At 60.6% G+C, this 44,649-nt stretch carries 48 protein-coding genes and 1 tRNA gene; 24 read left to right on the forward strand and 25 right to left on the reverse strand.

The genetic code is table 11. The features are described 5' to 3' along the window. On the reverse strand, positions 1-246 hold a 246-nt coding region (locus tag VLJ37_01330), incomplete at its 3' end, for a hypothetical protein (protein HSA58310.1). Positions 247-407: 161 nt separating this feature from the next. On the opposite strand from VLJ37_01330, the gene VLJ37_01335 reads away from it, so the two are divergent. Both VLJ37_01335 and VLJ37_01340 read left to right on the forward strand, forming a co-directional pair. Further along, positions 408-2,429, forward strand: coding sequence for an ATP-binding protein (locus VLJ37_01335; GenBank protein ID HSA58311.1), 2,022 nt, complete (start codon positions 408-410; stop codon positions 2,427-2,429). A 79-nt stretch (positions 2,430-2,508) separates the two neighbouring features. Beyond that, positions 2,509-3,081, forward strand: coding sequence for a DNA-3-methyladenine glycosylase I (locus VLJ37_01340; protein HSA58312.1), 573 nt, complete (start codon positions 2,509-2,511; stop codon positions 3,079-3,081). A gap of 130 nt (positions 3,082-3,211) precedes the next feature. Here VLJ37_01340 and VLJ37_01345 read toward each other — a convergent pair whose 3' ends face one another. Further along, positions 3,212-3,829: a hypothetical protein gene (locus tag VLJ37_01345; GenBank protein ID HSA58313.1), complete on the reverse strand. Its 618-nt coding sequence runs from the start codon at positions 3,827-3,829 to the stop codon at positions 3,212-3,214. A gap of 127 nt (positions 3,830-3,956) precedes the next feature. Then, positions 3,957-4,499: a carboxymuconolactone decarboxylase family protein gene (locus tag VLJ37_01350; GenBank protein ID HSA58314.1), complete on the reverse strand. Its 543-nt coding sequence runs from the start codon at positions 4,497-4,499 to the stop codon at positions 3,957-3,959. A gap of 117 nt (positions 4,500-4,616) precedes the next feature. Between VLJ37_01350 and VLJ37_01355 the strand changes: the two genes are divergently transcribed. Beyond that, positions 4,617-5,192 (forward strand): TetR/AcrR family transcriptional regulator, encoded by a 576-nt coding sequence (locus VLJ37_01355; GenBank protein ID HSA58315.1) that lies wholly within the window; start codon positions 4,617-4,619, stop codon positions 5,190-5,192. Between the two features lie 171 nt (positions 5,193-5,363). Next, the gene (locus VLJ37_01360; protein HSA58316.1) at positions 5,364-5,855 is read left to right on the forward strand and encodes a hypothetical protein; all 492 of its coding nucleotides are present in this window, start codon (positions 5,364-5,366) and stop codon (positions 5,853-5,855) included. 105 nt (positions 5,856-5,960) lie between these two features. On the opposite strand, the gene VLJ37_01365 is transcribed toward VLJ37_01360, so the two are convergent. The 4 genes from VLJ37_01365 to VLJ37_01380 all read right to left on the reverse strand — a co-directional run bounded on the left by VLJ37_01365 (position 5,961) and on the right by VLJ37_01380 (position 10,350). Further along, a complete protein-coding gene (locus VLJ37_01365) occupies positions 5,961-7,223 on the reverse strand; it encodes a hypothetical protein (protein ID HSA58317.1) in 1,263 nt (420 codons plus the stop codon). Between the two features lie 105 nt (positions 7,224-7,328). Further along, entirely contained in the window at positions 7,329-8,465 is a 1,137-nt protein-coding gene (locus tag VLJ37_01370) for a GTP-binding protein (GenBank protein ID HSA58318.1), read from the reverse strand. 21 nt (positions 8,466-8,486) lie between these two features. Next, positions 8,487-9,446, reverse strand: coding sequence for a lysylphosphatidylglycerol synthase domain-containing protein (locus tag VLJ37_01375; protein HSA58319.1), 960 nt, complete (start codon positions 9,444-9,446; stop codon positions 8,487-8,489). Between the two features lie 34 nt (positions 9,447-9,480). Then, positions 9,481-10,350, reverse strand: coding sequence for an aldo/keto reductase (locus VLJ37_01380; GenBank protein HSA58320.1), 870 nt, complete (start codon positions 10,348-10,350; stop codon positions 9,481-9,483). A 30-nt stretch (positions 10,351-10,380) separates the two neighbouring features. Here VLJ37_01380 and VLJ37_01385 point away from each other — a divergent pair, with 30 nt between their 5' ends. Genes VLJ37_01385 through VLJ37_01395 form a run of 3 tightly spaced genes read left to right on the forward strand, consistent with a single transcriptional unit; the run spans position 10,381 to position 12,785 of the window. Continuing rightward, a complete protein-coding gene (locus VLJ37_01385; protein HSA58321.1) occupies positions 10,381-11,178 on the forward strand; it encodes a thioredoxin domain-containing protein in 798 nt (265 codons plus the stop codon). A 50-nt stretch (positions 11,179-11,228) separates the two neighbouring features. Further along, on the forward strand, positions 11,229-11,573 hold the full coding sequence (locus VLJ37_01390; GenBank protein HSA58322.1) for a hypothetical protein: 345 nt from the start codon (positions 11,229-11,231) through the stop codon (positions 11,571-11,573). After that, positions 11,574-12,785 (forward strand): D-alanyl-D-alanine carboxypeptidase, encoded by a 1,212-nt coding sequence (locus VLJ37_01395; GenBank protein HSA58323.1) that lies wholly within the window; start codon positions 11,574-11,576, stop codon positions 12,783-12,785. A 46-nt stretch (positions 12,786-12,831) separates the two neighbouring features. Here the strand turns inward: VLJ37_01395 and VLJ37_01400 are convergent, their stop codons facing one another. After that, on the reverse strand, positions 12,832-13,245 hold the full coding sequence (locus VLJ37_01400; GenBank protein ID HSA58324.1) for an FKBP-type peptidyl-prolyl cis-trans isomerase: 414 nt from the start codon (positions 13,243-13,245) through the stop codon (positions 12,832-12,834). A 54-nt stretch (positions 13,246-13,299) separates the two neighbouring features. Between VLJ37_01400 and VLJ37_01405 the strand changes: the two genes are divergently transcribed. Both VLJ37_01405 and VLJ37_01410 read left to right on the forward strand, forming a co-directional pair. Then, on the forward strand, positions 13,300-13,653 hold the full coding sequence (locus VLJ37_01405; protein HSA58325.1) for a (2Fe-2S) ferredoxin domain-containing protein: 354 nt from the start codon (positions 13,300-13,302) through the stop codon (positions 13,651-13,653). A 105-nt stretch (positions 13,654-13,758) separates the two neighbouring features. After that, positions 13,759-16,104: a GGDEF domain-containing protein gene (locus tag VLJ37_01410; protein ID HSA58326.1), complete on the forward strand. Its 2,346-nt coding sequence runs from the start codon at positions 13,759-13,761 to the stop codon at positions 16,102-16,104. A 6-nt stretch (positions 16,105-16,110) separates the two neighbouring features. Here VLJ37_01410 and VLJ37_01415 read toward each other — a convergent pair whose 3' ends face one another. From VLJ37_01415 to VLJ37_01425, 3 genes are read right to left on the reverse strand one after another with little or no spacing between them, the layout of a single operon-like run. Then, positions 16,111-16,557, reverse strand: coding sequence for an SRPBCC family protein (locus tag VLJ37_01415; GenBank protein ID HSA58327.1), 447 nt, complete (start codon positions 16,555-16,557; stop codon positions 16,111-16,113). 56 nt (positions 16,558-16,613) lie between these two features. Then, positions 16,614-17,354 carry a rhomboid family intramembrane serine protease gene (locus tag VLJ37_01420; protein HSA58328.1) on the reverse strand — a complete coding sequence of 247 codons (741 nt, stop codon included), beginning with the start codon at positions 17,352-17,354 and terminating at the stop codon, positions 16,614-16,616. Beyond that, entirely contained in the window at positions 17,351-18,253 is a 903-nt protein-coding gene (locus VLJ37_01425; protein HSA58329.1) for a 1-acyl-sn-glycerol-3-phosphate acyltransferase, read from the reverse strand. The genes VLJ37_01420 and VLJ37_01425 overlap by 4 nt, the downstream gene beginning before the upstream one ends. 140 nt (positions 18,254-18,393) lie before the next feature. Here VLJ37_01425 and VLJ37_01430 point away from each other — a divergent pair, with 140 nt between their 5' ends. Together VLJ37_01430 and hpt are read left to right on the forward strand one after the other, a co-directional pair. Further along, positions 18,394-18,534 (forward strand): hypothetical protein, encoded by a 141-nt coding sequence (locus VLJ37_01430; GenBank protein HSA58330.1) that lies wholly within the window; start codon positions 18,394-18,396, stop codon positions 18,532-18,534. A 12-nt stretch (positions 18,535-18,546) separates the two neighbouring features. Next, positions 18,547-19,062 carry a hypoxanthine phosphoribosyltransferase gene (gene hpt / locus VLJ37_01435; GenBank protein ID HSA58331.1) on the forward strand — a complete coding sequence of 172 codons (516 nt, stop codon included), beginning with the start codon at positions 18,547-18,549 and terminating at the stop codon, positions 19,060-19,062. 13 nt (positions 19,063-19,075) lie between these two features. On the opposite strand, the gene VLJ37_01440 is transcribed toward hpt, so the two are convergent. The 3 genes from VLJ37_01440 to polX are packed head-to-tail and all read right to left on the reverse strand — an operon-like array spanning position 19,076 to position 21,830. After that, positions 19,076-19,687 (reverse strand): DUF924 family protein, encoded by a 612-nt coding sequence (locus VLJ37_01440; protein HSA58332.1) that lies wholly within the window; start codon positions 19,685-19,687, stop codon positions 19,076-19,078. 8 nt (positions 19,688-19,695) lie between these two features. Then, positions 19,696-20,103: a PaaI family thioesterase gene (locus tag VLJ37_01445; GenBank protein ID HSA58333.1), complete on the reverse strand. Its 408-nt coding sequence runs from the start codon at positions 20,101-20,103 to the stop codon at positions 19,696-19,698. Beyond that, complete coding sequence (gene polX, locus VLJ37_01450) at positions 20,100-21,830, reverse strand: DNA polymerase/3'-5' exonuclease PolX (protein ID HSA58334.1); 1,731 nt, start codon at positions 21,828-21,830, stop codon at positions 20,100-20,102. Before polX ends, VLJ37_01445 begins: the two co-directional genes overlap by 4 nt. A 164-nt stretch (positions 21,831-21,994) precedes the next feature. Here polX and VLJ37_01455 point away from each other — a divergent pair, with 164 nt between their 5' ends. Further along, positions 21,995-22,948 carry a HEAT repeat domain-containing protein gene (locus VLJ37_01455; protein ID HSA58335.1) on the forward strand — a complete coding sequence of 318 codons (954 nt, stop codon included), beginning with the start codon at positions 21,995-21,997 and terminating at the stop codon, positions 22,946-22,948. Here VLJ37_01455 and VLJ37_01460 read toward each other — a convergent pair. Together VLJ37_01460 and VLJ37_01465 are read right to left on the reverse strand one after the other, a co-directional pair. Continuing rightward, positions 22,914-24,113, reverse strand: a complete 1,200-nt coding sequence (locus VLJ37_01460) for a VWA domain-containing protein (protein HSA58336.1) — start codon at positions 24,111-24,113, stop codon at positions 22,914-22,916. The two genes, VLJ37_01455 and VLJ37_01460, sit on opposite strands and share 35 nt — an antisense overlap. Further along, positions 24,077-24,907, reverse strand: a complete 831-nt coding sequence (locus VLJ37_01465; protein ID HSA58337.1) for a MoxR family ATPase — start codon at positions 24,905-24,907, stop codon at positions 24,077-24,079. Before VLJ37_01465 ends, VLJ37_01460 begins: the two co-directional genes overlap by 37 nt. Before the next feature lie 76 nt (positions 24,908-24,983). Between VLJ37_01465 and mtaB the strand changes: the two genes are divergently transcribed. The 4 genes from mtaB (at position 24,984) to VLJ37_01485 (ending at position 28,458) form a co-directional block, all read left to right on the forward strand. Continuing rightward, positions 24,984-26,324, forward strand: coding sequence for a tRNA (N(6)-L-threonylcarbamoyladenosine(37)-C(2))-methylthiotransferase MtaB (mtaB, locus tag VLJ37_01470; GenBank protein HSA58338.1), 1,341 nt, complete (start codon positions 24,984-24,986; stop codon positions 26,322-26,324). A gap of 275 nt (positions 26,325-26,599) precedes the next feature. Continuing rightward, positions 26,600-27,256 (forward strand): hypothetical protein, encoded by a 657-nt coding sequence (locus tag VLJ37_01475; protein HSA58339.1) that lies wholly within the window; start codon positions 26,600-26,602, stop codon positions 27,254-27,256. Continuing rightward, the gene (locus VLJ37_01480) at positions 27,253-27,942 is read left to right on the forward strand and encodes a hypothetical protein (protein HSA58340.1); all 690 of its coding nucleotides are present in this window, start codon (positions 27,253-27,255) and stop codon (positions 27,940-27,942) included. The genes VLJ37_01475 and VLJ37_01480 overlap by 4 nt, the downstream gene beginning before the upstream one ends. Positions 27,943-27,945: 3 nt before the next feature. Beyond that, complete coding sequence (locus tag VLJ37_01485; protein ID HSA58341.1) at positions 27,946-28,458, forward strand: gamma carbonic anhydrase family protein; 513 nt, start codon at positions 27,946-27,948, stop codon at positions 28,456-28,458. 75 nt (positions 28,459-28,533) lie between these two features. On the opposite strand, the gene VLJ37_01490 is transcribed toward VLJ37_01485, so the two are convergent. The 3 genes from VLJ37_01490 to VLJ37_01500 form a co-directional block, all read right to left on the reverse strand. Further along, positions 28,534-29,598, reverse strand: a complete 1,065-nt coding sequence (locus VLJ37_01490; protein ID HSA58342.1) for a DUF3829 domain-containing protein — start codon at positions 29,596-29,598, stop codon at positions 28,534-28,536. Between the two features lie 72 nt (positions 29,599-29,670). After that, positions 29,671-31,350: a dihydroxy-acid dehydratase gene (gene ilvD / locus VLJ37_01495; GenBank protein ID HSA58343.1), complete on the reverse strand. Its 1,680-nt coding sequence runs from the start codon at positions 31,348-31,350 to the stop codon at positions 29,671-29,673. A gap of 46 nt (positions 31,351-31,396) precedes the next feature. Next, entirely contained in the window at positions 31,397-32,407 is a 1,011-nt protein-coding gene (locus VLJ37_01500; protein ID HSA58344.1) for a hypothetical protein, read from the reverse strand. 227 nt (positions 32,408-32,634) lie between these two features. Between VLJ37_01500 and VLJ37_01505 the strand changes: the two genes are divergently transcribed. Then, positions 32,635-33,318 carry an SCP2 sterol-binding domain-containing protein gene (locus VLJ37_01505; GenBank protein ID HSA58345.1) on the forward strand — a complete coding sequence of 228 codons (684 nt, stop codon included), beginning with the start codon at positions 32,635-32,637 and terminating at the stop codon, positions 33,316-33,318. On the opposite strand, the gene glpK is transcribed toward VLJ37_01505, so the two are convergent. Continuing rightward, the gene (glpK, locus tag VLJ37_01510) at positions 33,315-34,778 is read right to left on the reverse strand and encodes a glycerol kinase GlpK (protein HSA58346.1); all 1,464 of its coding nucleotides are present in this window, start codon (positions 34,776-34,778) and stop codon (positions 33,315-33,317) included. The genes VLJ37_01505 and glpK overlap by 4 nt on opposite strands. Before the next feature lie 11 nt (positions 34,779-34,789). Next, positions 34,790-35,512: an alpha/beta fold hydrolase gene (locus VLJ37_01515; GenBank protein ID HSA58347.1), complete on the reverse strand. Its 723-nt coding sequence runs from the start codon at positions 35,510-35,512 to the stop codon at positions 34,790-34,792. Between the two features lie 187 nt (positions 35,513-35,699). On the opposite strand from VLJ37_01515, the gene VLJ37_01520 reads away from it, so the two are divergent. The 3 genes from VLJ37_01520 (at position 35,700) to VLJ37_01530 (ending at position 37,350) form a co-directional block, all read left to right on the forward strand. Further along, positions 35,700-36,671 (forward strand): polyprenyl synthetase family protein, encoded by a 972-nt coding sequence (locus VLJ37_01520; GenBank protein HSA58348.1) that lies wholly within the window; start codon positions 35,700-35,702, stop codon positions 36,669-36,671. Positions 36,672-36,793: 122 nt separating this feature from the next. Next, positions 36,794-37,012, forward strand: coding sequence for a hypothetical protein (locus tag VLJ37_01525; protein ID HSA58349.1), 219 nt, complete (start codon positions 36,794-36,796; stop codon positions 37,010-37,012). Positions 37,013-37,020: 8 nt separating this feature from the next. Next, positions 37,021-37,350: a helix-hairpin-helix domain-containing protein gene (locus VLJ37_01530; GenBank protein HSA58350.1), complete on the forward strand. Its 330-nt coding sequence runs from the start codon at positions 37,021-37,023 to the stop codon at positions 37,348-37,350. Between the two features lie 61 nt (positions 37,351-37,411). Here VLJ37_01530 and VLJ37_01535 read toward each other — a convergent pair whose 3' ends face one another. Next, positions 37,412-38,842: a S8 family peptidase gene (locus VLJ37_01535; protein HSA58351.1), complete on the reverse strand. Its 1,431-nt coding sequence runs from the start codon at positions 38,840-38,842 to the stop codon at positions 37,412-37,414. A gap of 136 nt (positions 38,843-38,978) precedes the next feature. Then, positions 38,979-39,051: transfer RNA gene (locus VLJ37_01540), tRNA-Phe, on the reverse strand. A 149-nt stretch (positions 39,052-39,200) separates the two neighbouring features. Between VLJ37_01540 and VLJ37_01545 the strand changes: the two genes are divergently transcribed. The 4 genes from VLJ37_01545 (at position 39,201) to cysS (ending at position 42,315) form a co-directional block, all read left to right on the forward strand. Beyond that, on the forward strand, positions 39,201-39,686 hold the full coding sequence (locus VLJ37_01545) for a CarD family transcriptional regulator (protein HSA58352.1): 486 nt from the start codon (positions 39,201-39,203) through the stop codon (positions 39,684-39,686). A 64-nt stretch (positions 39,687-39,750) separates the two neighbouring features. Continuing rightward, positions 39,751-40,425, forward strand: a complete 675-nt coding sequence (ispD, locus tag VLJ37_01550) for a 2-C-methyl-D-erythritol 4-phosphate cytidylyltransferase (GenBank protein ID HSA58353.1) — start codon at positions 39,751-39,753, stop codon at positions 40,423-40,425. Between the two features lies 1 nt (position 40,426). Then, entirely contained in the window at positions 40,427-40,897 is a 471-nt protein-coding gene (gene ispF, locus VLJ37_01555) for a 2-C-methyl-D-erythritol 2,4-cyclodiphosphate synthase (GenBank protein ID HSA58354.1), read from the forward strand. Further along, complete coding sequence (cysS, locus tag VLJ37_01560) at positions 40,888-42,315, forward strand: cysteine--tRNA ligase (GenBank protein HSA58355.1); 1,428 nt, start codon at positions 40,888-40,890, stop codon at positions 42,313-42,315. The genes ispF and cysS overlap by 10 nt, the downstream gene beginning before the upstream one ends. Here the strand turns inward: cysS and VLJ37_01565 are convergent. Both VLJ37_01565 and VLJ37_01570 read right to left on the reverse strand, forming a co-directional pair. Continuing rightward, positions 42,312-44,177: a beta-propeller domain-containing protein gene (locus VLJ37_01565; GenBank protein HSA58356.1), complete on the reverse strand. Its 1,866-nt coding sequence runs from the start codon at positions 44,175-44,177 to the stop codon at positions 42,312-42,314. The genes cysS and VLJ37_01565 overlap by 4 nt on opposite strands. Before the next feature lie 90 nt (positions 44,178-44,267). Then, the coding region (locus VLJ37_01570) for a hypothetical protein (GenBank protein ID HSA58357.1) at positions 44,268-44,649 on the reverse strand (382 nt) is incomplete at its 5' end.

Here is a 44,649-nt window from a genome sequence, read left to right on the forward strand (position 1 = left end):
GAGGCCCGTCTTGTTGGCTTTTTTGAGGATCTGTTTGGGGGTCACGGGGTCTTCATAGAGACAGACGGCCTCACCGCTTTGGATGTCGAGCGTCAAGTCCTTGCAGAGGGAGGACAGCTCTTCCTTGAACTTGTCGGCGCAACGCAGGCACGCCAAGTGATCGACCTTCATTTTGAGCACTTGGCCTTCCGAGGCGCCGGCGGGAATGGAGGTCACGAGAAAAAGAATGGTCAAGATCCGCTTCATGGTTCCTGGAGTACCCCAGGGAACCAGCCGACGCAAGGCGATCCGTTGCGGCCGGCCGGTCCGATCATCGTACGCAACCTTTTGACAAGGGGGTCGAAGTCCCCCATAAGCCTTTTGTCGGATCGGGCCTTGATTGACGTAAAAGTCGGGACGCCGCGGCTATGATCAGCATTCCAACCGCCCACCTGCGTCTGCTCGTGAACCAGCTGGTGTTCTCCGCATCGCAATTGGGGGCGGGCAGTCCGGTTTCGTCGGTCCTCCGCAATCTCGAGCAGCCAGTTCAATATGCATTGACCAACGAGGGTTTCGCGCCGCCGCTCGACCCCCTGAATCGGCTGATCGAGCGAAATGCTTTGACCGCCTTGCTCGAAGACTCCCATGAGGAAGTCGTCTCGGCTCTCGGTCAAGCGGTCGAAGGCCTTCGACCCATCGCGGCCGCAAGCGACCGAGAGTCGGCTCGGCTCCTCGAATACATGCATGGACGCTGGGAGCAGCTGGTTCGAACCGAATCGAGCGCCCTTCGCAGGCATCCTCTCGTGGCCGGCGCCCCCCCGGTTTCCTCTCCCGACCGCCCCGTTCGCCGGCAACATCACACGCTCCAGACGAGCATCTACCGGCTGATCCTTGAGAATTCCAATCAACCGCTGAGCATTTTCGAATTCGACGAAAACGATCGCCCCACCCTTATTCTGCACAGCCAGGCCCTGGAGAGGGAATTGGGATACGACCCCGAGGAACTCAAACAGGCGCCGACCGATCAGCTTTTCTCGCCGGCGGTGGCCGATCAGTTTCTCGTCAAGTTGGGGCGCGCCCGGCGGACGGGGGAGCTGGATTGGCCCAGCGTGCACATGGCGCGCAAGAATGGCGCCGTGCACCTCATGGATATCCGGGCCACAATCAGCCGAACACGGGACAGGACCTACGCGCTCGTGTTTTATGCGGATACGGAAAGACGTCTTCAGACGGAGCAATATGCCATCCAGGCACAGCGCTGGGATGCCATCCGATGTCTCATTTCGGGGCTCTCTCACAACATGAACAACGCGCTCATGATCCCCATGGGTCACTTGAGCTACTTGGAACTGGAGCTTCGACGGGGGAATCTCAGCCCGGAACGCGTTCAGGATTTCGTCAATGACATGACGCGGGACATTCGGCTCATCGTCGAGCACATTCGTTATCTCCGGGGCGGACTCGGGGACACGCGGGGTGACGTCCAACCCTTTGATCTTCACGAGCTGCTGGCCGAAAGGACGCTCCAGGCGATCACGAAGGGCCAGATCCCGTTGGAGATCAACCTGCCGATGATCCCGAGACGGATCATGGGTCCTCCCGCCGACATTCAGCAGGTTGTCCTGAATCTGATCACGAATGCCGTCGATGCCATGGAAGGGCGGGCAGCGCGGTTTCTGCGGATCTCGACCGATCGCAAGACGGTCAGCGAGCAGGAACTCGTCCGTCTCAATGTGCGACCGAACTTTCCGAATGCCGTTCCCGGGATCTACGTGCTCCTGAGCGTGAGCGATACCGGAACGGGAATCTCGCCGGACGTGCTGCCGAAGATTTTTGACCCCTATATGAGCACCAAGGCGCCCTTCTCGATCGTCAATCAAACCGGGAACAGCGGCCTGGGATTGAGCACGGCGCGTCATATCGTCATGAATCAGGGCGGGTTCATTGCCGTGGAAACCGAGGAGAACGTCGGCACGACGTTTCATGTCTATCTCCCCGAGGCCGCCCGCCGCACCAGTTCAACGCAGATGATGGCGGCCAATACCTCGCTCGAAAGTCGGGGCAACGAGGTCCTCCTTCTGGTCGACGACGACGATTTGGTCAGGCGCTCCCTCATCCGTATGCTGGCGATCTACAAATATGGTCAGATTCTCGAGGCCAACAGCGGCGATCAGGCGTTGAAGATCCTCGAGAGGCACCCCGAAATCACGGTCATGATCACCGATTTGAAAATGCCTCAAATGGGCGGGGACGAATTGATCGCGCGAGTACGGCGAAGCCATTCGAAGCTGCCGATCATCGCGATATCCGGTGACTATGACGCGACGAAGGATCTCGGAACCGATGTGGCCGTTCTCCACAAGCCGCTGGTCGACCATGTCGTTCTGGCGCGGCTTCTGCGCGGTTTGATAGATGGCGAGCCTCCGAGGCCGGCCCGAAAGCCACGATAACCGCGTCGGGAGCCTCCGGGAAGAAGAAGGCCGTGGAAATCCAGATTCCTGATACCGTTCCGCGAATGGCGACCACGACATGAAGACACCGACCCGCTGCCCCTGGCCGAACGACGACCCCCTCATGATGGCCTATCACGACGAGGAATGGGGCGTCCCCGTCCACGACGACCGGAAACTCTTCGAATTTCTAATTTTGGAAGGCGCCCAGGCGGGCCTGAGCTGGAGCACGATCCTGAAGAAGCGCGAAAACTACCGACGCGCCTTCGCCGGCTTCGACGCGGTCAAGGTTGCGCGCTTCGGCCCCAAGGACGTCGCGAGGCTCTTGAAGGACGCAGGCATCGTCCGCAACCGCCTCAAGATCGAGGCGGCGATCGGCAACGCGCGGGCCTTTCTCAAGGTGCGGGCCACGTTTGGAAGCTTCGATGCCTACAGCTGGTGCTTCGTCGGCGGGCGGCCCGTGGTCAACCGCTGGAAACACCTCAAGCAACTCCCCGTCACCACCCCCGCCTCCGACGCCTTCAGCAAGGACTTGAAACAGCGCGGCTTCCGGTTCGTGGGCTCCACCATCATCTACGCCCACATGCAGGCCGTGGGCATGGTGAACGACCACCTCGTGACCTGTTGCCGGCACAAGGCCGTCCAACGGTGATTGTCGTCCGTGGATGCCAAGATCGACCAAGTTGACGACTCTCTCTCCCAAGACATCCAGATCTTTACGGAAGACCTGCGTCAAGTGAAACGCCGGGTGACCCTCCTCGAAAAGAAATCGCTCCCCTAAGCTATTTCATTTGGACAGATTTCGCGGTGATTTTTCCGTCCAGTTTGTCGTAGATGCACCGATAGTCGAATTGCCTTTCCTCCTCACGATTGTCCTTGAACGAGCCGTCTCCTTCCAAGAGTTTTCCCTCTTTCCCCGCCTGAAATTCTTTGGGCGAATGGAAGGCAAGATTCGATATTTGGGGGTTTTTCTTCCTGATCTCCGACGTGACGGCGTCTTGGCATTCACTCGCCGCGGCTTTATCGGCCACGGCATCGTCTTTCGTGGCCCGCGTACCCGCGGCGGGCGCGTCGGCCTTCGAAACCGAGTAGTAGAGGTTGGCCGGTTTCCCCGAGGCGCCGTTGATATCGCAGAACCATTCGAATTCCGTCCGATCTCCGCCGGGCATCACGTAAGAACCTTTGCCGGCGTAATGCGTCAGGGGGCCGTGGGGGATGGCCCTTCTCGCATCTCTTGCGAAAACGACCTTTTTCGCCTTGTTCGCCCCCTTCACTTCCTGAGCGATGGCCTCCTCGCATTGAGCCCCGCCCGTCTGGGCCGCCTTGGCCATGAGACGGCCCGAAACGGCGGCGCAGGTCAGCGAGACCATCAACGTGACAAGAACTTTTCTGTGGCTCATAGAGATCTCCTTATCCACGGAGTCGGTTGTTAGCGCCGATGCACTTCTTTTGAAACTGAATGCGCGCCACCCCAACTTGAAATCACAAGATGATGCCGAAGATCTGCCCGTGGAAATCGGCCCTCGGCTACGCCGCTGACCTTGCCGTCTCGATCCTCGGGAAGTCGATCTCCGTCCCCGCCACGTGGTTGACGTAGTTCGTGAAGATGTTGAACACCGTCACAGTGACCAGATCCAGGATCTCCCCGTCGCTGTATCCCGCCTTCCGCACTTCCTCCAGGTCGGCGTCCGAGACGCGGCCCCGCAGGTCCACGAGCTTCCGCGCGAACGTGAGCGCCGCCTGGGTCTTGCGGTCGCCGGAGAGGGCACCCAGGTTCCGCGAAAGCTCACTTTCGGCCACCTTGTGCATCTTCCCCAGGGCCGTGTGGGCCGAGGCGCAGTAAGCGCAGGCGTTGGCGCCGGCCACCGTCAGAGCGACCTGCTCGCGCAGGGCTGGCGACAGTTTGCTTTCGCCGAAGCCGGTAAACCCGGCCACCGCGAAGCCCAGGGAAGAGGACGAATGCGCCAAGGTCGTGAACAGGTTTGGCGTAAACCCGAGCATCTTTTTCACGCCGACGAGAAGCACCTTGGATTTGGCGTCGGGGGTGGGGTTGGGTGGGATGCGTTCCATAAATCCTCCTTTGTTGAAAGTGACTGATGTAAACCGTTCTGTTTACATTAAGTAAACCTATCGGTTTACTTCGTCAAGTCTTTTTGTTATAAGAAGGCTGTCCCGGGAGGAATGAGCTTGGAACCCCTGAATAAGCGTGAGGAAATCATCCAACGGGCCTTCAAGATTTTTTACGACGGAGGCTTTCATGCGACGGGCGTGGACACCCTCCTCGCCGATTCCGGCATTTCGAAACGCACCCTCTACAAGTACTTTCGCTCCAAGGAGGAGCTGATCGCCGCGATCGTGGAGCACTATCAAAACCTGCTTTTTCAGGACGTCTCCAAGGAGATGGTCAAACGGAGCAGCGACCCCAAGGAGCAGATTCTGTACCTCTTCGATCAGAAGCGGGAAGAGTTCGAGGCGAAGAACTACAACGGATGTTTCGCCGTCAACGCCAAGCTCGAGTTCGAGGGCAAGGACAAACAGATTGAGGCCGCCTGCAAGACGCTCTATGAGAAGCTCGAGGAGTTCGTGGCGGCTCTCTGCACCCAGGCGAAATGCAAGCAGCCCAAGAAAGTCGCGCGCCAGATCATGATCTTATTCGAGGGCGCCGTCGTCCTGGGGCAGATGCATCGCGATCCTTCCATCCCCGAGACCGCCAAGAAGCTGGCTCGCGAGCTCTTGAGGGAGACGGTCGAGGCAAGCCGCTAGGCCGGCTTCTTTAGGAAAAAGTGGCGCGTCGAACACCATATTTCCAAAATCCTTACCCTACCTTGTAATCGATCCTGAACCACCGCTCGAGCATTTTCTCGGTTTAAGAGCATCTCCATCGGAACGAAACCATTTCCGGCTTCCGCCGATAAACTCTTTGAGGAGCTGAACATGGCCAGCGAGATCGATTTTCGGGTCATCCCGATCGGCAACATTTTCGAAAAGTCGGCTTGGACCAAGCTGGACAAGTCGTTCAAAATCTCGAAGGTCGTCGACCGTGACGCGGAGTCCCTCGGCGGAACGGCGGCGGGGGTCGCGCTGGAGAAGGAGGTCCCCTTCCGGAAACTTCCGGGACGGCGGGCCGCCGTTGCGGCGGCGGTCGAGGGAACCCGGGAGTCCTACCACTTGGTCTTCACGATTTCGTACAACGCCGATTACCTCGACCGGGCTTGCGGTCAACGGAAATACTTCTATTCGCCGGACATCTGGGAGGGAGCGGTCGAGGGCGTGGCCGGGCCGGCCTCGGTGGCGGTGATCCTGTCCGGAAATTACAATCGCGACCGCAAGACCGACCTTCTGGTGATCCTCTCAACCGGGGCGGCCTACGTCTTCCAGCAGATCCCGGGACCCTTGCCCCCCACCACCTGCGAAGCGGGGGATTAGGGGGATTCCCTTCGACGGTATGCGCATGTTCTGGGAGGGTCGGTAAGATCGTCAACCTCTAGAGGAGGAGCCCATGAAATTCGTGTTTCATGATTTTCCCTCCCGTCAGTAATAAAACCCGACGCCCAGGTTGAACTGGTCGACGCCGGCGTTCGCGCGGTTCCAATTGAACATGTAGTCCGCCTTGATGGCCACCTGCGGGATCGGCAGGTACGAAATGCCGGCCGTCACCGTGTTGCGATCGTTGGCCGGATCCTTGGCGAATCCGGTGGGCATGCGGAATTGCGTGTCGAAATCCTCAAACCGTCCGAAGACAACCACGTCGTGCTTGGTCTCCGGCAAGAGGTGGTGAAGGAGGTGATAGGCCCCTTCCACGTAGAAACCGAGCATTTGCCTTCCGACAAAGTCGCTGAAGGTCGGATCGGCGGCGATCAGGACGTTGTTGATGTTACCGGAGTCGCTCAAATTCGTGAAGGCGAAGGCCCCGTCCAAGTCGATCCCTTGAAAGCTGTACTTCGCATCGGCCTCCAGCATGGTCAGCAGACCGCCTCCGATGGCGCCGTTGCCCTGGCCGGTATTGCCGACAAAAAAGGACGTGCCGAGCCTCAGGCCGGGGACGCCCTTGTATTGCAGCCGGCCGGCGGCGCCGAAGTCGCGGCCCGGGGCCTCGCCGATGCTGTGATCGTCATGAAATCCTTCGCTCCCGCTGAAGCTTTGATCGATCGCCCCCGTGTCATCCAGATTGACCGCCGTCAGGCTCGAGAGTCCGTAGAGTTCGTAGTCGAACCCGGCCCCGAATTTTCCATGCACCCCCGCCCCGGCGCCCTGCCAGGAGGTCGGGATGATGACGCGATAGAGCTCGGGCCGCTCGACGCTGTAGAAGAGCGGCGGCTCGTGATGCTCATTGAGCACGCCCATCGGCACCAGAATGGCCCCCAGGCGGACGCTCGCCCAGGGTTTGATGAGAAAATCCAAATAGGCGAACTCAAGCTCTGGCTCCTTGAAGGCGTGCTCGAAATCCAATTCGGAACGGAAAATCAGCCAATCGGCAAAATCATAGCCGACGCCCAGCACCAGCCGGTGAAAGTCGATCTCATTGCCCGTGGGACCGATCTTTCCGTTGTAGTGGAGCTCTCCATACCCGAAGAGATGAAAACGCCCGAAATTGCCGAGGCGCTTGAGCCCTTCCTCCCCGCCCTGCGCCTCCTTCTCCAGCTCCTCGTCGGTGGCCTCGATTCTGGGGCCACCCTCCGGTTGGACCGCCCCGGAGTCCGTTTTCTTCGACGGGGCCCGGGCCTCGGCTGCAAGAGACACGGCCGCGAGAACGGCCGCCAGGGCGACGCTGAGGAACGAGGCTTTGCGATTCATGGGGGTCTCCTTCGTGCTTAATTAATTTTGAAATTCATTTTCAATATCAGCCCGGCTTCACTGATATCCAGGAACGGAAGACCCCGTCAATGTTTTTTTGCGGCCTCAGGAAGCGGGCGTGGGATCGTGATGGGGAGAATCCTCCGGATCCTCGTCGGGCGGGTCGATCCATTCGGAAAGCGGGTCGTCAAACCGCGACCAGTCCTGGCGCATTTCGATGTCCGAGAGAAGGCAGCGGTCCAGCTCCGCCTCCAGGTCCTTGACGGGCAGGTCATCCCCGACGAAGGCGATTTCGTTCCGCCGGTCTCCCCACTTGGAGTCCCACACCTCCTTGAGGCGCGGGTCCTGTTGAAAGGCGAAGGCGACGTCGAATGGGTCCGCGCCGGCCAGCCATGGCTCGTCGGGCGACATCATGAGAAAAGCGGGCGCGATGTAGTTCAAGCGAAAGGCTTCCTCGGGACGGGTCGCGATCCACACCAGGCCCGTCGCGCGAATCACCGCCTCCGGCAGATGGGCCAGAAACTCGTCCAGGCGGGCGGGGTGAAACGGGCGCTTGCGCGCGTAGGTCCACGTGGGCGATCGGTCCACGACCGCCGAGCGGAAGGTCTCGTCATAATCGAAGCGCTTCTGTCCCATGAGAAGAAGCAGGAGATCGTCGTCGCGGCCTCGACGCAAAATCTCCACACGCCTCTGGAGCTTGCGGATGTAGGACTCGATCTCCTGAAGCTCGCCCTCCTCCACCTCGCCCGCGTTGGTCAGAACGATCAGATCCGTGAATTCGATGCCCTCGACGAGCGTCTCCGCGGCCGAAACGGAATCGTAAAACGTCTCCGGCGCCTCCAAGTCCTCCCAAAAATAACGGGCGTCCACGACCGAGACAACCGCCTGCTGTTCGGGCAGGACCCGCGGATCGCCCCCCGTCTCCTCCAACTCCTCCAGCATTTCGGCCGCCTCCACCGCGCTCCAAGCGCAGGGAACCTCCATGAACACCACCCGGGCCTCGCGATTCGCGGCTTCCGTCAGGAGTTTTTTCATCTGGTTGCGGAGCGCGCAGGAATAGCAGGCGTGCCGGTCGTCCTTGGGGGGAAGCGTCAGCGTATGGACCATCGCTCCGCCATCCGTCCAGCGGGAGACCAGGTCGCGCAGGAATTCCGATTTGCCCGAGCCCGGTGCGCCGTGAACGGACACGATCCGAAGCCTTCGGGACCGTTCCGGGTAACGCAGGATGGAGACTTTGGACATAGTCATATTATACCCGTCTGGCTACCGCGCGAACAGGAGTCGCATGGGATTGCCGGTGACCGCGATCCCCACCAGCCACCAGGCAAGCGTCCGGAGCCTCAGAACGAAAACGACCGCCACGCCCACCGGGGCCAGGGGAAGGCCGAAGGTCAGGGCCAAGACGAGGGCGACCGCCCCCTCCAAGACGCCCAAGGCGGCGGGCACGAAAGACACGCCGAGGCGCATGACCGGTATCAAGGCGGCCAAACCCAGGGCCAAGGCCCCGGGGAAATACCCATCAATCGCGCGCCCGATCGCAAAGATCTCCAAGGCGGACAATCCAAAGACGGCCAAATGGATCAAGAGGGCCGTAAAAAAGGCCGCAGGCCGCGCCGCTCGGAAGCGGCTCAAGAATCGGTCCCTCTCCTGGAATCGTCCCCGCACGGCCGGTGAAAGGATCCGCGTCGGAACCCCTTCGAGAAGGGCCGTAAAGAATCCCCGCCGGCCTCGCGCCGCGGCGATCGCGTAGCCCAATCCTCCCAAGGCGGCGATCACCATGAGGCCCCGGACGAGGCCGTTGCCGGGGACCAACAGAAACCCGAAAAAAAGGCCCAGACCGGCGAAGACCAAGCCCGCCACCGATCTCACCGACTGATCGGTCACGACCGAGCCCGCCCCGTCGGCGACGCCGGCCCTCTTCTTGAGGAGGGCCAGGCGAACGGGCGTGCCCCCGATCCCCAAGAAGGACACGAGCACCGCGGTGAGAGGCACCCGAGCCTTCCCCTCCTGGGCGAGGGCGATCTTCCAAGCCGCCGACCGAAAGGCCAGGGCCGCCGCGGAAAGGGCCAAAACCGTGCCGATCGCCCAGAGTCCCCCGCCGATGGAGGCGAAGACGGCGGACGGCCCCGCGAGGAGACAAACGGCGAGCCAAAGAAGAACGCCCATCCCCAAAAAGGCCAACGCCCTTCGCGGCAAGAGTTTTTTGAGGTCGATGCCCTTCATGAAGCCTTTGGATTGCGCCTCAGTGCCGCGCGAGTCAAGGCAGTTGACGGTCGATTTTCTCCACGTCCTCCGGCGAAAGCGCGAGATCGGCCGCCGCGACGGAGTCCTCGAGGTTGTGCTTTTTCGAGGCGCCGGGGATCGGCAGGATCGCGGGCGAGCGGGCCAGCATCCAGGCAAGCACGATCCTCTGCGGAGAAACGCCCCTCTCCTGGGACAGGGTCCTCAGGACCGGAATATCGTTCAACCGCCGCACCCGGTCGCTGCCTCCCAGCGGGCTCCACGGCAGAAAGGTCAATTTCTCCCTCTCGCAATACGCCAAGATACCGTCCTTCTCCGCGGTTCGCCGCCAGGGATTGTACTGGTTTTGGACCGAGACGATCTCGACGATCTCCCGCGCCTGCTCGACTTGTTGAACGTCCACGTTCGACAGGCCCACGAAACGGACGAGTCCCGAGCCAACCGCCTCGCGCACGGGCTTGAGCGTCTCGCTCAAGTCAAAGCGGGGATCCGGCGCATGAAGCTGCCAAAGGGGGATCGGCCTCTGCCCTCCCAAGGCCTGGTAGCTTTCGTGGATCGTCTTGTGGATATGCCTGGGGTCGCCATTGGAGACCCAATCGCCGTTCGGGCGCATGAGACCGCCCTTGGTGGCCACGATGACCCCTCCCGTGTTCCCCTTGTACAAGGACAAGGCCTTGGCGATCAGACGCTCGTTATGGTGTTTGTCGCGCTCGTCGATGCAGTAGGCGTCGGCGGTGTCGATGAGAGTGACGCCCAGGTCGAGCGCGCGGTGAATGACGGCGAGAGCCTGCTCCTCCGGAGGGCGCCCGTCCAGAGAGAGCGGCATGGCACCCAGGCCGATCGCCCCCACCTCCACGCTGGTCCTCCCCAACTTTTTTTGTTTCATTTACGTCCCTCATCCAGTAGAAAGGCGGGCATGAAAACAAATAAACTTATTCTCCCCGCTTTGGCAATCCTTCTCGCCGTTCCGGCGTTCACGGCGTGCGAGCCGTCTCCGAGCCAGATGGAGAAGTCGATCCAGACCTTCTTCGACAAGAATCCTCAGTTCCTGGAGAAACAATTCCAGGACATGATGCGCAAGCGGAATCCCGAGGCCGAACCGCTCGAGGACCGCATCAAGAAGGCGATCACCGTCGACCTCAACAACGCCCCGACGATGGGACCGGACGACGCGCCCGTCACGATGGTAATCTTCTCCGACTTCCAATGCCCCTTCTGCAAGCGGGCCGCGGAAACGCCCAAACAGCTCGTGGAGCAGTACAAAGGCAAGGTCCGCATCGCCTTCCGCCAGCATCCGCTCCCCATGCACAAGAACGCCCTGCCCGCGGCCAAGGCCGCGCTCGCCGCCCATGAACAGGGCAAGTTCTGGCAGTATCACGACCTGCTCTTCGCGAATCAGCAGGACTTAAGCGAACCAAACCTCATTAAGCTCGCCCAGCAGGCCGGACTCAACGTGCCCAAATTCACGAAGGCGATGAAATCGACCCAGTTCGACAAGCAGATTCAGGACGATACCAATTTCGCCATGAAGAACGGCGCGTCGGGCACGCCGGCCTTCTTCATCAACGGCGTCTCACTCAAGGGCGCCAAGCCGATCGCCGCCTTCCAAGAGGTCATCGATAAGATCCTCGAGATGAAAGGCCTCAAAACCCCGGCGGCGGCCCCGGCTCCCGGAACGCAGCCGCCCGAGCCCGCCCCGGCGCCCAAGGGCTGATCGTCCGCCCACTTCTAGCCCATCTCTGACCGTCCTCAAGGGAGGTGCCCATGGATCGTGATGAAATCCGCGACGTCGTACGCGCCGTCCTGGCTGAGCTCGAAAGCAACGTCGCCATGGCCGACAAGTGGGAAGGGGGAACGGTGATCCTCAAACCGGGCCTTTCCTCCCTGCAAACGAAAGAGATTCCGATCGAGACGTTCTTTCACAAGGTCGTCATGGTGAGGGACAAACTCCGCGTGCTGGAGCAGAAGATCAACGGCCACCCCAAGCTCTCCGACGTCGACAAGGCCGAGATGCAACAGTACGTCACCCGATGCTACGGCAGTCTCACGACGCTGAACGTCTTCTTCAAGCACGAAGAGGACAAGTTTAAGGGAATGGGGGGAGACTAAGTGAAACGGCTTTTTCTCCCTCTCCTTCTGTTGCTGGCCTGTTCCCCCCTTTCAGCGGGAGACAGCTGGCAGGTTCATCTGACGGTGGCCCTCAAAAACGGCGGGGCTTACGCGGAGACGGAGGACGGCAAGGTCCTCTTCGACCACAGGAGCCGGGATTACTTCATTCCCGCCTCTACGATGAAGATCGCCACGGCCGCGTGCGCCATCGACCGGCTGGGCAGGGATTTCCGGTTTGCCACGGATTTCTTCATCACGCAGGACAAGCGGCTGATCGTGAAAGGCTACGGCGACCCTTTCCTCGTTTCGGAGGAACTGGCCGTCGCCGCGGCCGCGCTCGCCTCGAAGGGCGTGAAGGAGGTCAAGGGCATCCTCCTCGACACCACCTATTTCGAACCGGACATCAAGATCGACGGGACCTCGAACTCGACCAATCCCTACGACGCCCTGAACGGGGCGCTCATCGCCAACTTCAACACGGTGAACGTGCATAAGATGGGCTCCGGCCCGCGCGCGGCGGTTTATTCCGCCGAGACCCAGACGCCGATCACGCCCATCGCCGTGGAAAGCGCGGAGGGGCTGCCCCCGGGTCAACAGCGGATCAACATCGGCCAGGATCCCCTCAAGGGCGCGCGTTACGTGGGGGAACTCCTGAGCGAGTTCCTCAAGAAGGAAGGGGTCCGCGTCGAAGGCCCGATCGTGCCGGGCGCGGCGCCGAAGAACGCTCAACCGGTCTACCGCCATCTCTCTTCGCGGCGCGCCGAAGACGTGGTCCGGGAGCTTTTGAAATTCTCGACCAACTTCATGGCCAATCAGGTTTTCCTGGTCCTGGGCGCCGAACGGTTCGGTCCTCCCGCGAACGTCGAGAAGGCCCAGACCGTCTTGAGGGATTGTCTCAAGAACGACGCGGGCTGGACGAATTTTCACGTCCATGAAGGCGCGGGGCTGTCCCGGAAGAACGCGGTGACTCCGCGTCAGATGGTGGATCTTCTCCGCCACTTCGAGCCTCACCTCGACCTGTTGCCCCGCGAAGAAGGAGTTTTCCGCGCCAAGACGGGGACGCTGACGGGCGTCAACACCTTGGCCGGATTTTTTCCGATGAGCGACGGAAAGATGGCCCGCTTCGCCATCCTGGTGAACTCACCCGTCCCGTTCGACTACAAATTCAAATTGGCGAAGATGTTATACGACGGGGTCAATGCGTCCCCATAGGGCGAACACGAGGTCAGCGCAGCAGCACCGTCGTTAGGTGTCGCCCCTACTTCACACCAACAAGTTCCACGTCAAAGATGAGGTCCGCGTTCGGCGGGATCGCGTCGCCGGCGCCGCGCGCTCCATAGCCGAGTTTGGCGGGAATCAAGAGTGTCCGCGTCCCGCCCACCTTCATGCCGGAAATGCCTTCCTCCCAGCCGGGGATCACCTTGCCCATTCCCAAGGGAAATTCGATCGGCACCCCGCGGTCACGCGAGCTGTCGAACTTCTTGCCTTTGGCGCCCTTTTCGTCCAACCAACCCGTGTATTGGACGGAGACAATCTTTCCTTTCACCGCCTCCGCGCCCGTCCCCGCCTTGTGGTCTTCGTATTTGAGACCCGTGGGCGAAGTCACCACCGCCGCCCCGGCCGCCGTCGTCATGGTCATTAGAACCCCCAATGTCAGAAGAACGCGTTTCATCTGAGCCCCTCCGTTTGTTTGACAGCTTCTTATCAGAGATCTAGAAAAAACTCCATGGTCTCCGATCCGACCGAACTCAAGAAAATCGCCGAGACGATGGGGGTCCCCAAGATCCGTCGTCACATCTTCCTGTGCTGCGACCAGACCAAGCCCAAGTGTTGCTCCAAGGAGGCCGGACTTGAATCCTGGGAGTACCTCAAGAAGCGGCTCCGGGAACTGAATCTCCTGGGCGCGGGCGGCATCTACCGCACCAAGGCCAACTGCCTCCAAATCTGCCAAAACGGCCCCATCGCCGTCGTCTACCCGGAGGGGACCTGGTATCACTCCTGCACCCCGGCGGTGCTGGAGAGGATCATTCAAGAACACCTTCTGGGGGGACGGCCGGTCCTGGATTATTTGATCCTCTAAAGAGGCCCGAAACTACTCAAAAAACAACATAATAGAACACTTTAGGACAAACTATTGTCCTTTAGACCCGCAACTTTTGACGCACTTCGTCGATAGGGTGTCGAAGTGACACTCACGACCCCACTACCCTACACCGTCCTCATGAATCAGGCCTTGCCGGGGTTCACCCCCCACTTGAGGGCCTTTGATTTCATGGCCGTCGGCTGGGACGGACACCCCCTCGAGGCGAGGATCCAGGCCCTGGACGACACCGTCGGAATCCTCAAGGCGGAGCCGGACGGCAATGAGACCCTCATCCACCGCGTGGAAAGGGAGGTTGTCCGTCTGGTCACGCGCCCGTCTCAGGCAAAAAAAGACACGCGGCTCCTCTCGGACATTTCTCAGGCCCTTCGTGCCCTCCGCGCGGCGAGGATCGACCTGACGCCCCGCCGTGCATCCCTGGAACTCTCGCGCCTCATCACACGTCCTTTGAACTCCGAGACACAGCCGGGCCTCATGATCCGCGGTCCCGCGCGTCTCTTCAAAGTCCACCGGCCTCACGTCGACCCGATGGAGGATTTCGGTCGGATGGTCCACGCCATTTGGAGTTCGGATCCGGACAGGGCCAGAGAAATCTTTCAGGCCGCGGCATTTCGCGACCGGCCGGGGGAGGCCATGCACGTCCAGACCTTCGCCATCACGCCGGAGGAACTGGAACGCAAGACCCGGGCGCTCGCGGAAGCCCGTTTCGAAGTTCACGCCGCTCCGATCCCCTTTGACATGATGCCCGCGCGCCCTGCGGGGGAGACCCTCTCCGAATCCCCGGAAACCGCTCATTGGATCGTCGGTAGGCGGACCGACACGCCTCTCGAGCTGTGGTTTCGGGAATTCGTCGACAAGGCCGACAAGAAAAACGACCCGCCGATCGGCCAACTGGACGTCTTGGATCGGACCGGAATCCCCCCGGACGACTCCTCCCTGCAAGGCGATTTGCGGGGGCTGTTCGGCAGGCCGCTGTCATGGGAAGACATCCGCAAGGGCTTCGCCATTGACGTTCCCAAGTACGTTACGCGCCGCATCTCCCTCCGGAGACACGATGAGTCGGGAGGCGTGTCGATCCTCACCGAAATCGCGACCCGCCGCGGAGGCGAGATCGCCGCGCGCCTCTATGGATGGCTCCCCCCACCCCCCGCGGATGGCCAGCCCTGGATCGCCTGGGGCGAAGACCTGAATGAGCAGCTCTACGGCTTGTATCCCTCCCGACGGATCCTTCAGCACATCCAACAAGGCATCGGCCGGCGCGCCCTGACGCGCACCCTCGTTTTCCTGCACCGCCTCGGTGTCAATGCCCTGGACATGAACGCCCGCGGCCATGGCCTGACCTTCATGCCCGGCATCGGATTCGACTTCCGGGACGATTCGGTCCGCCGCAAGGTCCTCGACGACTTCCACGACTACGTGAAGGAACACGACTCAAGCCCGACGAAAAAGACGCTCAGCGACCTCCTGAAGGTCCGCCAGGCCTCGGACATCCTCGATTATCAAAACGATCGTGGCGAACCTTTGGGAAGGGCCTTCCTCGAGCACTACGCTCAAACGCGGAAGGAAACCGTCTCTCTCCGATTCTGGCTGAACGGCACCTTCGGCGGTTGGAGACGGCTGTTCAGCCGTCAGCTCGCCCTGCGCGCGGAGCTCGATTTCGAGGAAGTCTCCCAATCGGACAGGGTGCTCGCGCACCGCAACCTCATGGAGGAGGCGGAGTCCCTGACCAAGGCGCAACCATCCATTGACTTGGACGTTCCGGAGGACCTCCGGCGCCTGGCCGCTCGACGAAACGACTTGATCCTGCACCTCCTGGGCGAGCTGGAACAGGCGCGGACCAACGCGGACCTGGACAGCCTGACCCAGCTCCTCAACCGGCGCGCCTTGATGCGGCACAATGCCGAACTGGAGCGGAGTCTTTCCGCCAACCGGAAAGGGGACGCGCCGAACGGCCACTACGTGCTCATGGTGGACATCGACTTTTTCAAGAAGGTCAACGACACGTTCAGTTACAAGGCCGGCGATCAAGCGATCGCCCGCGTCGCGCAAGTCCTCAAGGAGTCGATCCGGGACGGAGACCTTGTCTGCCGCTGGGGCGGCGAGGAATTCGTGCTGATCCTGAAGCATTCGGGGCGCGACGGCGCTGCCAACGTGGCCGAGAGGATCCGCCAGGAAGTCGAGAGAAAACCCCTGAAGGTCAATGGAGGGACGGAACACCCGCTGACCGTCAGCATCGGCTTCGCCCCTTTCCAACTGGTCGCGCCGCGCCGGCGGAGTTCCGGGGAATTCAATCCGCACGAGGAAGAGCCCGTCGACGTCGAGAACTCCCTCACGACATCGATCGCGGCGGCGGAAACAGGACTCAAGACGGCCAAGAGAACAGGCCGGAACCGCGTGGTCCATCAGGACGAAACGGCCGTCGTCCTCTAGTTTTCTTCACGAGCGGACCAAGATGGCTTTGAGCTTGTCCTGCCGGTAGTCGAAGAGCTTCTTCAGGTCGGGCGCGATGAGAAAACGGTTCACAAACTCGCCCCCCAAGACGGCGTATTTCACGATATCCTCGCAGACGGTCCCGTCCCGTTCCTCGCGAAAACGATGTTCGTGCCGCCACAGGCGGTACGGCCCTTTCTTCTGCTCGTCCACGAATCCGTAGGGCGGATCCCATTCCGTGATCTCGCTCACCCAGGTAACGGGAATGCCCCGGATCTTGAGCTTGTGCTTGATGCATGCGCCTTCCACCATCGGTTCGGGCCGTTTCATGCTCCCGATCTTCAGCCACTTGGGCGTGATGCGCTCGAGGTTACGGGCGTCGGAAAAAAACGAAAAGACCTCGTCCAGGGGTTTGGGCACCCAGAGGGAGCGGCGAAGGGTGAAGGTCTTCATCGCGATCTTCCTTTTGCCCGACAATCCCGCGAATGTAAAGATTCTAGGAACCGGACCTAATGCAGGGTCCCGCCGGGTCTGGGCAGGATTCTCGGCCGTGGCGGCGACGGCGGAGCCGCCCGATCCTTTTTGAGAGCGATGGCCCCGTAAATGGCGCCCGCCGCGAGCCCGACGGCCAGACCGATGTAATGCGTCCGGTAGCTCACGTTGGATTGAAACTGGGACGGGATGAACATCACGAGTCCAAACCCGACCACGCGCATGAGCTTGTTCGTCCAACGCAGATGCGTCTCGGCCTTGAAGTACAAACTGAGCCAGAGCCCGAAGAGGACGTAGAGCAGACCCGACGCCCCCAACAGGTTCGCCTCGTCCGGATACGTCTTGAGCGAGAGTGCCTGGGTCGCCGTCCCCAGCACGAGCCCCAGCCAGGGGAAGACCCGCCAACCAAAATAGCTGGTGAGAAGCCCCCCGAACGGGATCAAGAAGAGAAGATTGGAGAGCAGGTGTTCGATATCGGAGTGGAGCAGCATGCTCGTGAAGAGCCTCCACCATTCGCCCCCGGAAAAGATCTTTTCGGGATTCCCGATCCAGTCCGCCTTGAAGCCGGAATCATTCCATGCCGCGACGCTCGCCGCCGCCGCCATCAGCGCGAACACAACGCCCGGCCAAAATGCCCTCCGCGACGGACGCTCCGACAGAAAGCTGTGCGACGGCCTCGCGATCGGCTCTTGAACTTCTTCAAGAAGCCCCTCGGGGTCCAAATCCTCCGGATCAAAGTCGTCGCCTCGATCGTTCACGGTTTTTGAAAACTCCCTCGTTCATAGTAACCCGTCAAGAGTTCGTCTTTTTCCTCAAAGACGCGAATGAGCCATCGGGAGAGACCGTCGTCCTCCGGGGGAAGATCGGCGATCGGGAATCGCCTCACATGCACGTGCACGCGACGGACGTCCCCGCGAATCCACTGCCAAATCGTGGGAACGCCCTCCACGTAACCGATCGTGAGGTCATAAACGGCGGCCACGTGGCCGCGAAGCGATCGAACGGAGGCCACGAGACCCTTCGTCCGCGGGATCAACACGTGTTCCGGAGGTCTGAGACCGCTTTCCTGGGCGTACTTCCGGCTCTGGGCGAGCTTGGGGGGCCGGACGCGCGTCCCTTCCACGAAAGAGACGAGCCAGATCGGAATGGAATGGCTCAGGATTTTTTGGAAGACGCGCAAAACGTAGTTTCTATCCTCGGTCCAGTCCCTCTTGATGAAAAGACAGTCCAAGAAGAGCATGCCCCAGCCGATGCCCGGCACGTACTTGACGACGTCCTTCACGAACCACTTGAGATCGCCGAGCCGACCCTTGTCCTTTGCGAAGGCCAGGACCACGGGGATGTCCGTCATGGATTGATGATTGAGAATGATCACGGCGTTTTCATCGCGCGGGACGTCGTCTCCGGTGAGCACGAGCCTCGTCCCGTAAAAATACTCGGAGAGAAGGACGCAAAATCCCCACCACGTGTCGGCCGCCCATGAATTGAACCGCCGAAAGGCTTGATGGGAAAACGGCCTCAGGACGAGGCTCAGTATCTGAAGGCCGTTGAAGACGATGATCGTGACGCCGAGAAAGACGGAGCCCAGGGCCCCCTGAAGGGTTCCCATGACAAGGGAGATCCCGCGCCGGCGGTTGACCAGGGGGCCAAGGGGCATCGAGGGCCTATGACATGAAGGTTCCCGGGACGCCACGACTTTGAGGCCGCATTCTCTTGAATACGGAAAGTCCGCCAAGAACGGTCCCTTGCGTTGACTCTCCGCGCGGGAGGTTTAGACTGCCGGCTAGAGAGTTATTTATGCAATCCATTCCCTGGGGAGTCGTTTCGATGATCGTCCTCTTCGCGATCCTGGCCGTACCCTTTCTTTCATCGAAAGACTCTTCCTCGTTTCCGCCCAAGGAGCTCAAGACCCGGACCCGCGGCGTCGGGCCTCGCTGATATCCTGCCTCGATGAAGGTCTTGATTGCACAGGAAGTGATCCGCGAACGAGTCCGCGAGATCGGCAGTCTCATCTCGAAGGAATACGATGGCAAAGACCTCGTCGTCGTCGGCGTCCTCAAGGGCGCCTTCGTCTTCATGGCGGACCTGATCCGGGCCATTTCCGTCCCGCTCCACTGCGAATTTCTGCACGTCTCGAGCTACGAAAAGAATAGGTCGACCGGCAACGTCCGCATCGACTTCGATCTCACCCAATCGGTCGCCGGAAAGCATGTTCTCCTGGTGGAGGACATCGTCGATACCGGCCGGACGCTCAGATTCCTTCTCGATCACCTCAAATCCAAGAAGCCGGCCTCGGTGACGGTGTGCTCTTTGCTCTATAAGGAAATCGACCCGGCGATCCGCCCTCTCATCGATTATCTGGGGTTCACGATCCCGAAAGAGTACGTCGTCGGCTACGGAATGGATGACGGTGGGATGCTGCGGTCCCTGCCTGATATCCGAATTGTTCAGAAGGGGCCAGCGTAGCGCGGTCCCTTCGCTAGAAGGGATAATCCCTAAGAACTTCAATCTCCTCCGCCGTAGAGACCCGGCCGAGCATCTCGTTCCGGTCGGGGAATCTCCCGAAGCGCGCGATCATGTCGCGGTGAAGCTCCGCGTACCGCCGGAAATTCTCGAACGTGGGCTTCCAGTCGGGGGAGACCTCATTCACCAGACGCGTGAAGAGCTCGACTCCGCGGTTCTGTACCGCCAGTTCCTCCGAATGCTCGTAGGGCAGATACAGAAAGGCCCGCTCCAAGGGCGGCACATCCCGGTCTTGCCCGGCCGACACCGTCGCGAACGCGATCTCGCGCGCCAAAGGGTCGAACCAAATGCCGCGCGGCTGGTCGCGGTAGATGTTGCGCGGGAACTGGTCGAAGAGGACCACGAGCGCCAGCTTTCCGCGCGCGGTCTTCATCCATTCTTCATGATCCCCAAGGGCCGCCTTCAGGAGGTCCTTTTCGAATCGCTTTCGGATCTCCGCGTCGATCTCCGGGGTGCCGGCGAACCAGAGACGCATCCGGTGGTCGACATAGGGACGGATGTCCTCGGCCCTGACGGGGATGTTGCCGAACCAAAAGTGCAGGACGTCTTCCAGGGAGTGCTTGCTCATCGCGCGGTTCACTCTTCCTTGTCCATCGGCGTGATCGCCACCGTGCAACGGCCGATGGCGATCATCTTCCTGTCCTCGTCGTAGACCTTCACGTCCCACACATGCGTGCGCCGTCCCCGATGGACGGGCACGCCGACGGCCTCGACGTACCCTTCCTTCTTGCCGCGAAGGTGATTGCAATTGACCTCGATGCCGACGGGCATCGTCCCTTTCGGGCATTGAATGGCGCTCCCGAGCGAGGCCACGGTCTCGACCAAAGCCGCCGTCGCGCCGCCGTGCAGGAGACCCGCCGGCTGGCGGGAGGCGTCCGTCACCCTCATGCGGATCACCATCCGCTCGGGCGTAATCTCGATCGGTTCCATACTCAGCGCCTCGCCCATGGTTTTTTCAAACCGGTAAGGAAGCTCCTTGGTCATGTCGTGCGCTCCAGGTATTTTTCGATTTGTCCCAGCGTCATCGCCGTGATGACGTCCGACTTGGTCATCCATGCCTTTCGGGCGATTCCCACGCCGTACTTGTAATACCTGATCTCGTTCAGCGCGTGCGCGTCGGGATTGATGGACACCTTGACGCCCTTGTCCTTGGCGTACGGACCGAGTCTCCAGTCGAGATCGAACCGATATGGATGGGCGTTGATTTCAATCGCCTTGCCCTGACCGCCGGCGACGTCGATCACCTTCTTCATGTCGACCCGGTATGCCTCGCGGGACAGCAGCAGCCGCCCCGTCGCGTGCCCCAGCATGGTCGTGAATTTGTTCTTCAGCGCCTTGACGATCCGCGCCGTCATCTCCTTCTCCGGCATCGTGAAGGACGAATGGACCGAAGCGATCACAAAATCGAAGCGCTCCAGAAGGTCGTCCCGGTAATCAAGCGATCCGTCGGCGAGGATGTCCGACTCGATGCCCCAAAAAATCCGGATCTTGAACTTCTTGCGGAGCTTGTCGATCTCCTTTTCCTGTTTCAACACCCGTTCCGGATCCATTCCGTGGGCATACTTGGCCGTCTGGCTGTGGTCCGAGATGCCGACGTATTCGAGGCCTTCGTTTTCCGCCTCCGCGATCATTTCCTCCAAGGTCGCGGTCCCGTCGCTCCAGTTGGAGTGGACATGAAAGACGCCGCGAATGTCCTTTTCCTCCACCAATCGCGGAATCTTGTGCCTCTCGGCCGCCTCGATCTCCCCCTGGGCCTCGCGAAGTTCCGGAGGGATGTAGTCAAGATCGAGCGTCCGGAAGATCCCCTCTTCCGACTCGCAGGGGATCCGCGTCTCTTTTCCGCCCTTTTCCTCCTTGAAGAGCCCGTACTCATTGAGCTTCATCGCCATCGATTGGGCGCGCTGGCGCATGAGGATGTTGTGCTCCTTGGAGCCGGTGAAGTAATGAAGGGCGAACGGGAATTCGTTCGCGGCGATGACGCGAAGATCGACCTGAAGCCCGTTCTCCTTGAGACTCACCGAACTCTTGGTCTCGCCCTTCGACAAGACCGTCTCCACCTCCGGCATCCGGGTAAAGTAGTCCATCACTCCCCCCGGGGCCTTGGAACTGACCAGGATATCGACGTCGCCGATCGTCTCGCGGCATCGGCGAAGGCTCCCCGCGATCTCACACTTTTGAACGTCCTTTCTCTTCCTCAACTTTGAAACGATCCCCTGCGCGGCGGTCCATGCCTCATCGTAGAGGTGCCGCTCCGAATACTTTTTGGCGTGTTCGATGCCTTCCAGGATCTTCTGGGCGCTCTTCTCGCCAAAGCCTTCCACCTGGGCGACCTTGCCATCCCGGCAAGCCTTCTCGAGTTTTTCCACCGTATCGACCTTGAGATGTTCGTAGAGCGACCTGGCCTTTTTGGGGCCCAGGCCCGGGATGCGGATCATTTCCAGGAGGCCGTGCGGGATCTTTTTTTTGAGATCTTCGTAGTACTTGAGACGTCCTTCATTGACCAGGATCGTGATCTTTTCGCGGATGTGCTCCCCGATGCCCGGCAACTCGCCCAGTTTGCCCGACGCAATAAGGTCTTCGATCGCTTCCGAGCGGCCCTCGAGGCTTCGCGCGGCGTTTTGGTAGGCCCGGACCTTGAAGGGATTCTCCCCGGTCAGCTCCAGGAGTTCGGAGATTTCGTAGAGGACGGCGACGACGTCGGTTCTGGTCACGATGAAGCCTCCCAAAAATCAATGTCCGAATCGTACCCTTGGTGTGAGGTCCTAAATTTTAGTGTATTCGGCGGTTTTCACAAGATGATCTTGCCCCCTTGCCGTGGCGTTTCCCTTATGCTTTCCTTCCCTGGAACAGACAAACGAGCAGGAGGTCACGAATCATGAGCGGTCTTCTCAAGTCCAAAAAGGCGATGGTCACCGGCGCGGCCCTGATCCTGGTCGCAGGGACCCTTTTCGCCGTCCGTCATTCGATTTTCCGGGAAGAAAAGCCGGCCCCGGCCAAGGCAGAGGCCAAGGCGGGGCCACGCGAACGGCTGCCGCTGCCCCCGCCGGCCTTCAACGAGACGTGGGACTGGTCCCAAAAGGCCGAGCCGAAAGCCCCCGCGCGCGTCTCCAACGCCTCGATCCCCAAGGACACCCTGTCTTCGCTCCGGAAGGCGCTCGCGGGGATGGGACAATGGAAGGGCAAGGACCGGTCCAAGGACAAGAGCCAAAGGCCGGATAAGGCGGAAAAGGAAGAAATCTCGAAAAAAATCAAGGAGCTCCGTCGCGAAGTGAGCCCCCTCCTGCGCGAATCGGAGGTGGCGCGGCAAGAGCTCCTGGCGGCCATCAAGGAGGAGAGCGATCCGTACGTCAAAAAAGAGCTCGCCCGGCTCCTGAACGTCGCTGACGCCGAGTCCCAGTCCAAGTATTACGCCGAGCTCGCCCAAGACCGGTCCCCCGACAACCAAAAGGTGGCGGTGGAGATGCTGGGCAACCTGCGCACCCCGGACGCCCTGACCCGCCTGACCGACATGGCCGAAAGCCCCTCGATCGACGCGGAGGTCCGGTCGGAGGCGGTCATGGGGATCGGGAGGTCGGTCACGTTCGCCGCCGGGGACGAAAAGTACCAGGCGGAAGGGCGCCAGACCCTGCTGGAACTGACCCAAGGGAAGTTCGAGCCCGAGATCCGCGAAAAGGCCTACCGGGCGATCGCCATGCAGCCCTCGTTGACCGCGGAGGACGAGGCCTTCCTCGCGAAGGCGATCGAGCAGGAATCGGACCCCAAGGTGAAGAGAATCGCCGAATTCACGCAGAGCGTCATCGAGGCACGCCAGCGGTCCGCGCAGCACTGAAGCGCCTCAAATCGTCCACCGCCCCCGTCAGACCCTCGACGCTCAGCGGATACATCTTGAACAACTTCGCGATGGCCTGAATCGTGGGGTGATAACTCCAAGTCCTCTCGGGTTCCGGATTGAGCCACACGGACCGCGCAAAGTGCCGCCGGATCCGCTTCAACCATTCGATGCCGGGAGTGTCGTTGTGGTCGAAGTAGTCGATCATCCCGCCCACGGCGAACAGCTCGTACGGACTCATGCAGGCGTCCCCCACGAAGATGACGTGAAAGGTCTCCCGGAACCTCCGGAACAGCTCCTCGGTGGGGATCGTCTTCCGCTGCTCCATGTCGGTGTAGACCTTCGAATAAATGCAGTTGTGAAAGTAAAAATGATGGAAGGCCTTGAAGTGCGTCGAGGCGTTCGCGGCGGAAAACAGGTTTTCGCAGAGGCGCGCGTACGGGTCCATGCTGCCGCCGACGTCCATCAGCAACAGCAGCTCGGTTTGGTTCTTGCGCGGCGGCTCGATCACAAGTTCGATCTCTCCGGCGTTCTTGCATGTCCTGTCGATCGTCTTGTCGATATTGAGTTCTTCTTGGAGGCCGACTCGATCGAGCCGGCGGAGACGTTTGAGCGCCACGTTCAATTGGCGCGTATCCAAGACCCGGTCGTGGCGGTAATTGGCGAATCGCCTCTCCTCCGCAACCTTCACGGCCGACCGCCCTCCGCCGGGCCCGCCGATCCGGATTCCCGATGGATGCGCGCCGGAATGCCCGAACGGCGAGGTCCCGCCGGTGCCGATCCAATAGTTCCCGCCGTGATGCTGTTCCAGCTGCTCTTTCAGGCGCTCCAAGAAACGCCGTCGAAGCTCCTCCAAGTCGAGCTTCCCGGCATCCGGAGGCAGTTCGGGGCGCTGCGAGGGATCGATGAAACGGTTGAGCCAGTCGAAGATCTCCTTCTTGATGTCGGCGTCGCCCGCGCGCTCGCCGAAGCACATGAGGAAGGCCTGATCGAAGAGGTCGTAGAGGGCCTCGGATTTGACGAGAATCGAGCGGGCCAGGTAGTAAAAGCGCGTCAGCGAGGCCTCGTGCAGGTCCTTGGCGAGCGCCTCCATCAGGTAGAGCCACTCCTGGGTCCCGACCGGGACCTTCAACGCGCGAAGTGTATAGAAGAACGCGAGGAACACCCGAAATCCTGCTCTTTCTTCAGAAGGACGCCCAGGAGGGGGACCTCCTCCTGCAGGGACTTGGCGTCGACGCCGAGGGCCAGGAGGGCGTGCAGCCAGTCGATCAGCTCGGAAGTGGACGGCTTCTTGGCGAGGCTCGGACGCGCCCGCACCTCGTAAAATTTCTTGATGGCCTCATCCACGATCTTCTTCTCCAAATCGGGAAAATGGACCTTCACAATCTTCCGCATCATGGCTTCATCGGGGAACTCGATGAAATGAAAGACGCAGCGACGCAGGAACGCATCCGGCAATTCCTTTTCGGAGTTGGACGTGATGACGACCATTGGCCTTTGCCTGGCGACGATCTCCTCCTTCGTCTCCGGAATAGAGAACCTCATCTCGTCGAGTTCGGCCAACAAGTCGTTTGGGAACTCCAGGTCGGCCTTGTCGATCTCGTCGATCAGGACGACGACGGGCTCGTCTGCCGTGAAGGCTTCCCCGAGTTTCCCCAGCTTGATGTAGTGCTTGATGTTGCCGACGTCCCCGCCGCCAAAGCGGCTGTCGTTCAACCTCTGGACCGTGTCGTAGATGTAGAGGCCTTCCACCGCCTTCGTCGTCGACTTGATGTTCCAGCGGAGCAGCGGACGGCCGATCGACTTGGCGATGGACTGGGCGAGGAGCGTCTTGCCCGTCCCCGGCTCTCCCTTCAGGAGCAGCGGACGGCCGATGGACAGGGCCACGTTCACGACCTCTTGGAGTTCGTCGGAGGCGACGTAATCGTCCGTTCCTCGATAATTCACTTTGTTTTTCACGATGAAAACCCTCACAAAATAAAGTATGAATCGTACCTATCGGTATGATGTTTTTCTACAATAAGGCCCGCGAAAGATGCAAACGACGATTCAAACCGTCAGCTTCAAGACCCTGGGCTGCCGACTCAACCAGGCGGAAACCGACGCCCTGGAAGTCCGGCTTCGAGAGCGAGGCTACCGGGTCCGCAAGTTCGGAGAGCCGGTCGACCTGACCGTCATCAACACTTGCACGGTGACGGGCGACGCCGACCGGGACAGCCGCTACGCCATCCGGCAGGCCGTCAAGAAATCGCAAGGCGGACGGGTCGTCGTGACCGGTTGTTACGCGCAGATGAGCCCGGAGGCGGTGCGCACGATCGACGGCGTCGACCTGGTTCTCGGCAATCACGAAAAGTACCGGCTAATCGAATTTCTGGATCACGTCCGCGACGGCAAGCTCAAAGAGCCGATCGCCTTCCTCACCCACGGTCGGGGCGGCGCGATATGGTCGGAAGAGAGCCTTGTCTCTTCAGGCGCCAGCGCATCCAGGACGCGAGCATCTCTGAAGATCCAGGACGGCTGCGATTACGTCTGTTCTTTCTGTATCATCCCTTTCGCGCGCGGTCGCGCGCGGAGCCGGCCACAGGAAGACGTTCTAAAGGAGGCCGACGCATTCATCGACCGAGGCTTTCGCGAAATCGTCCTCACCGGCGTCAATATCGGCACTTACTATGACCGGACTTCGAATGCCCGCTTCGCGGACCTTCTTGACAAGCTGTCGACTTTGAAAGGGCAATTCCGCCTCCGCATCAGTTCGATCGAACCGAACACGGTGACGACCCGTGTCCTCAGGCTCATGGCGGAACGCGAAAAGATCTGCCCTCATCTGCACATGCCCATCCAGTCGGGGTCGGATCCGATCTTGGCCGTCATGCGAAGAAAATACCGCCGCGCCCGCCTTGAACGCCTGGCGAATGAATTTCACAAGTTGATGCCGGAGGGAGCGCTGGGCACCGATGTCGTTGTGGGATTTCCGGGTGAGACCGATCGGGACTTCCGCGGAACGCGTCGCCTCGTCCAAGACGCCGCATTCTCATACTTGCACGTCTTTCCTTTCAGCGCCCGCGCGGGAACGGCGGCATCCAAGCTGTCAGCATCGGTTCCTCCCGAGGTCGTCCATGACCGCGCAAGCGACCTTCGAACTCTCTCTTCGGATCTATGGACCTCATTTGCCCGCCGTTTTGAGGGTCATCGGATGCCGGTCCTTTTTGAGGATTCGAAAGAAGATCTCTGTCAAGAGGGCCTGACTCCCAATTATCTTCGTGTCCGGGTCAGCACACATAAGGACCTGCGGGGTCAAGTCTGGCCGATAAGATTGGGTGCCCTGGAAGATGCCAGTCCTTTGATGACCGGCGTCTTACCCGAAATGAACGATTGAGGACGAGATCAAAAATATCATTAATTTAGTATAAATATATCAGAGTTATAATAATTTATATGTTTTTAGAACGATCCTATGAGTCACTACGATCCTGTTTTATATGACCATATGTTTATCCAAATGAGACCATTTCTGATGAAAAGTTTTCGCCTGCAATCTTATAAATATAATTAAAAACAATATGTTATATTCATTCCCACCTCGAGCCAGTTGATCCATTCCAAAAAGTCTTTTCATACAGTGTTACTTTAGGTATACAAAGCTATCTTCATATGTCTCCGACATTACCCGGAATTTTGAGCATCGGGTCATCGCAACTGTCGTCTTACATAAGTGCCTGGGCGGGCCTGCGGCTCCATCAGGTGGACGCCGACCCCCTCCTCCTGGATCCCACTCGGATTGAGGTCACCGGCCGTTGCCATGGCGACGCCCTACGCTTCCGGCTGGCCAATGCCTATCTCCATCGGGGTTACCGGCATGAGGCGGCCCTTTTTGACGCCTTGGGGGTCAATCGGGACGACTTGAAAACGGCCCTCCGCTCGGGTGTGCCCTTTCGGGCGTGGTTTTTTGAACGCCGTCAGAACTTGCCCTGGATGAACGAGAACCCGGATCACGGAACACTGGTGGTCGACGAGCTGTTTCAATTGCGACGCTCCCTCGAACCGACGGCGCATCGAACGGATTTATGGCAGGAGGCCGATTTCAGTCATATGCCGTCCGGAATGGTGCAACACTTCGCCTGGCTGCGGCACCTGTTTTCCACCCGCGTCCGTCTCGCTCAAGATGCCGATTTTTTTCCGGCGCTCATGTCCATCAATACCTACTTCGGCCATGACAAAAGAGAGATCTTCGAAGCGATCGGGCTCGATGAGTCTCTGCGTCGCTTCTTCCACATCAGAACCCCGCTCCCGCTCGCGAGGAGCGCGTGACCGCGACTTCCACTTTACCCGCCGCCCTCAATGTGGGCTCGGCCCAACTATTCAGCTACGTTCAAACATGGGCCAACGCCCGCTACCATCAATTCGACACCAACCCCATGGCCGAGGATCTCACACGGATCGACGTCACGCGCGTAGCCGATCTCGATCGCGTCCGTCTCCGGATCACGAACAATTACCTGCAAGGCGGCAACAATCACTACAGACGCTTACTGGACCTCTTGGGCGTAGAGGAAGGCTCTCAGAAGGAGGCGTGGGCGGGCGGCGTCGGATACACGGCTTGGTTTTGGCAAGAACAGCACCGATTGCCCTGGTATCATGTCGATCGCAAGCGGGCCGATTGGGTTATCGACGACCTCTTTCAGTTGAACCGGTGCCTCGAACAGACCGCCGTCCGCATCAAGTCCTGGGAAAAGGGCGGTCTCCGACGCATCCCTCCCGGGACGGAAGAACATTTCCTTTGGCTGCGCCGTCTCCTCACGAGCCGCGCCCGCCTGGCCCGCGAAGCCCTCGGCATTAAATGGGACGCCGTGAGTGAGATGCGCGCAAGTCAGATGTCTCTCAGCGTTTTCTTCGACGAGGATAAGCGAAAGCTGTTCGGGGTCGCGGGCATCAGGGCCTCTTTGGAGGAATTCTTCAGGATCCGAACCCCGATTCCCTTGGCGCGCTCGGCGTAATCCATGATCCTTCGGCCCTACCAAGGCAAGTCCCCCAAGATCGATCCGACCGCCTTCATCGCGGAAAACGCCGTGATCATCGGCGACGTCGAGATCGGCGCGCGCGCGAGCGTCTGGTACAACTGCGTGATCCGCGGCGACGTCAATTTCATCCGCATCGGCGAGGAGACAAGCATCCAGGACGGGACCGTCGTCCACGCGGAGACCGTGCAGGGACCGACGCTCATCGGCCGGCGCGTGACCGTCGGTCACAACGCCATCATCCACGGCTGCGTGATCGAGGATGAATGCCTGATCGGGATGGGGGCGATCGTCTTGAGCTATTCGAAGATCGGAAAGGGATCCCTCATCGCCGCCGGGGCCTTGGTGACGGAACACGAAATCGTCCCGCCGGGGACGATCATGGTGGGAGTCCCCGCCAAGCCGCGGGGCCAGGTCACGCCGGAGATGGCCCAGCGGGCCTCGATCGGGTGTGATCATTATCTCGAATTGGCCGAACAGTACCGGAAAGGCTAGCCCCGCTTCCCGCGGGAGGGCGTCGACAGCCTCGGAAGGGCTTCCGACAGCGCTCGCTACGGCTCGTAATGGAAGCTAGAACCGCACGTTGTTCGCGTCGCCGATCATCCGGTTGTACTGATCCACGAACGATTGGGCCTCGCTCCGCGGGTCCTTGCCTTCATCCAAAGCACGCCGCAGGAACTTGGCGGCCGTGTTGAACTCCTTGGCGGAGCTTAAGAACGCGCTGCCCCAAAAGGCCTTGTCCAACTCCTCCTTGTGGGCCGCGGCGTAGTCGTCGAGGGTCTGGAAGTTCTTTTCCACCTCGAGGCATTTCGGCGAATAGACGTCCTTGGCGACGATCGGTCCCTGGCCGGACGTGTTGAGCGTCTTGAGGAGTTCCCGCGCTCCCAGCATCAATTTCAGCGTGTGGAGACGGAAGCTCTGTCCCTGCTGCTCCAACCTGGCGATCTCGCGGCGGTCGGCCTCGGCCTTGAGTTTATCCACTCCATCGCCCAGGACCTTGGCCGACGCAAAGCATCGCTCGAACGTTGAGATCAACTGCGGATGCATCTCCTTGCCCTTGGCGCAGGCATCGTCCTTAAAGTCCTGCTGGTCGTAGTAATCGGACGCCTTCTTCACGAGAGGAATCAGCTCCGCATTGCACTTGGCGAGGTCCGCCGAGGCCTTTTCCAGATCGGGGAGGCTGGGAGCGCCTTCCGCCCCGCGCTTGGCGGCCTGGTTACACTTCTCGATCGAGTCATCGTAGAGCGAATAGAGGCCGTAGGTGATGTAACGCTCGTTGCAGTTCGGTCCCGCGGCCTTGCTCACCCAGGAGAGATACCGGTTGTAGCTGTCTTCCGCGCGCGGCTGGGAGCGGTTGATGCACTCGACGTATCCGTTGAGCTCATCCCTCATATCGCGATCCGGATCCTCGGAGGCCTTGAGAACGGCGGGGGCCTCGGGGGTTGCCACTCCCGGCTGGGAGGGCGGCGTCCCGGACTTCAGATCCGGAATCTTCTCACCGATCTTTTCCTCGATCGTTTTCTTGACGGCCCCCTGCACCATCTCGGCGGCCTTCCGGTCGAGTTCGTTCAATTTTCCACAACCGGAGGCGACGACGGAGATGATGATTGAAACGGTTAAGATCGATTCTTTCACGGTTCCCCCTTTATGCCGCGAAGCTAGCCCCGTTTCCCGCGGGACAGCGCTCGCTACGGCTCGTCGTGGTAGCTAGTCGTCCGTCGTACAGCCTTCAGACGCCGAAGATACGTTTTTGATGAATTTTCTCAAGGTCCCTTTCGCCGCCTTGAACGGCGGCGCCTTCCAGGTCTTCAAACGCTCGGAAATCACGGCCTCCGGGGCGTTCACAGTGAGAACACGCTTTTCGGCGTCGATGGTGATCTCGTCCCCATCCTGCAAAATTGCGATGACGCCGCCCTCCTGGGCCTCCGGCGTGACGTGGCCGACGACGAAACCGTGCGTCCCGCCCGAAAACCGCCCGTCGGTGATGAGGGCCACGTCCTTGCCGAGACCCAGTCCCATAACGACGGCGGTCACCTTCAGCATCTCGCTCATCCCCGGCCCGCCCTTGGGGCCTTCGTAGCGGATGACGATGACCTCGCCCTTCCGAATTTTCTTGGCTTCCAACGCGGCGATCGCGTCCTCCTCGCTGTCGAAGACCTTGGCCTTTCCGGTGAACGAAAGACCTTCCTTGCCCGTGATCTTCGCGACGGCCCCGCCCCTGGCGAGGTTGCCGTAGAGGATCTGGATGTGGCCGGACTTTTTGATGGGGTCCGAGAGCGGGGCGATCACCTTTTGGCCCGAGGAGAGCCCCGGCAACGATTCCAAATTCTCGGCCAAGGTCTTGCCGGTGATGGTGAGACAATCGCCGTGCAGAAGTCCCGCCTTGAGCAGCAGCTTCTGAACCGCCGGCACCCCGCCGACGTTGCAGAGGTCCTCCATCACGTACTTTCCGGACGGCTTGAGGTCGGCAAGGAAGGGCACCTTGTCGCTGATCCTTTGGAAGTCGTCGATGACGAGCTTGACCCCCACGGCCTTGGCCATGGCGATCAAATGCAAGACCGCGTTGGTGGATCCGCCGAGGGCCATGACGATCGTCATCGCGTTCTCGAAGGCCTTCCGCGTCATGATGTCCCGCGGCTTGATGTCCCTTTCCAAGAGATTTCGGATCGCCGCGCCCACGTTTTTGCATTCCTCGAGCTTGCCCTTGTGAACGGCCGGGTGAGAGGAGCTGTAGGGCAGCGACATTCCGAGCGTCTCGATCGCCGAGGCCATCGTGTTCGCCGTGTACATCCCCCCGCAGGCGCCCGCCCCCGGGCAGGCGTTCTGCAGGACGCCCTTGAACTCTTTCTCGTCGATCTTGCCTCCCACGAACTGGCCGAGCGCCTCGAAGGCGCTGACGATGTCGAGGGTCTTGTCCTTGTAATGGCCGGGCTGGATCGTTCCGCCGTAAATCATGATGCTGGGGCGGTTGATGCGCCCCATGGCGATGACCGACCCCGGCATGTTCTTGTCGCAGCCGACGACGGAGATATTCGCGTCGTACCAATGGGCGTTCATGACGGTCTCGATGGAATCCGCGATGATCTCGCGGCTCTGCAACGAATAGTTCATCCCGTCGGTGCCCATCGAGATGCCGTCGGAGACGCCGATCGCATGAAAGACGAGACCGACCAATCCCGCGTCTTTACAACTCTGCTTCGCGATCTTCGCGAGTTCGTTTAGGTGCATGTTGCAGGGGTTGCCGTCGTAGCCGGTGGAGGCGATGCCGATGAAGGGCTTGTGCAGGTCTTCTTCCTTAAGGCCCAGGGCGTAGAGCATGGCCTGGGAGGCCGGCTGATCGCGGTCCTCCGTGATACGGGCGCTGAAGGCGTTGAGCTTGCGTGTCACGATGAAGACCTCCCGCGGCGGAACTTTGCCCAATTCCGGACGGAAATCAAGAAAGGAGGTTTTTCAGATAAGCGGCGACATAAGCGCGGCGCGACTCATGGACAAAGGGTTCCCACGCGGCATGGACCTCCGCGAGAAACCGGCGATGGAGATCGGAGGCCTGATTTTGCCGGATGTCGTCGCGCACGTAGAAAAAGGCGCCTGTGACAAGGTCATCGGTCGCGCCTCTTGGCAATTCCTTGTCGGACAGAAAATCCATCATGGGATCGACGAAGGGAAGTCCCCTCAACTCCGGCGGCAAGCCTCGAACCGCCTCGTAGAGGCCGGCCGCCATGGTCCGGAGCGGCACCGGGAGCGTCGCTACGAGGACGGCGTGGTAGACGTCATGCTTGGCGAAGATGAATGGATGCACCAGACACCCCGCATGCGACAGGTAGATGAGATCCGTCGGCAAGGCGATCGCCTGACGCCCCTCCAAGTGCTCACGATTGAAGTCGTCCCGGGGCATTTCTCCGAGCGCATAGCTCCATTCCGCACTCCCGCCGGCGCCGAAGGAGGCCATCCTCCCAAGACGGTTGGCTTCGCCCTCGAGAAAACCGAGGGTTGGAATACGTACGGTTGCCTCGTCCCGCGCTTCCTCATAGAGGGCGTACGGAAGGTTCAGGAATCTCCCGATCGCTTGAAGGCGGTCCGAGAAGAAAATCGTCGGAGACTTCAGGAACGTGGCTCGGCAGCGAAATTCGAGGATCCCGTCTTGGGCGTCGTAACCGACGGAAGAGCCGGGAACGGCCGTGAAAAAGTCCAGGGCGAGCGTCTGCCAAAGAAAATCCGCAGCCCTTCCCGCGGGAATCGCTCCCAGGCGGGCGGCATCGAGGGCCCCCCCGACGGTTTTCCGGAGATCCTCGGACAAGAGCGAGGCGGCCAGCCCCTGTCTCGCTCCCATCAGGAACGGACGATGCCTCTCATTGGCCGTGAACCAGGGGGATGGGCCAATCACGGAAGATCCGGCGATTGAGGTCGAATCCGTCGCTAACCCTTCGAAGAGAAGGGCCGTCATCGGCAAAAAAGTCGCTCTTTGGATAGGATTCATAACGGCATCGTCCCGCGTCATTTCCCTTATCGGCCGCAGTCATGACAAGTTGTTTGCCCACAAGGATGGTCACAAAGAAATCCAAACAGTTACATCTTGTGTTTATTCTGTAACCATCGACGATCGGACTTGTTAAATCAATAAATGATATCAACTACTTATATTTGGCTCATCGCTTGCAAATAGACTCAGCCATGGGCATTCGAGGCGCCAGCATCAAGCTCAGCGACGGGACCCAAGTCACGGTGGAATCGTCCGACGACGACTTCACGGGCGAGTTGGACGCCCGCGACCGGAAAAAGCTCGTCCGGGAACTGATCCGCAAGATCCGCGACGATTACGACGGACCGGTCGAGCTCGCGCGCGGCGCCCGCATCGTCATGTATGAAAGCGCGGATCATGCACGTGCGTCGTTGAAGTCCTCCTTCTGGGATTTGTTTCGTCCAGGCGTCAAACGATACGAAGAGATTTATATGGATCCGTCCGCAACCCGTCTGCTGGAAAGCGGGTCCGCCCTCCTCTACGGCAAGTCTCCGGATACGGCGACGCCCGAAAACTTCTTCACTCAACGACTTCCAAAACTCCTGAAGGATCACGCCGGGGACTTCGCGTCACTCCAGGGAACCTTCAAAATCAACATCGAGGGTGAGGGAGGTTCCAGCGAAACCTGGTTCGTTAAATTCCCCGATGGGATCATCGATCGCGCCATGCCCGGCGTGACGCCCGACTGCACCATCTCCCTCTCGGAGTCCGCCGCCCGAAAGGCGTTCTCGGGCGACTTGGATCCCCTCTCGTATGTCTTCGACAAACCCTCTTTTCAGGGAAACTGGAACTTGGCCAAGAGACTGGCAAGTCTCCTGAAAGGACGCATGACCTAGGCCCTCTTCACCGCCGCGTTCCAGCGTTCGAACTGAAAGGCCACCTGCTTCTTCGGCATGAGCGGCAGGAAGGTCTTGTCTTCCCTCCAATGCGACGAAATCTCCTTCTCGTCCTTCCAGAGGCCGACCGCAAGCCCTGCCAGGAAGGCGGCGCCCAGGCCCGTCGTCTCGATCATCTTGGGACGCACGAGCTTGACGCCTAAGATGTCCGATTGGAACTGCATCAGCAAGTTGTTGACGCAGGCCCCGCCGTCGACCCTCAAGACCTTGAGCTTCATCCCCACGTCCTTCTGCATCGCGTCCACGATGTCTTTTTGCAGGAAGGCGATGCCCTCGAGGCAAGCGCGGGCGATGTGGGCGGCGGTCGTCCCACGGGTCAGCCCGGAGATCGTCCCGCGCGCGTCGGGGTTCCAATGCGGGGCGCCCAGCCCGACAAAGGCCGGGACGAACACAACCCCGGCCGAATCGGCGACGGTTGAGGCGAGAGCCTCAATCTCCGAAGATCTGTGAATGATCTTGAGCCCGTCCCGGAGCCACTGGACGGCCGCGCCCGCGATGAAGGCGCTGCCTTCGATGGCGTAGGAAACCTGCCCGTTGAGCTTCCACGCCACGGTCGTCAACATCCCGAACTTCGAGTGAACGATCTTCTTGCCCGTGTTCATCACGAGAAAAGAGCCCGTCCCGTAGGTGCACTTGGCCTCTCCCGCCGAGAAGCAGGCCTGGCCGAAGAGTGCCGCCTGTTGGTCGCCCGCGATCCCCGCCACGGGGATTCCGTCCGGGAGCCCGTCGACGCCGGAGGTGTGGCCGTAGACCTCGGAGGACGATTGAATGAGCGGCAGGATCGACGCGGGGATGCGGAAGATCTGGAGCAATTCCCTGTCCCATTCGAGCGTCTTCAGGTTCATCAGGAGTGTCCGCGAGGCGTTGGAGACGTCCGTCACGTGCACCTTGCCGCCGGTGAGCCTCCAGGTCAGAAACGTGTCGATCGTGCCGAAGGCGAGCTCCCCATTCGTCGCGCGCTGGCGGGCGCCGGGGACGTGGTCCAACAACCAGGCGATCTTCGTCCCGGAGAAATAGGCGTCGAGCACCAATCCCGTCTTGCCCTTGATCTTGGGCTCCAGCTTCCTCTTCTTGAGTTTTTCGCAGAGGGGCGCGGTGCGGCGGTCCTGCCAGACGATGGCCTTGTGGATGGGCTGGCCCGTCGTGCGGTCCCACACGACCGTCGTCTCCCGCTGGTTGGTGATGCCGATCGCCGCGATGCGGCCGGGATCGACGTCCGCGGCGCGGACGGCCTCTTCGATCGTTTTCACCGTGCTCGCCCAGATCTCCTCCGGATCGTGCTCGACCCAGCCGGGCTGGGGGTAGTGTTGGGGAAACTCGTTGTTGACCTTGGCGAGGATGTTGATGTCGCGGTCGACCAGGAGGACCGTCGTCCCCGTCGTTCCCTGGTCGATCGCCATGACGATGTCTTTCACCTTGTGCCTCCGAAGAAATTGATGACCTCGCGCGCGACGAGGTCCTTCTCGTAATCCAGGGTCAATACGTGATTGGATCTCTCGAGCGTGACGGTCCGAACCGTCTTCGAACCGAGATGTTTTTCCAAATACGCCACACTCGCATAGGGCGCGGTGGTATCACGCGGGGAATGGACGATCAAGGCCGGAGCCGTCACGGACCCAAGCCGCGGGCGTACGTCATCTTGAAGGCGCAAGATCTCCATCACGCCCGCGACCGGCATCCAAAAGTAGCTCTCGAACACCTTCCGCCCTTCCGGATCGCCGATGGCGGGCCCCAGAAGCTTCGGTTGATAGGCGTACAGGTGCCGGAGCGGCGACGTTGCGATGAACGGCAACAGCCGGTTGAGAACAAATCCCTCGAAGAGAATCGGGGTCGCGAGCAGGGCCAGGCGCCGGACGCGGCGTTCGGAGGCAAGCTTCAAGGCAAGCAATCCCCCGAGGGATTGGCCGGCCACGCACACATCGTCCGTCTTCTTCTCCAGCGCCCCATACGCCGCGAGAACGCCCTGGTACCACTGGCGCCAGGTCGTCCGGCGGAGGTCCCGGGCGCTCGTCCCGTGACCGGCCAGGAGCGGCGCCTCGACGAGGAAACCCGTTTCCTCGAGGGGCCGGCGCAACGAATCCAGACAGGCGGGCGTGGCCGTAAAGCCGTGAATGAGTAGGACGCCGCGAGGCATGGTGGGCGGGAGAATAGCCGGGAATTACAGGTCAGACCATGAAATTCATTTAACCAATCTGACCAGTATTAATCAGGCATTGGCCTGATTAATAGCTTTTGACAAGAATTCATCGGAAAAGCTAAGTCCGCCACCGCACCCTACGGGTGCGATTCAGGGCATTGTGATGTATTGGAGGTTCTGAAACGTGCATCTCGAGGAAATCTGTCTGCCGATCAAGAAGGACCTGGCCGACGTGGAGGCCGTCATCCAGCGTCATACGGCCTCGACGGTGGCCTACGTCACCTCCATCGCCGAGTACGTCATCAAAAACGGCGGCAAGAGGCTTCGCCCCATGCTCTGTCTCTTTTCCTCGCGGCTCGCGGGCGCCTCGGGGCCGAAGGTGACCGACTGCGCCGCGGCCATGGAGTTCTTTCACACGGCGACGCTCATGCACGACGACGTCATCGACAATGCCAAGCTCCGCCGCGGCAAGTCTTCGGCCAACAACAAGTGGGGCAACCAGGTCGCCGTCCTCGTGGGAGACTTTTTCTACTGCCAGGCCTCGGCGCTCCTCGTTGGGACGGGCAATTTGAAGATCATTCACTTGGTCACCAAGGCCATGCTCTCCACCACCGAAGGCGAAATTTTGGAGATCGCCAAGTCAAACGATCTCGGCACGAGCGAGGAGGATTACCTCAAGATCGTCACCGACAAGACGGCCGTCCTCATGGCCACGGCCTGCGCCATCGGCGGCATTTTGGGGAACGTCTCGGAGGAGTACGTCGCGGCCCTGGGCGAATACGGACGGAGCCTCGGCGTGGCGTTCCAGTTGGCCGACGACGTGCTGGACTACGTCTCCGACGACGATTTCGGCAAAACGCAAGGCACCGACCTGCGCGAGGGGAAACTCACGCTCCCCCTGATCACCGCCCTCCGGCATTGCAGCAACGACGAGAGGCGCCATATCAAGGACGTGCTCATCGCCGAAAACCTGGACGACGCCCGTCTCCGGGACGTCATCGGCATCATCAACCGCTACGGTGGCATCGAGAACACCTTGAACTTCGCACGTTCCTACGTCCAAAAGGCCAAGGACGCCCTCCACCCTTTCAAGCCCAGCATGGAAAAAGAGGCCCTCCTCGCGCTGGCCTCGTACGTGATCGACCGGAAACAGTAACGCCCCCGTCCGATTTTCCGAACCCCTTTCCCGTCCGCCACGCTTGAAAAACCCTGGCACGCGTCTTGCTCCTACGCCTGTCGGTCTCACCGCGGGGGGCCAAAACAATCGTAGGAGATCGTATGAAAGAATCGATCACATTGAAGGACGTCTTCACCATCGTGGATCGTCCGCAGAACACGCCGGAGGGGAAGGACCGCTGGACCAAGGTCGGCATCGGATTCGTCAATCGGGACAATTCGATCAACGTCGTCCTGGACGCGATTCCTTTGAACGGCCGACTGCAGATCCGCGACCGGAAGGCATTCCCTCAAAAAACCCAACAACCGTCCGAATCATAGGAGATGTTATGAAAAAGCTATTCTCGTTCCTGGCCGTCCTCACCGTCCTCGTGCCCTTGATCGCGTCCGCCTCCGGCGGAAAGAAGGCCCCGGACCACAGCATCAACCTCAACACGGCCTCCGCCGAAGAACTGATGCAGCTTCCCGGCATCGGCAAGTCCAAGGCCGACGCGATCGTGACCTACCGCCAGGCCCATCCATTCAAGGCCGTGTCGGAGCTGACGGAAGTCAAGGGCATCGGCCCCAAGATGCTCGAAAAACTCCAACCGCACGTGACGGTGGACGGTTCGGCTCCCGCCGCCGCAAAGCCGACGGCGTCGGCCGCGACGGTTCGATAGCTGTTGCCAGTTGAGTTCGTTGAGAAAGCCCCTGGGAGAGCCCCCTCTCTCGGGGGCTTTTTTATTCCTGGATCAGGCTGCACCCGCCCGCTGGAAACGCGAAGGCTCGCGAGGGAGACGGGGAAAACGCGGAAGAGGCACCGTCAACCGTCGGCGAAACCGAAGGCGCCGGGGCCGGGATCGCTTCTCCCGTCGCGGCCACAAGCGCATTGGCGAGGTTGAGATATCCCTGAGACGCGATCTTGCCGTTGAGGGAGGCCTCCCCTTCGACGGAATCCACCAAGATCGACTTTACCTGATACCAGTCCAGATCCGGGGCCACCGAAAGGATCAGGGCCGCAGCGCCGGAGACAAAGGCCGTGGCAATGGAGGTGCCGCTCATCACAACGTATTGCCCGTTGGCGCCGGTCGAATAGATGCCGCTTCCCGGTGCCGCGATATCGACCGTGACCGGTCCGTAGTTGGAATAGGCCGCCAGAGCGCCCTCGGAATCCAACGCGGCGACGGTCATCATATTGTCCGTGTCGAAACTCGCCGGGTAGACGGGCTGGGAATCGATGTCGAGCCCTTGATACGTCTTGAACTGGTTGCCCGCCGCGGTCACGAAGAGGATGCCCGCCTCGCCGGCCTTGTCGATCGCCTGGCGGAGGAGATTGCTGCTCTCCCATCCGCTCCCCTTCACGCCGTCCAGCTTGAGCGTCCAGCTCGCGTTGATGACGCGCGCGCCGTTTTGGATTGCGTAGTCGATCGCCTCGATGGCAAGTGCGCTCGAGCCGGTGCCGGCCGCGTCCGTGAATTTGAGCGGCAGAATCCGGACGTTCCAATTGATTCCGGCGACGCCGAAGCCGTCGTTGCCCGCGGCGCCGATGATGCCAGCCAAATGGCTTCCATGACCGTTCTCGTCCGTGACGTCGCCCTCATCGCCCCAGAAATCAAAACCATGCACGTCGTCCACGTAGCCGTTCCCGTCATCGTCCCTGCCGTTGCCGGGGATCTCGCCCTCGTTGATCCAGAGGTTGGGAATCAAATCGGGGTGATTGGCGGAAATTCCGGTGTCGATGACCGCGACGACGACTGACTTGCTGCCCGTCGTGACCTCCCAGGCCTCTTGGGCGCCGATATCGACGTGAAAGCCTTCGATCCATCCCTGGGAATCGGCCATCGGGTCGTTCGGAAGGGTCTCAAGCTGGATGTCGGCGTCTTCTTCCCGCTCTTCCACCGAGCCGTCCGCGTCGAGGGCGTTCAAGTGATCGCGGCCCCGTTCGTCGACGATATAGAGGTCAAGGGCGGGGAGGTATTTCCACCCCTCGGGCAGGTCCTCCGCCGAGGCGATGGAAAGGGCGGCTGCGGAAGACTCCAAGGGCGCCAACTTGACGATGCTGGAGGCGTTCAGAGGACCCGCCGTCAGGCATGTCAGGGACGCTAGGACCAGGGAGGCGAAGGGTAGAGAAGTCTTATGCTGCACTTGGGCCTTGTCGGCCGGGTACGTCAAATGTTGTGCTTTTGAGACGAAAAAACGGCAAAAAAAGGGAGCAACAAATCCGCCCCTGAACCGAGAAATCTTATGCAGCGTGCGCTGTCTTGGATGGGGGATCCGGGCTCGGATCCCCTTTTCTTTTTGGCGGTTGTGGCCAGGGAGGGAATCGAACCCCCGACGCGCAGATTTTCAGTCTGCCGCTCTACCGACTGAGCTACCTGGCCGGTAATGCTCAGGAATTTAGGAACGGCAGAGGTATTACAAGCTGCCGCAGAGTGTCAACGAGGGAAAAACTTTTTGACCATATGCGTCAATCGTGATATACGGCTCGACTAATTTTCATATTCGGTTTCACTGAGGAGGCCCCCACATGATGCAATTCAAGCCCGGCGACAAGGCCGTCTACCCCGCTCACGGAGTCGGTGAGGTCAAGGCGATCGAGACCCGCGAAATTTCCGGGAACAAACAGACCTTTTACATCCTGCGCATTCTGGACAACGGGATGACGATCATGGTTCCGACGCAGAACGTTAAGTCGGTGGGCTTGCGCGAGATCATCGGGGAGGACCAGGTGGAGGAAGTCTACGAAATCCTCCAGGAGCGCGACATCACGGTCGACAACCAGACCTGGAACCGCCGCTACCGGGAGTACATGGACAAGATCAAGAGCGGTTCGGTCTACGAGATCGCCGAAGTCCTCCGCGACCTGTCCCTCCTCAAGTTCGAGAAGGAGCTCTCCTTCGGCGAGCGCAAGATGCTGGACACCGCCCGCACGCTTCTCGTCAAGGAACTGGCGATCGCCCAGGGCCTCGGGGAGGAAGACGTCCTCAAGGAGATCCAGAAGATCTTCAAGTCCTAAGCGAAATTCGACCTTGAACTACTGAGGGCCTGACTCGTAAAAGAGTCAGGCCCTTTTTATTTGCATGAAAACCTTCGCGATCATCCCCGCCGCGGGTCTCGGCAAGCGCTTCGGCGCCAAGAAGCAGTTCCTCGAACTGGCCGGAACGCCCGTTCTCGTCCATACCCTTCGGGCCTTCGAGGAAACACCCTCCGTTCAGGTCGTCTGCGTCGCGTCGCCGGAAACCGAAGTGGAGGCCGTGCGAAGCCTGGCAACCCAATTCGGCCTGAGGAAGGTCCTGAAAGTCGTGCCCGGCGGAAAAGAGAGGCAGGATTCGGTCCGTTTGGGATTTGAAACGGCGGGGGTCTGCGACATCGTCGTGGTTCATGACGGCGTGCGCCCTCTCGTCACGCCGGAGATCATTCAACGGACGATCGACGGAGCCGTGGAATGCGGAGGCTGTATCGCGGCCCTTCCCGTCAAGGAGACGACGAAACGCACCGATCCCGACGGCTTCGTCGTCGACACCGTCGACCGGAACGGCCTTTGGAGCGTTCAAACGCCGCAGGCCTTCCGCCATGAGATTTTCCGCCGGGCGGTCGAACAATCCGCCCGGGATGGATTCTTGGGGACCGACGAAGCGATGCTGGTCGAACGGATCGGCGCGAAGGTAAAAGTCGTGACGGGGAGCCCTTATAATATTAAGATCACCACGCCCGAAGACCTCGCCATCGCCGAGGCCTTTTTGAAACTGAGGTAATATGCGCGTCGGACTGGGTTACGACATTCATCCGCTGGTGACGGGTCGAAGATTCATCTTGGGCGGCGTTCTACTCCCCCTCGACAAGGGGCCCAAAGGCCATTCCGACGGCGACTGCCTCAATCACGCCCTGACCGACGCCATCTTGGGAGCCTTGGGCCTGGGCGACATCGGGCGTCATTTTCCCGACAGCGACCCCCAGTGGAAGGACGCCGACTCGGCCGTCTTTCTCAAGGAGGCCCGGCGTCTTCTCGAAGAAAACAAGCTGAAGGTCGAAAACATCGACGTCAACCTTCTCTTGGAGGCTCCAAAGCTCGTCCCGCACATGCGGGCGATGACGGACAACATTGCCACGCTTCTGGGAATTTCCGTCGATCGAATCAACCTGAAGGCAAAACGCGGAGAAGGCATGGACGCCGTCGGCCGGGGCGAGGCTGTCGCCGCCCATGTTGTCGTTCTGTTATGTCCCTAAAAATCTACAACGTCCTCGCGCACAAGAAAGAAGAGTTTCAGCCCCTCACGCCCGGCAAGGTCAAGATGTACGTCTGCGGCATCACACCCTATGACGAATGCCACCTGGGGCATGCCCGCGCGGCCGTCGTCTTCGACGTCATTTTTCGCTACCTCAAATATGCGGGTTACGAGGTCACCTACGTCCGCAACTACACGGACGTCGACGACAAGATCATCAAGCGCGCGAACGAGACGGGGCAGAAGTGGTCCGATATTTCCAAAAAATACATCGCGTCCTATCAGGCCGCTATGGAGAAACTGGGCGTCCAGACCCCGTCTCAAGAACCGCTCTGCACCGAGAATATCCCGGCCATGACGGAGCTGATCCAAAGGCTCATGGACCGCGGGCTCGCCTACGTCTCCGGGGCCGACGTCCTCTATCGGGTCCGCAAGTTCGGCGGTTATGGCAGGCTCTCTGGCAAGAGGTTGGACGAACTGGAGGCCGGCGCTCGCATCGAGGTCGACGAAAAGAAGGAAGACCCCCTCGACTTCGCGCTGTGGAAGGGCGCCAAGCCGGGAGAGCCGTCCTGGGACTCTCCCTGGGGCAAGGGGCGGCCGGGCTGGCACATTGAGTGCAGCGCGATGAGCATGAAGATTCTGGGCGAACAATTCGACATCCACGGCGGCGGACGGGATCTGGCCTTCCCCCACCACGAGAACGAGATCGCTCAGTCCGAAGGCGCCACCGGCAAAGATCCCTTCGCCCGCTTTTGGATCCACAATGGTTTCGTGAACATCAACGCGGAGAAGATGAGCAAGTCACTCGGGAATTTCCGGTCGATCCCGGCGATCTTGGAGCAGTGGGACCCGGAGGTCGTGCGCTATTTTCTACTCTCCGCCCACTACGCCTCTCCCCTGGACTTCACCGAAGATGCCATGACGAATGCCCGGGAAGCGCTCGCGCGCGTCTATGAAACCCTCGCCCGCTTTTACGACGCGCCGGAAGGACCCGACGCCGGCCCGATCCTGGAAGCCGATGAGATCCTTCGCGAGGGGATGGACGACGATTTCAACACCACGGTCGTCTTGGGACGCCTCTTCGATACGGTTCGCGAGCTCAACAAGTTTCTGGATCAGGGAAAGAAACCATCGGTCGACGCCAAGGCGTCTCTCTGGAGCGAACTTCGAAAAATTGCGGAGACGACGGGGCTCTTTGGTTCGCAACCGAAGGAGTTCTTGGAGCGCCAGAAGAAGATCGGCCTCAAGACGGCCGCCATTTCCGAGGAAGAGATCCTCAAGCTCATCGAGGACCGAAAGGCCGCCCGCAAGGCCAAGGACTTCAAGCGTTCCGATGCGATCCGGGACGAACTCTCCTCCAAGGGCGTCCGGATCAAGGACAACCCTGACGGAACCACCTCTTGGGAGATCAAAGGCTAGAGAGGTACGGGACACGCACAAACGTCTCCTGCGCAGTCGCAGCCGTAGATGGGCGGCGTAAAGCCCGGGAACATCTCCTCGAAGAGGTCCGTCGTGAGCGCCGAGAAGCCGTTCACCTTGAGTCCCGCCTCCGAAACCGAATACAGAAGGCCGCCGATTTCCAGCGAGCGGCGCATCGCGGGCGAGTAGCCGCCGAAGTCGCCCAGGTCGTCGTGATGGACGGCGCCCAGACGCGTAAATCCCGTGTCGCGGTTGACCAAGTAGACATCCAGCTCGGAACCGGTGTTCGTTCCGACGGGGACGGCCAGGATGTCTTGATCCTCGAAGAATGAGAAGGCCAGGTGCTCGTACTGGGCCTCCGAGTAGTAGGAGTTCGGGATCGTCTCCTGCTCGACGAGCTGCGGATTCGCGAGGTCCGCGATGTTGAAGAGGTTCAACACCACGCCACTCCAACCGTCCGCGGAACCGATCGCGATCAAACGGTCTGCGCCCCAGGCCTGGAGGTAATCGGTCCGGCCGGGCAGGTGAAGTTCGCCCACGACCCGCGGCGACGCCGGATCCGAAACGTCGATCGTCACGAGAGGATCGGTGGCGACAAAGGTCGTGACGAAGGCCCGGTCGCCCAAGAAGCGCGCCGCGGTGACGGATTCGTTCGGAACGATCGAATCGATCTGCCCCAACTGCGCCAGGGAGCCATCGCCCGCCCGGAAGGTCGTCAGGTAGTTTGTCGTCGTCGGAGGAGGAGGAGGGACGGCGTCCAGAGCCGGGGCCGCGACGCCTACGACTCCGCCCTCCGCCCAACCCCAGATCCAGGCCGCCCGGTTCGTCGAGACGATCCGGAAGACGCCGTCTGTCTCATCCATCGAGAACTGGTTGACGATCGAGCCGGGCACCCGCGCGGTCGCCCGCGGCGCCACACCGGCCGTCGCGGGGTCGAGGTCGAAGAGATAAACGCCGGTCTCGTTGTTCTCGTAGAAATGATTGGTCAGGTAGAAATGGTCGGGCGTCGCGGTGATGGTCGACCCCCAGGATCCGACCACGGACACCTGGTTCGGATCGGAGGCCAGGGCGTTCAGGTTGATGCCAATGACGTCCCACGTGATGAAGGATGAGAAATCGCCGTCGATCTCCTCGGGCACGTAGACCTGGTCGCACGGGTCGCGGTCGTCCAACTGGTCCTTCAAGGGAACGGGGCCCTCCGAAATCCACCGCTGCAGGGCCAGATAGAGCGCCCCGCCCACCTTGCGCGAATCGCCGTAGCTCCCCTTGAAATCGAACTGGCGCGCGACCGTGGGCGCGGAGGCATCGGCGAAGTCGTAAACCGTGACGCGAGTGACCGGCTCATAATAATACGGGGAATCCGAGGAAACCGTGCCATCTCCTCCGGCGGGGACGACGGGGACGCCGATGACCGCGACCTTGGTTCCCCCCGTTCCAGAGACGTACATTTCGATGGGATAGATCGCCGGCGTCGCCTCGCCGATCCGGTGAGGGACCGCAGGATTCGAGACGTCGTAAGCGAATAGTTTCCCGAACGCGGTCATGGCGTAGAGGCGGTTCCCCTCCTGCTTGACGATGTCCGCCTCCTCGACCGTGACCGCCTCGTCCGCGGGCGCCGCCGCCGGTTGCCCGAACGTGCCATCCGACTCGGCGCCACCCGTCCCTCCGCCGGCGGGAACTTCATTGGCGCCGGACTTCGATTCGAGAAAGTCCCCCAGCGCCTCGCAGCTCTCAAAGGCCGTCAGGCCGGCAACGGTGGTCTTCACCCCGGGCTTGCCGCCCGGGCCGCTGTTGGAACTACAACCTCCGGCGGCGAGTGCGGCGAGGACGGCTGCGAAGATGGTTGCGAGGGATTTGGTCATACGGGCCTCCATGTTTCTGCGCCGAGTATCGGACGAAGCGTCAAGAAGGTCCACGCGGAGAGGCGCCTTTTCGTATTCCTTGGAATACAACTACGGACACTCGCTGGAGGGTGCGGCGCCGGAGTCACTGACGGCGAAAATCGCCGCGCAGGTCACCGGAATGAAATTCTCCGTGCCGGAAAAATCACCGGAGGAAACATTCGCGCCGACATCCGTGCAGTCGGCCGATCCGATGGCCGTCTCGCAAGGCGAAACTTGCGAGGAATCGGCAAGGATCTCTCCGGCATTCAGGGCCGCGCGAAGCTGCGTGACGGTCAACGCGCCCTCGGCAAGTCCGAATTCGTCCGTCATCCGGTCGCCGTCCGGCCCGTTCAGGGCGTTGAAACAGGTGTCGGTCGTCGTGGGCACCCCGCAGAGAATGATCTTGCTGCAGAGGGCGGAAATGAGATCGTCGACGACGATGTCCGAAGCT

This window comes from bacterium, assembly GCA_035454885.1.
Taxonomy (GTDB): domain Bacteria; phylum UBA10199; class UBA10199; order JACPAL01.

Coding starts and splice junctions, on each gene's coding strand:
- VLJ37_01565 (HSA58356.1), bottom strand. CDS start 44,177: ATGACCAAATCCCTCGCAACCATCTTCGCAGCCGTCCTCGCCGCACTC.
- VLJ37_01455 (HSA58335.1), top strand. CDS start 21,995: ATGAGCGGTCTTCTCAAGTCCAAAAAGGCGATGGTCACCGGCGCGGCC.
- VLJ37_01545 (HSA58352.1), top strand. CDS start 39,201: ATGCAATTCAAGCCCGGCGACAAGGCCGTCTACCCCGCTCACGGAGTC.
- VLJ37_01380 (HSA58320.1), bottom strand. CDS start 10,350: ATGAAACAAAAAAAGTTGGGGAGGACCAGCGTGGAGGTGGGGGCGATC.
- VLJ37_01360 (HSA58316.1), top strand. CDS start 5,364: ATGGCCAGCGAGATCGATTTTCGGGTCATCCCGATCGGCAACATTTTC.
- VLJ37_01500 (HSA58344.1), bottom strand. CDS start 32,407: ATGACGGCCCTTCTCTTCGAAGGGTTAGCGACGGATTCGACCTCAATC.
- VLJ37_01400 (HSA58324.1), bottom strand. CDS start 13,245: ATGAAACGCGTTCTTCTGACATTGGGGGTTCTAATGACCATGACGACG.
- VLJ37_01475 (HSA58339.1), top strand. CDS start 26,600: ATGTCTCCGACATTACCCGGAATTTTGAGCATCGGGTCATCGCAACTG.
- VLJ37_01505 (HSA58345.1), top strand. CDS start 32,635: ATGGGCATTCGAGGCGCCAGCATCAAGCTCAGCGACGGGACCCAAGTC.
- mtaB (HSA58338.1), top strand. CDS start 24,984: ATGCAAACGACGATTCAAACCGTCAGCTTCAAGACCCTGGGCTGCCGA.
- VLJ37_01350 (HSA58314.1), bottom strand. CDS start 4,499: ATGGAACGCATCCCACCCAACCCCACCCCCGACGCCAAATCCAAGGTG.
- VLJ37_01370 (HSA58318.1), bottom strand. CDS start 8,465: ATGTCCAAAGTCTCCATCCTGCGTTACCCGGAACGGTCCCGAAGGCTT.
- ispD (HSA58353.1), top strand. CDS start 39,751: ATGAAAACCTTCGCGATCATCCCCGCCGCGGGTCTCGGCAAGCGCTTC.
- VLJ37_01375 (HSA58319.1), bottom strand. CDS start 9,446: ATGAAGGGCATCGACCTCAAAAAACTCTTGCCGCGAAGGGCGTTGGCC.
- VLJ37_01345 (HSA58313.1), bottom strand. CDS start 3,829: ATGAGCCACAGAAAAGTTCTTGTCACGTTGATGGTCTCGCTGACCTGC.
- VLJ37_01415 (HSA58327.1), bottom strand. CDS start 16,557: ATGAAGACCTTCACCCTTCGCCGCTCCCTCTGGGTGCCCAAACCCCTG.
- ispF (HSA58354.1), top strand. CDS start 40,427: ATGCGCGTCGGACTGGGTTACGACATTCATCCGCTGGTGACGGGTCGA.
- VLJ37_01405 (HSA58325.1), top strand. CDS start 13,300: ATGGTCTCCGATCCGACCGAACTCAAGAAAATCGCCGAGACGATGGGG.
- hpt (HSA58331.1), top strand. CDS start 18,547: ATGAAGGTCTTGATTGCACAGGAAGTGATCCGCGAACGAGTCCGCGAG.
- VLJ37_01440 (HSA58332.1), bottom strand. CDS start 19,687: ATGAGCAAGCACTCCCTGGAAGACGTCCTGCACTTTTGGTTCGGCAAC.
- VLJ37_01445 (HSA58333.1), bottom strand. CDS start 20,103: ATGACCAAGGAGCTTCCTTACCGGTTTGAAAAAACCATGGGCGAGGCG.
- VLJ37_01525 (HSA58349.1), top strand. CDS start 36,794: ATGAAAGAATCGATCACATTGAAGGACGTCTTCACCATCGTGGATCGT.
- VLJ37_01390 (HSA58322.1), top strand. CDS start 11,229: ATGGATCGTGATGAAATCCGCGACGTCGTACGCGCCGTCCTGGCTGAG.
- VLJ37_01485 (HSA58341.1), top strand. CDS start 27,946: ATGATCCTTCGGCCCTACCAAGGCAAGTCCCCCAAGATCGATCCGACC.
- VLJ37_01530 (HSA58350.1), top strand. CDS start 37,021: ATGAAAAAGCTATTCTCGTTCCTGGCCGTCCTCACCGTCCTCGTGCCC.
- VLJ37_01385 (HSA58321.1), top strand. CDS start 10,381: ATGAAAACAAATAAACTTATTCTCCCCGCTTTGGCAATCCTTCTCGCC.
- VLJ37_01335 (HSA58311.1), top strand. CDS start 408: ATGATCAGCATTCCAACCGCCCACCTGCGTCTGCTCGTGAACCAGCTG.
- VLJ37_01425 (HSA58329.1), bottom strand. CDS start 18,253: ATGCCCCTTGGCCCCCTGGTCAACCGCCGGCGCGGGATCTCCCTTGTC.
- VLJ37_01340 (HSA58312.1), top strand. CDS start 2,509: ATGAAGACACCGACCCGCTGCCCCTGGCCGAACGACGACCCCCTCATG.
- VLJ37_01365 (HSA58317.1), bottom strand. CDS start 7,223: ATGAATCGCAAAGCCTCGTTCCTCAGCGTCGCCCTGGCGGCCGTTCTC.
- cysS (HSA58355.1), top strand. CDS start 40,888: ATGTCCCTAAAAATCTACAACGTCCTCGCGCACAAGAAAGAAGAGTTT.
- glpK (HSA58346.1), bottom strand. CDS start 34,778: ATGGCGATCGACCAGGGAACGACGGGGACGACGGTCCTCCTGGTCGAC.
- VLJ37_01430 (HSA58330.1), top strand. CDS start 18,394: ATGCAATCCATTCCCTGGGGAGTCGTTTCGATGATCGTCCTCTTCGCG.
- VLJ37_01515 (HSA58347.1), bottom strand. CDS start 35,512: ATGCCTCGCGGCGTCCTACTCATTCACGGCTTTACGGCCACGCCCGCC.